The sequence below is a fragment of the Streptomyces globisporus genome (assembly GCF_003501885.1).
Taxonomy (GTDB): domain Bacteria; phylum Actinomycetota; class Actinomycetes; order Streptomycetales; family Streptomycetaceae; genus Streptomyces; species Streptomyces globisporus_D.
The window spans coordinates 1-47,939 of record NZ_QWFA01000017.1 but is presented as its reverse complement, the minus strand read 5'-3'; the positions used below and the strand labels follow the sequence as shown (position 1 = coordinate 47,939).

Below are 47,939 nucleotides of genomic sequence, written 5' to 3'. Positions count from 1 at the left end.
CACCCGGCCCCACACCCATCCCTTCCCCTCGTCACCGCGTCTTTCAGGAGGTTCCATGCGCACCCCGTTCCGCTCCCGACGTACCGTTCTGACCGGCGGCGCAGCCGCCCTCGTACTCACCCTGGCCATCAGCCCGACCGCCACCGCGGACACCAGCCGATCCTCGCGGCAGGGTGGTTCCCTGGTGCTCGTCGGCGGCGGCCTCAAGGAGGACAACACCCAGGTCTACGGTGAGATCATCGAGCGGGCCGGCGGCGCCCGCGCCCGCATCGGCGTGATCACCGCCTCCTCGGTTCCCGCCAGCCAGGACCCGTACGCCGACGACCCCGACAAGTGCAGCAACTCCGCGTGCAACGGGGCGTACTACTCCGAGGTGTTCGAACGGCACGGCGCGGCTGATGCCCAGTGGATCCCCGTTGATCTCGACCACATCGCGAACGCCGACTCGGAGGCCGTCGTCCGGCAGGTCAACTCCATGAGCGGATTCTTCTTCGGCGGCGGGGACCAGTCCCACTACCTCACCACTCTCCTGAACGGGGCCGCACACAGGGACTCCAAGGTGCTGGCGGCCATCCGCGCCAAACTGGCGGCTGGAGCCGTCGTGTCAGGTTCCAGCGCCGGGGCGCAGATCACCGCGGGCGCCCACATGGTGACGGGCGGCGAGTCGTACGAAGGGCTGCGGGACGGCAGCAGCCCCGGCTACTTCGAGGACGCGACACGCCTCGGGTACGAACCGGAGGGCGGTTTCGGATTCCTGCGCTCCGGACTGATAGACACCCACACCGGGGCGTACGGCCGCGAGGGCCGGGTGATGCGGCTGGCCGTCGACACCGGGCACGACCGGGTGTACGCGCTGGAGGAGAACACCGCCCTCCTGGTGGAGCACCCCGGCGGACCGCGCGAGCGCGTGCGGGTGCTCGGACCGCGCGGCGTAGCCGTGTTCGACCTGCGGCGGGCTCGCGTCCACGAAGGGGCGAAGACCGCCGGACGAGGCGTCGACGGGAATCGTGCCACCTGGTCGCTGAGCGGTGTGCGCTACGACTATCTGACGGACGGCGACCGCTACGACCCCCGGCTCCGGCTCACGCTCCCGGCCTACGGGAAGCGCCCCCTCGCACCCCGCTCGACCACGCCCGTTCCTGCCAACACCGACGTCTTCCACTCCGCGGCCAACCCCGCAGGCGCCCCGTACTCCTTCCTGACCACCGCCCGCGCCCTGGCGGCCACCGCCGCCCAGCGCACGGCCGAGGCCACGAGCTACGAGGACGGGCCGCGCTTCACGGTCACCTTCGCGAAGTCTCCGGGGTTCACCGCGTGGACCGGTGACGGCGCAACCCCGCAGACCCTGACCGGGCTGAGCGTCCACGTATCCGACCGGTAGTCATGAGGGCGCCCTTCCCGGCGGGACCGGTCGACAGAGGCGGCAGGTCCCGCCAGTAGGCTCCCGGAGAACCCGCACATCTCAGAAGGGAGCCGGACAGATGGCCTCAGCGACGCTCGCCGACGACATCCGGCAGAAGCTGGGCACGCTGAGCCCGGCCGAGCGCAAGGTCGCCCGCGTGATCCTGGCGGGCTACCCGGCGGCCGGGTTCGAGACGGTCGCGGTGCTCGCCGAGCGGGCCGCCGTCAGCGCGCCCACGGTGATCCGCTTCGTCAACCGACTCGGCTACCAGGGCTTCCCCGACTTCCAGGCCGTCCTGCGCGAAGAACTCGACGCGCGCAACGCCTCCCCGCTCTCCCTCTACGAGTCGGCCGGCTTCGGCCGGAGCGAAGCGGACGAGGGCAGGGACGAGGGCACGCCGGACGACGGCACGCGCCGAAGGACGCAGGAGGACGCCGGCCCGGACTCGGCGCTCCTGCGGCGCGGCAGCCAGGTCTTCACCGGGGCCGTCACCGCCACCCTCGCCGAACTCCCCCCGCACGACTTCGAACACGCGGTACGGCTCCTCTCGGACCGGAAGCGCCGCATCACCCTGGCCGGTGGCCGTTTCACCCACCTTCTCGCCCAGTACCTCGGCCTGCACCTGATGCAGCTGCGGGACGACGTGCGGTTCCTGCCCGACCGTGATGTCGAACGCACCGCGGTCCTCGCCGCGCTCACCCGGCGCGACGTGCTGGTCGTCTTCGACTACCGCCGCTACGAGAGCGACAAGACCACCATGGCGGCACTCGTCCAGGAGCAGGGCGGCAAAGTGGTCCTGTTCACCGACACCTGGCTCTCCCCCGCCGCACCGCACGCCGAGGTCGTACTGCCCAGTCGGGTCACGGCGCCCTCCCCCTACGACAGCCTCGTGCCGACCCTCGCCGTGCTGGAGACCGTCGTGGCGGGCGTCATCAAGGCACTGGGCGACGAGGCCAGAAAGCGCATGCAGCACGGCGAGGACGTCGCACGGCGGGCAGGGCTCTACTGAAGCGGCGCCGGTGACAGGAATCCTCGCCATGCCGGGGTGTCCCGATCTCATCTGGACCGACGTCGCGATGGCGTCGCGCCCTTCCTGACGTACGCGGGCCACGACCTGAACGACCCCCCTACATCGACGAGGCCGTCAGCCGGAACGTCCTCGTGTACGACGAGTTTCCAAGACCCCGACAACGGTCTGCTGCACCACCGTTGGCTCAGCCGACCGCTCCAGAAGTACCTGGCGACCGGTCCGCTTGACCTGGTCGACCTCATCCTCGACCGAAGTCTCCAATCCGACTACCCGGGAGACGAACCATTTGAGCCCAGCGGCGGCAACCCTGATCTGCACACTTACCCGAGGAACGACAGACGAACCTGCCGGTTTGCATTGTCGCGATTTGTATCCACCAAACTCCGTTAAGACAACCATCAATGTACTGGATGGCGCCCTCCACGTGATGTGTCATCGGAAAGACGTCGGCTTGCACCCATCGCAAGAAAGACCAGGTCAGAAGGAATTCTTCGTCTGCTCGTGCAGCGCGTGGGCGCCCGGAGCGTCACACGAGCGTCACGGTCGACAGACCGGAGACGCCAGAAGAGCCGCCGACACTACTGCGGCCCACCTGAGGAAGTCGTGCTTGCACGAGTGGGCAACCGCACGTACCGCCTGGCCGATCCCGGTGGGATCGAGGAGGGAAAGGGCTCCAGAACCACGGCGTCCATAACCCGGATGTCCCGTCTGCGCAGGTCGGGGTAGGCGAGCGCCCGGTGCCCGGCTCACTGCCGGGCGCCGTTACGGGTTGGCACAGAAACGGGACCGCCGTGCACGTGCCGATTCTCCCTGTCATTTCTTCAGTCTCCAGAGTCGGCGGTTCGATGGGGCCTCGTACTCCGCGCCTCCGAACGACCCGACCGTTCTTGCACCGCTCGCCAGGCATGCTCGGCCAGCAGCACGGTGGAGGCGGTTGCGAAGCACGTTGCCCACTGAACCGGGCTGAGGGAGACGGTGTCGAAGATTCCTTGGGCGGCTGGCAACTCTACGGCGATGAACTGGAGGGTGAGTACGGCGGCCAAGCATGCCCACAGGGCGCGGTTGTGCAGCTGGTGGCGTCCAAGGACGGGACGGCCTTCATTGCGCGAGGCCAGGGCGTTGCAGAGTTGGAAGAGGACGAACGTGGTGAAGGCCATGGTGGCGGCGGTCGCGGCGTCACTGAGGTGGCGGGCTCCTGCGAAGACTGCCAGGGTGCCCGTGGCCATGACGGCGCCGGAGCGCGTGACGGCAGCCAAACGGCGGGCGTTCAGAATCCGTTCGCCGGGTGGCCGTGGCGGACGCTGCATCACGTTGTCCTGCGGAGGGTCGATGGCGAGAGCCATGGCCGGCGGCCCGTCCATGATGATGTTGACCCACAGCAGCTGGATCGCGGACAGAGGCGCGGGGAGTCCGGCCAGCACGGTGGCGAGCAGGGTGAAGATCGCGCCCATGTTGGTGGACAGCTGGAAGCGGACGAAGGTGACGATGTTGTCGTAGATCGTCCGACCCTCACGTACCGCGCGGACGATCGTGGAGAAGTCGTCGTCGGTGAGCACCATGTCCGCGGCCTCTTTGGCCACGTCCGTACCGGTGACGCCCATCGCGATGCCGATGTGGGCGGCCCGAAGGGCTGCTGCGTCGTTGACCCCGTCTCCGGTCATGGCCACAACGTGCCCGCTCCGGGCCAGGGCTTCGACAATGGTCACCTTGTGTTCAGGGGCGACGCGGGCAAACACACCAACGTGCTCGATGCGGTCCGTGAGCTCCTGGTCGCTCATCCGGATCAGCTCGGCCCCCGAGACGACGTCTCCCGTGATACCGAGTTCACGGGCGATGGCGGCTGCAGTGTCAGCATGGTCCCCGGTGACCATCTTGACGGTCACACCGGCCGCCTGAGCCAGGGCAACCGCATCACGGGCCTGCGGGCGGGGCGGATCGGCGATCCCCGCGATGGCAGTGAAGGTCAGCCCTGTCACCTCTCTCCGACGGGCCTGTTCGGTAGTGGATGCGGCAGTGGCGGCACCGAGAACACGCAGGCCCTGACTGCCCAGCCGTCGGGCGACGTCGATGACCTCCCGGCGGCGCTTCGCGTCAAAGGGCACCGGCCCGTGGGTGGTCAGCACATGGGTGCAGCGGTCCACAAGGACGTCGACGGCTCCCTTGGCATGGACGCTGACGCGGTCATCCGCGTCGCCATGGAACGTGGCCATGTACTTGGCTGCCGGATCGAACGGCACCTCACCCGTACGCGTCATGTGCGCGCGCACGTCGCTGTCAATGCCCGCCTTGACGGCGAGAACCATCAGGGCGGCTTCGGTCGGGTCTCCGATGATGCCCTCCGGAGTGAAGCGGGCGTCGTTGCACAGTGCGAACGGCAACAGGGCCTCCCGCAGAGGCGTCCCGTCCTCCCCGTCGGCCGGAAGTACCGCGCCGATGGTGCCGTAGCCGTCGCCTGTCACGTCGTAGCTGCTCCCGGCGGACCACAGGGCCCGGGCGGTCATCTCGTTCAGAGTCAGGGTGCCGGTCTTGTCGCTGCACACCACGGTCGCGGAACCGAGTGCCTCGACGGAAGCAAGGCGCTTGACGATGGCACCGCGGTGGGCCATGCGGGCAACGCCCAATGCCAGCGTGAGGGCGAGAACCGCCGGCAGCCCCTCCGGAATCGCGGCGACAGCCAGGGCCACCGCCCGAAGGGCGAGGTCGGCGAGCTCGTCGCCCCGCAGGAGGGACACGAGGGCGTAGGCAGCCACGGCTATGCCGCTGACCACGGCCAGACGTCGGCCGAGGCTGTCCATCTGCAGTTGGAGCGGACTGGAGGGTTCCGCGCCGGTGCGCAGCGCCTCGGCGATCGCGCCGACCTCGGTACGCATACCGGTGGCCGTGACGATCATCTCGGCGCGACCGCGAGTCAGCGCGGTGTTCATGAAGAGCATGCCGGTGCGCTCGGCAACGGGTACGTGCTCCTCGCCGTCGGCCGTGGGCGCGGTCGTCTTGGCGACGGGATGGGACTCGCCGGTCAGCGCGGCCTCGGCGGCCTCGACCGACTCGGCGATGACCAGGCGTCCGTCGGCCGGAACACGGTCTCCGGCTTCCAGAAGAACGATGTCGCCGAGCACCAGAGAACCTGCCGGGACCACCTGGACCTCGCCGTCGCGGCGCACCCGGGCCGTGGGGACGAGCATCCGGCGCAACGCTTCGAGGCTGCGCTCGGCACGGCGTTCCTGCAGGTAACCGATGATGGTGTTGATAACCAGGACGACGGTGATGACGAGAGCGTCCTTGACCTCGCCGACGGCTCCGGCGATGACTGCGGCGGCAAGCAGGATACCGATCAGCCAGCTGCGGAACTGGTCCAGCAGGCGCAACCACTGCGGTCGGCGGACCGGTTCGGCCAGTTCGTTGGCGCCCCAGGCGTCGGCCCGTCGTTCGGCGTCCGCAGTGGTCAGGCCACGTGCCGGAACCACTGCGAGCGAGCCGGCCACGTCGGCGGCGTCGCGTCGGTGGGCATCCGGCTGCGGGCCTCCCGGCACCGGCAGAGCGCTGCTCTCGGTGATGGTCTGCTGAGGCACGGTCATCCCTGGCCACGGACCACGGTGACGGGGCAGTGGGCATGATGCAGCAGGGCCTGGCTGACGGAGCCGAGCAGCAGGCCGGTGAAACCACCGCGTCCCCGGGCTCCGACGACGACCAGCTGGGCGTCGCGGCTGGCGTCGAGCAGGGCCGGGCGGATCCGGGCACGCTCCAGCCGCCGCTCCACCGTGACGTGAGGAAAGACCTTCTGCCAGGGCGCGACCGTCTCGTCCAACAGGCGCTGCTCGGCCTCTCGGAGCCGTTCGATGTCCACCACCATGGCGTTGATGGGGTCGCCGGGGCCTTCGTAGGCACCCTCGCTCCAGGTGTTCCAGACGTGCAGGGCCACCAGCGGTACCCCGCGCAGAGCGGCCTCGGCAAACGCGAACTCCACCGCCGCCCCACCGGCATCGGACCCGTCGACGGCCAGCAGCACCGCTCCGGACGGCTCGGTGCGGCCTCGCACCACCATCAGCGGGCAACGGCCGTACGCGGCCAGACGCACCGCCGTCGAGCCCAGCAGCAACCCTGAGAACCCGCTCAGCCCCCGGCTGCCGACGACGGCCAAGGAGGCCGACCTCGATTCGATCTCCATCACCTCCAACGCCTCCCCCGCCACCACCGACCGGGTCACGGCCACGCCCGGTGCCGCCGCGTGGGCCCGTTCCTCGGCATCGGCCAGCACCCCCCGGGCCATCGGCTCCAGACCGTGGTCGGCCGGGCTCCACGGCGGCCCGCCGGCCGGTCGGTGCCCGGGCGCATGGCCGAACGCGTGCACGATCCGCAGCGGGGCACCGCGCAGGCGCGCCTCACGAGCGGCCACGTCGACCGCCTCAAGGCTGGAAGCGGAACCATCCACCCCTACGATCACCGGATCAGTCATTGCAGTCTCCCGTCCTGGGCGCCGCCGATGAGCGGCTCCTTGATCCTCATCCTTGTCGCAGCCCATCCGTTGCGCCCAGGGACTAATGGGCCGCCGTCAGGACCACTCGGTCCTGAAGGCGGCCCTGATGCCGTCGCGACCGAGTAGGGCACCCGCTTTGCGCGCGCACATGCCCTGCGGTGCCATCACCGTCTGTTCGGCAGTCCGCGTCAGCACCTCAGAACGCGCCGGCCGGCCCCGCGCCGGGGCGTGTCAGTGCCGCGCGCCCGCCGCCCGCACCACGACGACCGGGCAGTGGGCGTGGTGCAGCACGGCCTGGCTGACCGAGCCGAGCAGCAGTCCGGCGAACCCGCCGCGTCCTCGAGCGCCGACCACCATCAGCTGTGCGGAGCGGCTCGCGTCGATCAGCGCCTCACGCGTTCGGCCGTGCACCACCCGGCGCTCCACCACCACGTCCGGATACCGTGCCCGGTAGCCCGCGAGCGCCTCGGACAGCAGTGTGTCCTCCTCCTCGGCGAGAGCGCCCGGTGGGTTGGCGTACGGAGCGGAAGCGTCCTGCGGAGCGGGCAGTGGCGCGTTCCACGTCGTCCAGGCGTGCAGCGCCACCAGGGGGGCCTTCCGCCTCTCCGCCGTGGCGAAGGCCAAATCGACCGCCGGTGCGCCCGCCTCTGACCCGTCGACGCCCAGCACGACCGGACCGTCCGCGAGGGGTTGCTCGCGAACCACCAGCACCGGGCACCGCCCGTGTGCCACCAGGTGCACCGCCGTCGACCCGGCCAGCAGCCCCACGAACCCGCCCAACCCCCGGGACCCCACCACGACCAGCTCGGCCGCACGGGATTCCGCCTCCAGGACGGTCAGGGGCTCGCCGGTCACCACGGCGTGACTGACCTCGACATGCGGCGCCACCGCCTGCGCCCGCCCGACCGCCTCGGTCACCAGACCCCCGGCCATCTTCCGAAGCCCGTCCTCCGACGGATCCATCGGCGGCGGCCCCAGCGGCGACGCGCCTCCTGGAGAAGGGCGAGAAAGCACGTACGTCACCGGCCAGACCAGCGCGTGCACCACCCGCAGCCCTGTTCCGCGCGCCCGCGCCTCCCGAGCCGCCGCCTCCACCGCGGCGAAACTCGGCTCCGACCCGTCCACACCCACAACCACCAGACCACTCATCATGCCTCCTGCGTCGGGGCCGCCTGACTCTCGTCTCCCAGCTCACCCCACACGTGCTCCCCTGTCATGGGGCCTGTGGGCCACTTTCAGGGCCGACCGGCCCCCCACGCTCGTCCGACACGACAGCTCCGGCAACCCGACCGGTGCCAGTTGTCGTACGGGGCCCGTCCGGCCCTCCGTCCGGGGCCGTTTGGGCCCTGCCGGTCCCAGCACAACGCGGGGAAGAGTGCCCCGCGGGGCTCCGCGGCCGAGGCCGGAACTTGAGCTGGTGCCCTCGGATGCCGAATACCCAGGGCGCGGCAGTCGGGTGCCGAGCCGCACGACAACCAATTCACGGCGGATGGGATGAGTGCACGTGGACGTCAACGAAGTGCTACTGCCGGGTGTGGGACTCCTCTACGAGTTCGTCAATCTGGAGGGCGACAAGGTCGGTGTGGTCGCACGGCGCTCGGGCGACTTCGAACTGGCGGTTTACGGAGAGGGGGACCCGGATCAGGCACAGGCCGTGTTCCGGCTCACCAGCGAGGAGGCCGATGTCCTCGCCGACATCCTGGGCGCGCCGCGCATCGCCGAGCGGTTCGCGGATCTGACCAAAGAGGTGCCCGGGCTCAGCGCCGGGCAGGTCGAGGTGCTCGCCGGCACCCCGTACGTCGGCCGCCCACTGGGAGAATCCAGGGCACGGACCCGGACGGGAGCCTCGATCGTGGCGATCGTCCGCGGTGAGGAGGTCATTCCGTCCCCTGGGCCGGAGAAGGTCCTCAGTGCGGGGGACGTACTGGTGGTGATCGGGACCCACGAGGGAATCGCCGCAGTGGAACAGATCGTCCAGGGTTGAGCGAATGCATATCTCGGTCGCCCTGCTGCTGGAGCTGGGCATCATCCTCACCTTCCTGAGCCTGCTCGGCACGCTGGCGCGACGTTTCGCGTTGTCCCCGGTCCCGCTGTATCTCCTGGCCGGCCTGGCGCTGGGCGAGGGAGGAATCGCCCCCGTCCCAGCAGCCGGCTCCTTCGTGGAAACCGGCGCGGGCATCGGCGTCGTCCTTCTGCTGCTGGTGCTCGGTCTCGATTTCACCGTGCCGGAGTTCACGGTCAGCCTGCGTCGCCACCTCCCCTCGGCATGGGTCGACCTCGTACTGAACGCGACCCCCGGTGCGGTGGCGGGATGGTTGCTCGGACTGGACGCAGGAGGCGTCCTCGCGCTCGCCGGGGTGACCTACATCTCCTCCTCGGGCATCATCGCCCGGCTCCTGGGCGACCTGCGGAGGATGAGCAACCGCGAGACCCCGGCAGTACTGTCCGTGCTGGTACTGGAGGACTTCGCGATGGCCGCGTACCTCCCGCTGCTCGCCGTCGTGGCCGCCGGAGGCACATGGCAGCAGGCCCTGCTCGGAGTACTGCTGGCCCTGGGCGCTGTCGTGGCCGCGCTCGCCATGTCCTACTGGTGGGGGCACCACCTGGGACGACTGCTGTCGCACCCCGACGCGGAGCAGCTGCTGCTGCGCGTCCTGGGCGTGACACTGGTGGTCGCGGCCCTCGCGGAGGCCGTCCACGTCTCGGCGGCGGTCGGCGCCTTCCTGGTCGGGCTCTCCCTCACGGGCGAAGCGGCCGACCGGGCACGGAAGGTACTGAGCCCGCTGCGAGACCTGTTCGCCGCGGTGTTCTTCCTCGCCATCGGCCTGTCCATCCCACCGGACTCGCTGCTGCCGGTACTTCCGGCCGCCCTGCTCCTGGCCGTGGTCACCGCCGCGACGAAGGTGGCGTCCGGTTGGTACGCGGCACGCCGCGAAGGAGCGGGAGGCCGAGGACGGCTGAGGGCAGGAACCGCGCTCATCGCCCGGGGCGAGTTCTCCATCGTCATCATCGGCCTCATGGGCACCGGCCATGACCGGCTCGGCGCCCTGGTGGCCGCCTATGTCCTCCTGCTCGCCGTGGCCGGCCCGGTCATCACCCGCTTCACGGGTCCGCGCCCCTCGGATGCGAGGCGCTCACCGCGCCGCAGCACGCCGGTGCCCTGATCCGCCAGACGGCACCACGCCCCCATGGGGTTGGCGTCCAGCCTCGAAGGACCACCGTATGAGCCTGCGACAGCACGGGGCCCAGGGCCGGGCGCCCGGCCCTGCGGAGCAGGCCGCCGCAAGCTGAATCCCGCGCTCCTTCGTCCGGCGCTCCTCCTGGGGGCGCAGCGGCACAACCGGGCAGGCCGGTAAGCCGGACGGCTCCCCAGCGGGGCCGAACGGCACATGGCTCATACCCCCTGCTGGGGAACAGTCTGAGCCAAGAGTCCTCGCCATAGGCGCATGCGATTCCGGCCGGCAGCATGCCACGGCCGGACAGCAGTCGGAGGAAGAAGGGAACCGGCACGATGATCACCACCATGATGACAGCGGCCCTGCCGACCGCACACCGGAACCGGCTGATGCGCACGGCCCGGGAAGCCGTGTTCGAGCCGGGTGCCCGTCTGCTTGAGGAGGGCGAGCCCGCAGACCGGTTCTGGGTGATCCGGAGCGGCACTGTGGCCCTCGACTCGCAAGCCCTCGGGCAGTCGGCCCCGACCATCGATTCTCTGGGTCATGAGGAGCTTCTCGGATGGTCCTGGCACTTTCCGCCCTACCGGTGGCAGTTGGGCGCCCAGGCTTTGAGTCAGGTGCGCGCCTGGGAGTTCGACGCGGCGACAGTACGGGCCATGTGTGCCGCGGACGCGGAGTTCGGGCGCTCGATCGCTGTCTGGGTCGGCTCGGTGGTCGCATGCCGGCTCCGAGCGACACGTGAGCGGCTGCTCAACCCGAACGCTCATCACGGCGACGAAGTCGGAGCGTGAGCACGCCCTTCGCACGCCGCCGATCATCTCGTGCCGCGCACGACGCGAGCAGTGAGTGGTCCGCCGGTCGACCGGCGGACCACCTCAGTCCTGGTCGATGGACCATCTCATGCTGAACAACCACGCCACCTACAAGGCGTCGTTGCTCGCACCGGCCCCCCGAATGCGCGTCTGGGATGGCCGCCGCACCACGCGCACCTCCGCAGGTCGCCATAAAGCACCGGTATGCGCCTGCTCTGCGAGCGCCCCGCGTAACGGGGAACTGCACACGGCACTCTCGCCGATCCCCACGAGCAAGGTGACCGGCTCGGGTACGGCCACGGTGCACCTCAAGGGGAACCAGACCCCCGTGACGATCAAGACGCAGGGTCTGCTCGCAGACGCCCCGCACGCCCAGCACTTCCACATCGGGGCCGAGGGCCGATGCCCGCCGGCCTCCGCGGCCAAGCAGCACAACGGACAGCTCAGCCTCAACACGACCGAGGGCCTGCCCTTCTACGGCAAGATCGGCGCCTCGCTCACCACCACCGGCGACACCGGGGCCGACCACTCGGCCCTCGCGGGCGACCGCTTCCCCAAGGGCGCCTCGCACGCCTACCACCGCACCATCACGGTCAATGACGAAACCGCCAAGAGCCTGCGGAACGAGAACGCCGTCGTCGTCCACGGCATCGACTTCAACGGCAACGACACCTACGACAACATGTTCGGTCCCAGCGACCTCGACCCCGCCTACGGCTCGACCATGACCCCCACACTGACGTTGATCACCTGCGCCGACTGGGACAGCGACCGCCGCACCTACCGTTCCAACCTCGTGCTGACCGCAGAGCCCGCGACGTCGGCCACTGACCGGACCGACCGCGGTCCGTGAGCGCCCCGGGGCACCGTCCAGCGACTCCCTCGCAGCTCGGCAGTCCAGCTGTCCCGTCACCGCGGACTCTCCGATAGGTGCTTCACCCATGTGTCGCGGGTGAACGGGGGCACGCCACCGCCCGGCAGAAGCGATTCCCCCCGTCGTCCCGCGTCGGAGCTTTCCCCTCACTCCGGTTCCGGCACGACCACGACAGGGCAGCCGGAGTGGTGCAGGACCGTGTGGGCGACCCGTCCAAGACGGGGCCCCAGGCGGCCGGGGCGTCGTCGGCCGACGACGAGGAGGCCGGCGTCTCGCGAGGCGGCCAGGAGGACCCTGTGGGCGGGGCCCTCCGCTGTGCGCCGCCGCAGCCGAACCTCCATGGGCGCGTCGGCGAGAGCTTCCTCCAGCTCCTTGGCCGCCCCTTCCTCGTGCAGCCGCTCGGGACCACCCGTGAGCAGAGGGTGGTCGACCGTCTCGTGCATGGGGCACCGCCACGCCCGTACCGCTTCCATCGCGACACCGCGCCGCTTCGCCTCGGCGTAGGCGAAGCGCACGGCCGCTGTCGGCGCATCGGCCACTCCGACGACTATGTGGTCCTGACCTCTGCCGACAGCGCGGTTGCTGTGGTTGCCGCGGATCACGATGACCGGGCAGTCCGCTTGTGCGGCCACGGTCAGGCTGACGGAGCCCAGAAGCAGATCTGCGAGACCGCTGCGTCCACGGGTGCCTACGACCACGGCGGACGCGTCGCGGCTTTCGCGCACGAGGGCGTACTCAGGCTCCTCCAGCACGTCGGCGGTCGTCACGGACAGCTCGGCATGATGGCGCAGCGCCCGCAGGGACGCGGCCGCGAGGATGTCCTCCGCGGTGACACGCCCGGACGTGCTGCCCACCTCCGGCGCGAGTGCGGGCCCTTCGTAGCGCTCCCACAGGGAGGCGTACACGATCCGCAGGGGCACCCGGCGCAGGGCCGCCTCGTCGGCCGCCCAGTCGACGGCCCGCAGGCTGGGTTCGGAGCCGTCGACGCCGACGATCAGGGGCAGGTTCATCGCTCTCAGCCTCCCGCGCCGAGGTCGAAAACGATGCGGGCCTTGACCTTGCCGTGCAGCACCTCGTCGATCGATTCGTTGACGGAGGTGAGCGGTCGGGTCTCCTGGATGACCTTCGTCCGGCCGGCCGCGTGGAGCTGGAAGACCTCCGCGAGGTCCTGGCGGGTACCGACGATGGATCCGATCACCGAGGTGCCGTTGAGCACGGTGTCGAAGATGGGCACCTGGATGGTGCCGTGCGCGGGCAGAGCCACCATGACGAGCTTCCCACCGCGCCGCAGACCCGAGTTGACGGCTTCGAAGGCCGCCGGGCTGACCGCGAGGGCGAGGGCTGCGTGGGCGCCGCCGTGCCGCTTCAGCTCCGCCCCGACGTCCTGGGTACGGGCATCGATGAGGATGTCGGCGCCCAGTTCCCGGGCGAGTTCGAGCTTCTCGTCGGTGACGTCGATGGCGGCGACGGTGGCGCCGGCGATCTTCGCGTACTGAACCGCCAGATGGCCGAGACCGCCCACGCCGGAGATGGCGACGAGCTGTGAGGGCCGGACGCCTGCGACCTTCAGGGCCTTGTAGGTGGTGACGCCCGCGCAGGTCAGCGGGGCGGCGTCGATGGCGCTGACGCCCTCGGGGACCAGCTGGGCGAAGTCGGCCCAGGCCAGCATCTTCTCGGCGTATCCGCCGTCGCAGCCGTAACCGGTGTTGACCTGGCTCTCGCACAGCGTCTCCCAGCCCGACAGGCAGTGCTCGCAGCGCCCGCACGCGCGGCCGAGCCACGGCACGGCGACCCGTTGGCCGACGGCGAGATGAGTGACTCCCTCGCCGAGCTTCTCGACGAGGCCGACACCTTCGTGACCGGGCACGAACGGCGGGGTGGGTTTGACGGGCCAGTCACCGTGCGCGGCGTGGATGTCGGTGTGGCACAGCCCGGACGCTTCGACGCGGACACGGACCTGTCCGGGGCCGGGCTCGGGGTCGGGGCGCTCCTCGATGACGAGGGGCTGACCGAATTTCCGTACGACCGCTGCCTTCATGATGTCCTCGTTCCTTTGTACGGATGTGCGTCAGTCGTGTGAGACGACGGCGACGGGCGCGGTGGAGTGGTGGAGCACGGCGTGGGTGACGGCACCGATGTGGGTGCCGAAGGGGTTACGGCGTATGCGGCGGCCTACGACGACGAGGGAGGCGTCACGGGAGGCGTCGATCAGGAGAGCGGCGGCGCTGCCCGGGCGGGACACCTCGACGACCTCGACGTCCGGGTACTTCTGCCGCCACGGACGCAGGGTATCGGCTAGTGCGTCGGCCCTCTGGCGGGAGAACTCCTCGTGGTGTTCGAAACCCGGCCCGACGGTGTAAACGGCGTAGGGCCACGAGTCCCAGGCCCGGACCGCGTACAAGGCGGCCTTCCGACGCTTGGCCTCCTCGAAGGCGAAGGCGATGACGGCGTCGTCGGGGCTGCCGAGGCCGAGGACGACGGGGCGGAAAGCGGTGGCGGCGGACGGAATGCCGGCGGGGTCCATGACGTGCTCGTCGGCGGCCTGTTCCCCGGCGCGCACCAGGACCACGGGCACCTGGGTCCGGGCGATCACGGCCTGCCCGACGGAGCCCACAAGGAAGCCGCCGAGCCCGCTCAGCGCCCGGGACCCCAGGACCAGCAACTCAGCGTCGCGGGCGGCTTCCACAAGGGCCTCGGTCGGCGTCCCGCTACGCTGCTCGGTGCTCACCTCTACCCCCGGGTGGCGCAGCCTGAGCCCTTCGGCGGCCTCGCGCGGGACCCGCTCGGTCCAGTGCTGGTGGGTCTCTGCACCCAGGAGCGGGGCCTGGGCCATCGGCTCCGGCACCGGCATCCACACGTGCATCAGCCGTACCGGCAGGTCACGCAGCTTCGCCTCGCGCGCCGCCCATTCCGCAGCGGCTCCGCTCTCGGCCGATCCGTCGAGTCCTACGGTGATCGTGCGGGCCATGATGCTCTCCTCCGGTCTCGAATGCTCTGGTTCCAGCGTCACTGTTCGTCCGGTTCTCGGGGCAGGGGCCGCTGGTCCCCCGAAGGGGCCGACCGGCCCCATCGGCGCGGGTGCACGGCGGTCCAAAGCACCGGGGGTGCTCAGCCGCAGTCATCCGTTGCCTCGGACGACCGGAAGCGGACGGCCCCAAGCCAGGCCGAGCGGCACCGGACGGGTACCGCTCGGGCCCGGTGCCAGCCGGCGGTCCGCCCAGGCCGCTCCGGCCGGTGCGGGAGAGAAGGCATCGCACGCGCCTTCGTCCGCGCGGTGAGGAGATACGGGCGCGGTCCTACCCGGGGGGACAGTCGTGAGGCACGACCGCGACGGGGGCTGTGGCGTGGTGCAGAACGGCGTGGGTGACCGGGCCGAGACGTCGCAGGCCCGCCTCGTGGCTGCGACGCCCGACGACCACGAGGCCGGCATCGGCGCTGTTGGACAGCAGGACTTCGGAGGCGGAGCCGATCTCGAACTGCTCGACGACCTCGACCTGTGGATACTTGTCGCGCCACGGCTTGAGGGTTTCGGCCAGCACCTCTCTGTTGATCTGCTCCAGACCGTTCGCCGCCTCGACCAGATACAGCGAACCCGGGCTCCAGGCGAGGGCCGTCGGGATGCTCCAGGCATGTACGGCACGCAGGGTCCCTCCGCGTTCGGCCGCGGCCGAGAAGGCGAACTCCAGGACCGCGTCACCGATCTGTCCGGGTTCCACGCCGACCACCACCCCCGGAGCCTGCTGGGGCGTGCCGGAATGCGGCTTCCCGACCATGACGACCGGCCCGGCGGCGTGGCGCAGCACCTTCATCGAGATGGAACCGATCAGGTAGCCGGTCAGGGTGCCGTAGCCGCGCGATCCCAGCACCAGCATGTCGGCGCGTGCGGCTTCGGCCAGGAGGGTGGGCACCGGGTCGTCGACGATCAGCTCGGTCGTGATGTCCAGGGCCGGGTGCTCCCTGGCGACGCGGGACCGGGCCTCGTCGAGCATGTTGCGTATCCAGCGCTCCTCGGCCGCCCGGTCTCCGACGTACGCCACGTCGGTGGGGCGCCAGACCCAGGCGTGCACCAGTCGCAGGGCCGATCGCCGGCGCTCCGCCTCCTGGGCCGCCCAGTCCGCCGCCGCCGCAGCGTGGTCGGTCCCGTCCAGTCCTACGGTGATGATGCCGGACATGTTGCCTCCTGATGTTTCCGCTGAAGGGGGAAGACTCCAGCGGATGTGATGACGTGATGGTGTGAGCCTCACACGGGGCCGGCATCCGACACTGGGGCCGATCGTCCCTGGTGTGGGCCTGAGCGGCCCTGATCGTGCTGTGCGACAGGCCTCCAACCGGTCCCGAGTCGGCTGGACGGCGATGTCACCGGAAGGGCCGCTCCGGGGAGCTGGTGCGTCGTGGAAGCGGAGACGACCGGCCCCGGCGGTCTCTCAGTGCGCGTGGAGCCGACCGTACGCGCTCACAGGTGGGGAACCACTGCCACCGGGGCCGCGGCGTGGTGCAGCACCGCGTGCGTGACCGGCCCGACGTGCGTGACGAACGGTGCGCGGCGCATACGCCGCCCCACCACCAGCAGTGAGGCGTTGGAGGAGGCGTCCACGAGGTGGTGGGCGGCCCTGCCGACGACACACTGCTCCGTGACTTCGACCTGTGGGAACGCGCCGCGCCACGGTCGCAGTACGTCCGTGAGCACGCTCGCTTCGCGCAGTCCCCGGGCGACACGATGGCCGGGGTCGGCGGCTGCGGGGTCGTGGTCGAAGACGGCCGGGGCGGTCCAGCCGTGGATGACCCGCAGCCCGGCCGCGCGAGCGGTGGCGGCTTCGAAGGCATAGGAGATCAACTCGTCACACGGCCGGGAGAGGTCTAGGCCGAGCACCACGTCGAGGTACCGGCTGGAGGCCGGGCTGCCACCGGCCCCGTCCTCGACCCGTCCGCCGGGCCGCACGACGACGACCGGGCGCTCGGCACGGGCGATGACGGGCGTGGACACCGATCCGGCCAGGAAGCCACCGAGGACACCGAGCCCTCGCGATCCCATCACCAGGACCTCCGCCTGCTCCGTCGCGGAGAGCAGCACCTCCGCGGGGCGCCCGATGACCTGATCGACGCTGACGTCGAGGTCGGGATGCCTCCCCCCCAACCGATCGGCCGTCTCGGCAAGGACGTGCTCCGCCCCGTGCCGGGTCATGGTGGTTCCGCCGGATGTGGTGCCGATGCCCCCCGACAGGGCGGGGCTGAAGAGCGGCGAACGCTCCTGCCGGGCATGGAGGAGGTGCAGGGGCAGACTGCGCAGGCGGGCCTCCCGGGCGGCCCATGCCACTGCGGCGAGCGACTCGGCCGAGCCGTCCACAGCGGCGATGACGGTACGTCGGGACATGGTTCCTCCGAATACAGGGTGTGTCTGGTCGAGGAGCGGTGGCAGAGCGAAGACGAGGGCGGGGCGACGGCCCGGGCGCGGCGGCAGGCGGCGGCGCGCCGGCCGTCGACCGCGAGCTGTCCGGTCCCGCAAGGCTGCGGCACGGTGGTGAGTTGACGCCTCTACAGGGCCGGGGTGATCAGTCCGTAGTGGCCGTCGTAGCGGTGATAGAGGACGCTGCCCCGGCCGATGCCGGTGTCGTGGAAGAAGACGAAGGGCAGACCGGTCAGGCACAGTCGCTGGACTGCCCCGTCCACATCGCTCGCGGGGACGGGAACCGTGCTCACGCTCAGCAGTCCCTCGAAGTCCCGTTGGCCGGGGATCCCGAGCGACGCCATACGATGCCGGCCGCCGACAGCGTCCCGGTAAACCACCCTGTCGTGCCCTGATGCCAGGTCGGTGAAGAGCCAGAAGTCGTGGTCCATGGCCTCCAGATCGATCACGGCGTCCTGCGGTGTCTGCAGGGCCAGGCTGAACGACTTGTGCCGGATGATGCGGCGTTCTTCGGCCGGAAGGTGCTGGCGGTGCGGGCGGTGCTCATGACCCGAGCCGTCCCGCCACGTCCGGCCGTCCGGGCCGCCACCGCGCGATCCGCGCACCGTGTATCGCCGTGCCCGGGCGATGCGCGCGGTCAGGCGTTCCTGCAGGAGATCGACGGCCTCGAACATGGTGGTCGCGGCGACATGGGCCCGCACGGGTCTGCCGTTGACGTCCACCACCGCCTGAGCCGTAGCCGGACGGGCCGCCGAAGCATGGGCGGCTTGCGTGAGCTTCACGTGGGCCGACAGAACCGGCTCGCTCACATGGCTGATCACCACGAGCACCTTTCTCCGGGCGTAGGCGTCCGCCTCGTCCGGCACCTGTCCTCGGTTACGCACCTGGACGTCGACTTCTTCGCTGGTCCTGAGACCACTCATGGCAACTCCTCCTCGGTCTCCCTCATCCTGGCTCCCGCCGCTCCTTCCCGGCAGAGCCGACGGGTCCGCGCCGAGGTGCCACCCGTACCTGTGGGAGGCCCGTGCCCGAGGACCTCCGGACTGCCGGTGAGGGCCCTTCGGCCCACAGCCACCCGCGGAGCTCGGAGGGGTGGGACGGGCGATCGGCGGCAGGGGGCCTGGGTCATGGACGGCTCGTACGGACCAGGCTCGTGAACAACCGGTGCCCTGGGCAAAGATCAGAAGAGGCCGGTCGGGCCGGCCGGAGGGACTCCGCCGACAAGCTCCCGCAAGGTATGACGATCGCGTGTCGGCGGAAGGCGGGGGCCGGTGTCCGGGCGCACTCGGCGGCTCACGAAGGCAGGTTCACTCCGTAGAGGGTGCGCCCGCCGACCAGTTCCCGGCCGGTGACCAGTTCAGGCTGAATACGGACGAAGACCTCCACGGGCCAGGGCACCCAGGATCGGGGCCCGGTGCGGACCAGTCGCTCGTGCTCGTCGGGGTCGGTCACCACAGAGGCGAGACCAGTGACGACAACGCTCCAACCGGAGTGCGCCGCGGTGTCGACCTCGTCGGCCTCGAAAGCGACGACAGCGCCGTCGACGGCGCGGACCAGCTCGGAAGAGGCGGACGTACGCAGCAACACGGCACCGTTGTCTTCGAGAAGATAGTTGACCGGCAGGACGGCCGGCAGGGCGTCGCGCGTGTGGACGATGCGCCCCACCGTCACCCCGGCCAGTCGGCGTAGGCTCTCCCGCCGGTGCAGTTCCCGAAATCCATCATTGCGGTACATCAGCCGGTCGCCTTTCCGTGCGAGGTCCTGCGCAGATCTTCAACCTTCACGGCAGGGACGGTCGGCGTCGAGGGCCGACCGTCCCTGCTCTGCCGGAGAACGCCCTCACGTGCCGTACTCGGGCTACGTAGACGTGCGGGCGGCGTTGCCGGACCGGTGCGGACAAGAGCCCGGTGGTCGTCGCGGCAGCAGGCGTGTCCGCGCGTCAGTCGTGAGCGACGACGGCGACCGGCGCGATGGCATGGTGCATGACCGCGTGGGCGACGGCACCGATGTGCGCGCCGAAAGGGCTGCGGCGCACGCGCCGGCCCACGACGACGAGGGAGGCGTCGCGAGAGGCGTCGATCAGAAGGCCGGCGGGACTGCCGAGCCGAGAGACCTCGGCCACCTCCACATCCGGATACTTCTCCCGCCACGGCAGAAGCACTTCGGTGAGTGCCAGGGCCTGCTCCCGGACGATGTCCTCGCGGAGGTCCACTCCGGCGGCCAGGCTGTAGGCGTAGAAGGAGGGGAGGTTCCAGCCCGTGGCGACGGTCAGCGTGGCATCGCGACATCTCGCCTCCTCGAACGCGAAAGTGAGCATCGTGTCGTCGGGTCTGTCGGTGTCCAGGCCCAGGACCACAGGCCGCAAACCGGTAGCGGTGGACGGAAGACCGGCGGAGTCCTCGACGTGCTCGTCGGCGGCCCGTTCCCCGGCGCGCACCAGCACCACGGGCACCTCGGCCCGGGCGATCACCGACTGGCCGACGGACCCGACCAGGAAGCCCGCGAGGCCACTCAGGGCGCGGGAACCCAGTACCAGCAGTTCCGCGTCGTGCGTGGCGTCGAGCAGAACCTCGGCCGGAACTCCTGTCCGCTGCTCGGTGGTCACCTCTACGCCAGGGTGACGCAGCTTTAGTTTCTGCGCGGCTTCCCGGGGAATCCGCTCGGTCCAGTGCTGATGTGTCTCGGTGCCGAGAGGCGGAGCCTCGGCCATGGCCTCCGGCACCGGCTGCCACACGTGCAGCAGTCGTACCCGCTGCTTCCGCAGCGCCGCTTCGCGGGCAGCCCATTCAGCTGCTGCCCGGCTCTCGGGCGAGCCGTCGAGTCCTACGGTGATCGAGCGGGCCATGCCGCCCACCTCCTGTGTCATTCGGTCTGTTCTCAGCGTGTCTCGCGGGGTCCGCACGGTGGCCGGGGCCGCTGGTTCCGGAAGAGAGCCGACGGCCCCTGTCGACGGGCTGGTGGGGCGGCCCTTCGGCGGGCCCGCCCCACCAGCCGTGCTCAGCGCAACCACCCGTGGTCACGGACGACCGGGAGCCTGGCCCACAGCCGGCCCAGACCGAACACGTCGCCGGCCGAGAGAGCGGCCAGAGCGATCAGCATCACCGCGTAGACCAGGTGATAGTCGGCGAACGGGTTCGTCGACATGCTCGCCGACCCGTCCGACAGATGCTGCGCGGGCGGCCACTCAGCCACCCACATCAACGCCATCATCAGCGTTCCCGCGAGCGCCGTCAGACGCAGCGCCACCCCCGCCGTCAGAGCCAGCCCGACCCCGAGCAGACCCAGCATGAAGAGCCAGTCCGCCCAGGCCGCACCGGCCCATGCGTGGAACGTCGACTCCATCGGGCCGACGGCGACGTGCCCGAGGAAGCCCGCGGTGGGCGAAACCCCGTCGATCCAGCCCTTGCCGGAGGCGGTCGCGTAACCGAGGCCGAACGTCTTGTCGAGGAAGGCCCAGAGGAAGACGAAGCCCATCAGCACACGCGCCGGGGCGAGCACGTAAGCCTGCGCGGTACGCGTGCCGGCACCCGCCGACACGTCCGCCTCCGGTCCGGTAGCGGCCTGATTTCCGCGCAACGACGGCAGGTGGAAAGGTGAGCGGCGGTGAGTGGGCTGGTGCACGGCCATGACGATGGTCCCTTCAGCACTGTCCGAGTGGTTCCCGACATCGCTCACTCTTCCGGCCCGCGCCACCGCGCACCCGACGCCGAAGGTCCGCAGCCCAAGGCTGAACGGCCCCTAAATGAAGGGTCGTTCAGGACGGTCGAGCGAATAGGACGGACCAGTCCCGCAAGGCCCGCGCGCACGCGCGGCCACGGGCCGGGGCCGGGCAGGCTTCATCCCGGGCTCTGCCGACTCGGACCTGTACGCATCTGCCGACTCGGACCTGTAAACAAAGGAGTATCGAGGAGCCCCGCCACGCTCAACGTCTCGCCACGGGAATGACCGGTCGGAGCTGCCGGGTCCTGCCGCCCCTGCACCACGTCTGCCCTGGCGCTCAGGCCACCCTCGTGAAAGGGCGCACGATGCCCCTACCAGGACCGCCGGGAACCGACCGGCGCCGCGTGCCACACAGAAAGGGGAGAGCCGCAACGGGACGGACGCCGACCGGGCCGCCGAGGAAAGAGGCCGAAGGACCGCTCAGCAGCCGAGCCGCGCTTCACGAGGCGGGACGGGCGCCCTCCGCCGTGCCCGAGGACTGACCCAGGGGAGCGTGCCACACGAGCCGTGCCCCCTTTCCTCCCGGGCTCTGCAGCTCCATGTCGCCGCCGAGGCTCCGCGCGCGATCCGCCATGTTGGCCAGGCCGCTGCGGCGGCCTCCGGCCGGGATGCCGACGCCGTTGTCCGTGACCGTCAGGCGGACCTGCTTGCCGTCGGTGTCCAGCACCACGTCGGCGCGGTCGGCGCGGGCGTGCCGGGCGATGTTGGTCAGGGACTCGGTGAGGACGGCCATGACGTGGTCGGCGGTCTTACCGGGCACGTGTGTGTCGAGCAGGCCCTCCATACGGACGCTGGGGGCGAAGCCCAGGAGAGGGGCTGCCTCACCGATCGCGCGCACCGCGCGGGAGCGCAGGCCGGGCGCCGTGTCGTCGTCGCGGGAGCGCAGGCCGAAGATCGTCGATCTGATGATCTTGATGGTTTCGTCGAGGTCGTCCACCGCCCGCAGGATGCGCTCGGAAGCCACGTCGTCCTGGACGCGTCGCCCGGCGCTCTGCAGCGTCATGCCGGTGGCGAAGAGCCGTTGGATGGCCAGGTCGTGCAGGTCGCGTGCGATCCGGTCGCGGTCCTCCAGCAGCGTGATCTGCTCGGCGTCGTGACGGCGTTCCGCCAGCTCCATCGCGACGGCGGCCTGCGCGGCGAAGACCTGGAGAGATTCGGTCTCCTTGCCGGTGAACTCCCGGCCGCCCGACTGCCGGACCAGCAGAACCACTCCCTGGGCCTCGTCGCGCGAGCCGATGGGCACGGCGACGGCCGGTCCCAGCCTGTCGGAGCGCGGCGGGCCGACCGAGAGCGGGGAGTCATGTGAAAGGTCCGCGGTGCTGACAGGAGTCCGGTGAACGAACGCCTGCCCGATGAGAGTGCCTTCCACCGGCAGGACGACCCCCCGCCAGACGTCGGCCTCCTGGCCTATCGCGAGTTCCACGGCGAGTGTGTCCGTCCCGCTCACCGGCGTGGCCACCACGCTCAGGGCCGAAGCGGTGATCTCCCTGGCCCGCTCCGCGATCAGCGTCAGCACCCCGCCCTGGTCGGCACCGGACATCAACGTGTGGGTGATCTCCGCGTTCGCCTCCAGCCAGCGCTCCCGCAGCCGGGACTCCTCGTAGAGGCGGGCGTTGTCGATCGCCACGCCGGCCGCCACGGCCAGCGTGGCGAGCACCGCCTCGTCGTCCTCGTCGAACTGCTGCCCGCCGCGTTTCTCCGTCAGGTACAGGTTCCCGAAGACGTGATCGCGCACCCGGATGGGCACGCCGAGGAAGGTGTTCATCGGCGGGTGGTGGGCCGGGAAGCCGTAGGAGACCGGGTGATCGGAGAGCTTGGGCAGACGCAACGGCTCCGGGTGGCGGATGAGCTCGCCCAGCAGGCCGTGGCCTTCCGGGTAGGGCCCGATCTTCGCGATCTGTTCCTCGTCCACCCCCACGGTGTGGAAAGCCGACAGCCGTGTGCCGTCCGGGCCGATCACTCCGAGCGCGGCGTACTCGGCGTCGACCAGGGCCGCCGCGGCCTCCACGATGCTGCGCAGCGCCTGCTCCAGGTCCAGCTCACGGCCGACCGACAGCACAGCCTCCAGCAGGCTGTGGACCCGGTCCCGGGTCCCGCGCGCCGCGTCCAGCCGGGCCTGCAGCTCCTCCAGCAACTCGTCCAGTCGCAGTTGCGGCAGTCGCACCCGTGCCTCACGGGCTCCCTCGGCGTTCTCCACCCGCTGCTCCTCCAACGCCCCACCGCCTGTCGGCAACCGTCCCGTGCACCACCACAGTAACGGCTCGAACAGGAGCAGGACGAGGGACCGTCGCAGCCGTGCGGGCCCGCCGGCCGGGCCTTCGCCTTCAGCGCCCGTCGGGTCGCATACGGTCGCGGGCCTGGGTGGCGATGACCGCGGCCTGGACGCGGCGCTCAACGCCGAGCTTGGCGAGCAGGCGGGAGATGTGGTTCTTCACCGTCTTCTCCGCGAGGTACAGCCGCTGCCCGATCTGCCGGTTGGTCAGCCCTTCACCGATCAGGTCGAGGATCTCGCGCTCGCGGTCGGTCAGGCCCGGCAGCATCTCCGGCTCCTCGGCCGGACCTCCGCCGCGCAGCCGTGCCATGAGCTTGGTCGTGGCACTCGCGTCCAGCAACGACTGCCCACGGGCCACCGTCCGCACGGCCGTGACCAGGTCCGATCCCTGGATCTGCTTTAGGACGTACCCGGCGGCTCCCGCCATGATCGAGTCCAGCAGTGCTTCCTCGTCGTCGAAGGAGGTCAGCATCAGACAGGCCAGGTCCGGCATCGTCGAGCGCAGTTCACGGCAGACGGTCACCCCGTCGCCGTCGGGCAGACGCACGTCGAGGACGGCCACGTCGGGCCGCAGGGCGGGGACCCGCACCAGTGCCTGCTCCGCTGTCGCCGCTTCCCCGATGACCGTGATGCCCGGTTCGTCCTCCAGCAGGTCGTGTACCCCTCGCCGTACCACCTCGTGGTCGTCCAGAAGGAACACCTTGATCGGCTTCCCCGTGCTGCCGTCCTGCTCGCCGTGCGCCATCGACCGCTCCTCGTATGCCTCGTCCTGTGCCGACATCCTCATCTTCTCGGACAGCCCGGGACCAGGGCCGATCGGCCCCACTTTCGCCCGCGTCAGTGGGCCACGAGCCCATGCTCGCGGAACTGACCCCGTACTCGGTCCACCAGCGCCGGGCCGGGAATCGGCGTGTCACGCAGAGGGAAGGGGACGCCCAGTGCGTCGTACTTGGCGGCGCCGAGCTTGTGGAACGGCAGGACGTCGACCCGCTCCACGCAGCCCAGGCCGGAGAGGAACGCGGCAAGCCCGTCGACGGCGGATGCGTCGTCGGTCCAGCCGGGTACCAGGACGTACCTGATCCACACACGCTTGCCCAGCCGCTCCAGGCGGTGCACGAAACTCAGGGTGGGGGCGAGTGCGCCGCCGGTCAGCTTCCTGTAGGTGGTGGTGTCGAACGACTTGATGTCGAGGAGCACCAGGTCGGTGTCGGCGAGGAGCTCGTCCGAGGCCCGGGCCCCCAGGAGTCCGGACGTGTCGAGGGCCGTGTGCAGACCGGCCTCCTTGCAGCGGCGCAGGAGCGTCCCGGTAAAGGCCGGCTGGAGCAGGGGTTCACCGCCGGTGAGGGTGACCCCGCCACCGGCCGTGGTGATGAAGCTCCTGTACGTGCCGATCTCCGCCATCACCTCGTCGACGGTGGCCTCCCGCCCGTCGCGCATGTGCCAGGTGTCGGGATTGGCGCAGTACAGGCAGCGCAGTGGGCAGCCGCTCACGAAGAGCACGAACCGGGTCCCGGGACCGTCCACGCCGGTGGACAGGTCCCAGGAGTGGATCCGGCCTGTCGTCACGGTGCTCACCGTGCTCCGTGGAAGGTGCGGCTGATCACGTCGAGCTGCTGCTCGCGGGTCAGGCGGACGAAGTTCACCGCGTAGCCGGAGACCCTGATGGTCAGCTCGGGGTACTTCTCCGGGTGCTCCATGGCGTCCTCCAGCACGGCCCGGTTCAGCACGTTGACGTTCATGTGGAAGCCGCCCGCGGATACGTAGGCGTCGAGGATGCCGACCAGGTGACTGGCGCGTTCCCCGGGGACGTGCCCCAGTCCCTCCGGGGTGATCGTGGTGGTCAGGGAGATGCCGTCCCGTGCGGCGTCGTAGGGCAGCTTGGCCACCGAGAGGGCGGAGGCGGCCACGCCGTGCTTGTCGCGGCCGTTCATCGGGTTGGCCCCGGGAGCGAAGGGCTGTCCGGCGCGCCGGCCGTCAGGGGTGTTGCCGGTGTGCTTGCCGTACACGACGTTGGAGGTGATGGTCAGCACGGACTGGGTGTGCTCCGCGTCGCGGTAGGCGGGGTGCTCGCGCACCTTCGCCATGAACGACTCCACCAGGTCGACGGCGATGCTGTCGGCACGGTCGTCGTTGTTGCCGTACACCGGGAACTCCCCCTCGGTCCGGAAGTCCACGGCCAGCCCCGTCCGGTCGCGGAAGACCTTGACACGGGCGTGCTTGACAGCGGACAGGCTGTCCACGGCGACGGACAGGCCGGCGATGCCGCAGGCCATGAAGCGGTGAACGGGGTAGTCGTGCAGCGCCATCTCGATGCGCTCGTAGGCGTACTTGTCGTGCATGTAGTGGATGACGTTGAGCGCGTCGACGTACGTCTGCGCGAGCCAGTCCAGAACGCGGTCGTACGCGGCCGACAGCTCGTCGTAGTCGAGGTACTCGCCGGTCAGGGGCGGCATCTCGGGGGTGATCTGGTCGCCGGTCATCTCGTCCTGGCCACCGTTGACGGCGTACAGCAGTGCCTTGGCGAGGTTGACGCGGGCTCCGAAGAACTGCATCTGCCTGCCCACCGCCATGGCGGAGACACAGCAGGCGATCGCGGTGTCGTCGCCGGTGCGTGTCCGCATCAGGTCGTCCGACTCGTACTGGACGGCGCTGGTGTCGATGGACACCTGGGCGCAGAACTTCTTGAAGCCGTCCGGGAGCCGCGAGGACCACAGCACGGTCAGGTTCGGTTCCGGGGCGGGGCCGAGGTTGTACAGGGTCTGCAGGAAGCGGAAGGAGGTGCGGGTGACCAGCGGGCGGCCGTCGGCACCGATGCCGCCGATGGACTCCGTCACCCAGGTCGGGTCGCCGGAGAACAGCGTGTCGTACTCGGGGGTGCGCAGGAAGCGGACGATGCGGAGCTTGATGACGAAGTCGTCGATCAGTTCCTGGGCTCGCGTCTCGTCGAGGATTCCCCCGTCCACATCGCGCTGCAGGTAGACGTCCAGGAAGGTGGAGGTCCGGCCGAGCGACATCGCCGCGCCGTTCTGCTCCTTCACAGCGGCCAGGTAGCCGAGGTAGAGCCACTGCACGGCCTCGTGCGCGGTAGCCGCGGGACGGCTGACGTCACAGCCGTACGTCGCCGCCATCGCCGTCAGCTCGCCCAGAGCCCGAATCTGTTCGGCGAGTTCCTCCCGGTCGCGGATGACGTCCGCGGTGGACGGCCTGCCGTCGAGGCCGTCGCGTTCGGCGCGCTTGGCCTCGATGAGCCGGTCGGTGCCGTAGAGGGCGACGCGCCGGTAGTCCCCGATGATCCGGCCACGACCGTAGGCATCCGGCAGTCCGGTGATGATCCCGACCCTGCGGGCGGCGCGCATCGCCGGGGTGTAGGCGTCGAACACGCCGGCGTTGTGGGTCTTGCGGTACGTGTCGAACACCCGCGTCACGAACGGGTCGGGCTCGTAGCCGTACGCCTTCAGCCCGTTCTCCACCATGCGCAGGCCGCCGTTGGGCATGATCGCCCGCTTCAGCGGCGCATCGGTCTGCAGCCCGACGATCAGCTCACGGTCACGGTCGATCCAGCCGGGGGCGTGCGAGGTGATGGTGGAGGGCGTGGCGGTGTCCACGTCCAGGACGCCCTTGCGCCGCTCCTCGGGGAACAGCGCGCTGACCTTCCCCCATACCGCCCGCGTGCGGTCCGTGGCACCCGTCAGGAAGGCGGCGTCGCCCTCGTAGGGCGTGTAGTTGGCCTGGATGAAGTCACGCACGTCGATACGCGCACGCCACCCGCTCCCCGTGAACTGTCGCCAGGCGTCGGCGGTCCGGGGGGCGGCTGTCACCGTCGCGGTCATCGCAGGTCCTCTCGTCGGACGGTCTCGTCACTGCCGATACTCGTCGTACGGACCGGTGGCGATCAGTGCCGGACAGGGCACCGGGCGGGCCCCGTGCGGCCCCGATCGGCGGGACCTTCGGCCTCCCACGGACAGATACCGGCGCGGTGGGGCGAGCCGGTCTGCGGCGGTCTTCGCTCCGGAGCCGAGTGGGCTTCAGCGCCTGTGCCCCGCATCGCCCGCCACCGGCGTGCTCTGCCGGGGGCCGTGGACGTCGCGCGTCGGCGGCAGCCGCTGTTCCGATGGCCCAGAGCCACGGGCTCTCCTGAGATGGACACCGGAGTGGGCCCGCAGGGTGCGGAGCGCCCATGGCGGTGATGTGCTGTGTCCACTGGTCCGCTCACTGGGTACCCGGTAAGTGGAGACCGCGTTCCGGTACGAGTGAGGAGGAGACGTGGCATTGCGGCATGTCGATGAGGAGACGGTGGTTACCTTGGTGGCCGCGGCCACGGCGGCACCCTCCATGCACAACGCGCAGCCGTGGCGCTTCCGCTTCCTGAGAGGCGAGAGTCTCCTGCTGCTGTACGCCGATGACGAGCGGGCCATGCCGCGCTCCGATCCCGGTAACCGGGCGCTGCACATCGGCTGTGGGGCCGCGCTGTTCAATCTGCGTGTCGCCGCCGCGCACGCGGGCCTCGCCCCGGACGTCCGGCTGCTGCCCGAGCCGCAGGACCCGCTGTTGCTCGCCGCCGTCCATCTGGCCGAGCAGGCCGGGCACGAGCGGGACGATGCCCTGGCGCGGCTGCACGCGGGGATCCGGCAGCGGCACACCAGCCGTCACCCCTTCGCGGAGACGGACATTCCCGCAGATGTACGGAGCATGCTGCAGGACGCCGCCGCGCGCGAGTCCGCAGCTCTGCACTTCCCCGGCCCCTGGCACGCCGAGACGGTGCTCGACCTGGTTCGCGACGCGGAGAGCCGGGACGCCATGGACCCCGGCGCCCGCGAGGACCTCATCCGCTGGACGCGGCTCGGTCCGGAAGCGGACACGGCCGTCGACGGCGTCCCCGAGTACGCCTTCGGGCCCCGCAAACGGGACGGCAGAGCCCCCGTACGGGACTTCGCCGGACGTCGGCCGGTGGCCGACCGTGGCACCACCACCTTCGAGTTCACCCCGCACCTGGCCTTGCTGAGCACCTCCGGTGACGGCCCTGAGGACTGGTTGCACGCCGGGCAGGCACTGGAACGAGTACTGCTGGAGGCCACCCTGGCCGAGCTGGCGACCTCTCTGACCTCCCACGCGCTGGAGACCGCAGAGCTGCGGCTGCTGGTACGCGACCCGGGATCGGGCTTGGGGCAAGTGCAGATGGTGCTGCGTATCGGCTACGGCCCGAGGGGCCCGGCCACCCCCCGCCGCCCGGTGAAGGACGTTCTGCGCCTCACGTGACCGGGCCTCGCCGACGTGTGAGGACTTGCGCGCGTCAGGCGCCGCCGGCCGCCCCGGAAACCCGGGCGAGCACGCACGGCCCGTTCCGTACGAGGGGTGGTAGGGCCTTCCGCGCTTCCACGACCCGGCCGACGGGTTAGTTGCCTGACTCCGGGGCCCCCGGAGCCGGTCGGCCCCACAGGGAAGGCCGATCGGCCCATCTGGCCCGGCACCAGGACCCCCAGGATGGTGAGCACAGTTCCCCTGCACACCACCTTGTCGAGGAGACCCATGCTTTCGCCCGATTCGGCCGCCGTCGTCCGCGCAACCCTGCCCGCCGTCGGCGGGGCTCTGGACGAGATCACGGCTCGGTTCTACGGCACCATGTTCGCCGAGCAGCCCGAACTGCTGGACGGGCTGTTCAACCGCGGCAACCAGGCAAACGGTGGTCAGCGCCGTGCTCTTGCCGGTTCCATCGCCGCCTTCGCGCAGGCGCTGCTCGCCGATCCCGAGACCAGGCCGGACGCCCTGCTTTCCCGGATCGCCCATAAGCATGCCGCGCTCGGGGTGACCGAGGACCAGTACACGATCGTCCACAAGTACCTCTTCGGTGCCATCGCGGAGGTGCTCGGCGAAGCGGTCACGCCCCAGGTGGCCGCCGCCTGGGACGAGGTGTACTGGCTCATGGCCGGCGCCCTGATCGCCCAGGAGACCCGTCTCTATCAGGAGGCGCAGGTCGACCCCCGTCACCCCTGGCGGCAGTGGACGGTGGTGGAACGGCGCGAGGAGACCCCCGACGTGGTCTCCTTCCTGCTGCGCCCGGCCGACGAGGACCCCGTGCCGCCCGTCCGCGCCGGCCAGTACGTCAGCGTCAGGGTGCGGATGCCCGACGGCATACACCAGGTGCGCCAGTACAGCCTGTCGGGCGCCCCTGGCGACCAGCTGCGCCGGGTCACCGTGAAGCGGGTGGCGAGCCTGTCCGACGCGCCCGAGGGCGAGGTGTCCACCCAGTTGCACCGCGCCGTCGGGGCCGGTGACCAACTCACCCTGTCCGCTCCGTTCGGCGATGTGGTCCTCGACGAGGCAGACAGCCCTCTGCTGCTGATCTCGGCGGGCATCGGCTGCACCCCGATGGTCGGCATGCTCGAACACCTCGCGGCGACCGGAGCCACCCGCCCGGTCATGGTGCTGCACGCCGATCGCTCTCCGGCAGACCATGCCTTGCTCCCGGACACCCACCGCCTGGTCGGCAGCCTGCCCGCCGCCCGGGCAGAGTTCTGGTACGAGCAGAACGCCGCTGCCGAGCCCGGCGCCCACTCCGGTCTGATGGACCTCAAACGGCTGAACCTGTCCGCCGACACCGATGTCTACCTGTGCGGCTCACTGCCCTTCATGCGGGCCGTCAGGGCACAGCTGATCCAGTCGGGCGTCCCGGCGCGCCACATCCGCTACGAGGTCTTCGGCCCCGACCTGTGGCTGGCCCACTCGGAAGCCTGAGCACAGGCGGCACGGGGGACGTAGGGGCCGGCGACCTGATCAGCGACGGAGGCTGTACGAGCTACTGCTGCCCGGCGGCGGCGAGGAGCGGCCGCCGTCGCCAACCACCGGTAGCTGCTCGACGAGCCGCCTGCGGAGGTCCTTGCCCTGAGTACGCCTGCCGTCCTCACTCGGCCTCGCTCCGGGTTGTGCTGGGCGGCCCCGCCCTGCCCCTGGACCCGGCGGACCACGGTTCGGGGCCGTGTGGCGGGCAGGGAGGGGCCGCCCAACCCTCCCGTGAGCAGGCAGGGCGCCGCAGAGTGGGTGACACGCGGAGAGCTTGCGAAGGAGAGTCGCCATGAGGACCCGGGAAATCGATGCCACAGCCGTCCAGACCCTGCTGGCCGCAGCGGTGGCCGCGCCGTCGATCCACAACACGCAGCCCTGGCGGTTCGGCCTGGACGCGGACACCAGGACGGTCGAGTTCCGTGCCGTTGCCGGACGGCGGCTACCGATGACCGATCCCGACCTCCGTGCCCGCCACATCTCTGTGGGCGCGGCCGTCTTCAATCTCCGGGTGGCCGCGGCGCACCTGGGCTGGCGGCCCGTCGTCCGGCTGCTGCCAGCCGCTGACGATCCCGACCTGCTCGCCACCGTGCACCTGGCCGGGGGCGGCGAGGATGGACCCCCGTCCTTGCGGCCGCTGTACGAGGCCGTCGAACGGCGTCACAGCAGCCGGATGCCCTTCACCGGCCGCCCCGTGCCTGAAGCGATCGTGACGGAGATGATCACTGCGGCGCACACGCAGGGCGCGCGTCTTGAGGTCCCCGACATCGTAAGGACCAGCCGTCTGCTGCGGTTGACCCAGGCGGGCGAGGTCCGAACGCCTCCCACCCCGGCCGCACGGCAGAGGCGCACCGCTGGCTCACCGCCCCAGGACTCGACTCCGGGTACGGCATCCCCGTCACCGCGGTGGGAGCCCTGGACGCGTCCGGCCGGATACCGATGCGGGACTTCACCGGTCAGCTACCTGTGCCGCACCTTCCTGCCCTGCACTTCGAACGCCACACGCAGGTAGCACTGTTGTGGACGGCGCGGGACCGGCACCAGGACTGGCTGAGGGCGGGCCAAGCGCTGCAACACGTGCTGCTCACGGCGACCTCGTACGGGCTACGCACCTCCGTGCTGCACCAGGCGATGGAATGGATGGATCTGCGGGCGGCGGTGAGCGGTTCGCAGCAGCGGTGCCCACAGTTGCTGATCCGGTTCGGGTACGGCCCCGAGGGCAGCCGCACCCCACGCGCGGCCGCGTACGCCGCATCGCCCAGGCCGGCAGTCTCCGGTGGGAGGGCCGCCCCGCCCGGTTGACCGTGTCCGGTTGGCTGCGCAGACCGGACAGGCATGCGGAAACGCCCGCGGCTTCCGCCTCATCCGGCGGTACGCGTGCCAGTGATCTCGCGTCCCGTGACCAACTCGGACTCGATGCGCACGAAGACACCGTCCCGTACGGGCATCCAGGAATGCGGCCCGGACTGCGAGAGCCGTTCGTGCTCGGCGGGCTCGGCCACCACGCCGGCCCGGCCGGTGACGACCACGCTCCAGCCCGACCGGGTCGCCGCGCTGAACTCGTCAGCCTCGAAAGCGACCACGGCGCCTTCAATGGCCTGCACGAGGTCGGAGACAGCCGAGGTGTACAGCAGAACGGAGTCGTCCTCGTCCAGGAAGAAGTTGACCGGGAGGACCGCGGGCAGCGCCTGCCGGGTGTACACGACCCGGCCGAGCGGCACTTTGGCCAGCAGACGAAGGGATTCCAGCCGGTCGAGAATGCGAATGGCGTCGTTCTCGAGCATCCCACCATTCTCCGCGTCGCGGTGTGCCGCCGAGTAGGGCCGGTCGGCCCCTTCTGCGCATCCCGGCAGTCAACGCCTGGTTCCCGCCCGAGCGGCGCGGTCTCGCCATCAGGGTTTTCGGCGCGAGTATGGGCGGCACCGCCATCAGCGCCCTGACCACGGTGAAACTGGTCGACGCCCACAGCTTGTCCACGCCGTTCCTGATCACCGCGGCGGTTCTCGCGGTGTACGCCGCGGCCGCCGCTCCCTGCGCCGTGACGCGCCCGACCGGTCCGTGCCGGCCGAGCGCGCCGCACGCCGTCTGGCCGCCACCCTCCGGCTGCCCGTCACCTGGCAGGCGTCCGCACTGTACGCGGTTGCGTTCGGCGGCTACGTAGCCTTCTCCGTCTACCTGCCGACCTACCTCAAGACCGGTTACGGCCTCACAGGCCGACGTGGCGAACCGTATGGCCGGGTTCGTTCTCCTCGCGGTGGCGAAACGCCCGTTCGGTGGCTGGCTGTCCGACCGGATCGGCCCGGTCCGCGTGCCGACCGGCTCCCCGGTCACGGTCGTGGCCGGTGCTGTCGCGCCGGCGTTCACCCTCGCCTCAGCCCCCGTGGGCACTATCGCCTTCCTGGCCATGGCCGCCGCACTCGGCGCCGGCAGCGGGGCGACCTTCGCCCCGGTGGCTCTGCGCACCCCGTCGCTGACCGGAGTGGTCGGCGCCGCGGGCGGACTGGGCGGGTTCCTGCCACCGCTGGTCATGGGGTCGCTGTTCGGGCTGTTCGAGTCGTACGCGATGGGCCTTGTCCTCCTCGCGATCGTGTCCGCCGGGGCTCTGGCCTTCACCCTGACGGCCGTCCGTGCCTCGTCCGCAGACGGTGAGGGAAAGTCCCGCGCCAGCAGGCAGCGCGAGCCCCGCACGGCCGGCAGAACCGCATGAGAACCGGCGGCCCAGACCGGCGGAAGCGAACAACAGCGACCGTCTGAACAGTTGCCTTCACCCCCGGCCCTGCTCCAACTGTGCGCGAGGAACGCACTGCTGCTCTTCACGGCGTGGCCGTTCATTCGGCTCGTACGCATGGTCATCCGCGCCGCTGCGCTACCTCACCCGGCCTCACATCGCCCACCGTGGCCTCCACGTCCAGCTTGGTGCCCGAGCCCTTCATGGCGTCGGGGAACGTACGGACGAACGAGAGTCCGACAGCCTCCACCGCTGTGAACAGGTCGCCCCCGGCCGGCAGGGACCCACTCATGCACCGTCCGCGAGACCGGCGCTCCGAACAGGCAGCCATCCGGGCGAAGGTGAGCTGCGACGCAGGACTCGCCGAACTCCGCGACCGCCGCCGACTGCCTGATGCGCGTAGCAGCTATACGTACTTTGGTTGACGCCGAAGTTGTCGCGCTCTGTCACCGTGCTTCGAGATGCGCCCCCGGTGCCGACGCACCCGGGCCGCCACTACCAAGGGAGCGGGAATGAAGGTGGACGGACTGAGGCGGGTTCCGGTCGTCGTGGTGACGCTGGCGACGGTCGCCCTGCTGGCCGGCTGCGGGGGCGGGAGCGACGGGGCCGGAGACAGCGGAAGCGGTGCCGTGACCGAGGACTCGGCGAAGGGCACGTCGGCAGGAAGGGCGAACGACGGCCCGCTGGATGCAGCCGGCCTTGAGAACGTGGCGGTCGCCGAAGCGGACCTGCCCGAATACACCTTCACCGTCTTCAAGCAGGGCACCGTCCTCGGGACCAAGGGGAAGCCGGCCGACCCGGCCGCCTGCCAGGCCATGGAGGACATCCGGCTGCGCGCGCCCGAACCCGCGCCAACCGCGGCGGCGGCCCGATCCGTCCGCCCGAAGACGGACACGAAGGCCACCGACATCACGCTGTACGCCTACGGCAAGGCGTCGGACGCCGAAGAACTTCTCACCCGCGTTCGCGACGCGGCGAAGAGCTGTACCGGCTACGAGGACGACATGGGTCTCAACCCGACCGTGACCGCTCTCCCCGATCCCGACCCGGGCCCGGCCGACGACGCCTTCGCCTACAAAAGGGAGTTGGCGGGAACGGTGCACTGGTACCGGGTGGTGCGCAGTGGTCCCCATGTGGCCGTCTTCGGCTGGCAGAGCCTGGTAGCGCACAAGAACGCGGGCGAGGCTCCGGACGAGGTGATCGCCGCGCAACTCGAAAAGCTGACGGCGTCGGCAGGCACGGACTGAGCCTCATCCTCCAGCCGGAGAGCTCCTAACACCATCGTGCTGGAGTGTGCTGGTTGGCCTGCCGCGGGGTCGGCCCTCCGCTTGCGTCCTCATACGAGTCCCAAGGGAACGGGGCCGAACCGGCGATCTCGGCCAAGCGGTCGAGGTCGGCTAAAGCGGTGAGGTCACCGCGGGTCCGCGCCGACGAGCTCCGCTTCGGGAGCCAGTCCGATGCCGGGCATCCCGACCGGACTGAACCACGTCTCCTGCTCGCCGTCCCGGGCGCCGGAGGCACGCCCGGAGGCCGGTCTGGCCGCCATGGCGGGACCGAGCAGAGCGGACACCAGCAGGGGCACGGGGCCCATCGGCCCTGTGGCCAGGGCCCGGTCGCCCCTCCACACCAGGACCGGCGGCCTCTCCTACGTGACTGCGGAGCGCGCCAGTCTTGAGGCGTGGCGACATGGTCCCGGGCAGGGGAGCACCAGATCGCCCCGGGACCTCGGTGCCCGTGAGACGTCCGCCACCATGCGAGCGCTGCACGACCGGTCCAAACGGACTCACCACGTCGGCGCCTGCCGGACGACCGCGCAGTCCCATGGCGGGACGGCTCGCAGAAGTGGGCGTCACGCGGCGCCTGCCAGGTGTGGCGGGGCGCCGGGCCAGCCATCGGCTCCGGCTCTCTTCGCCCATGCTCGTGAAGGAGGATCCATCGTGACCCCTCGCACTGTCGGTGAGGTAATGACACGGGACGTCGTGCAGGCCGGCCCGACGACACCGTTCAAGGAGGTCGTGCGACTGCTCGACCACCACCGGATCAGCGGACTGCCGGTGGTCGACACCGACGACAAGGTCCTCGGTGTCCTGTCCGGAAGCGACCTGGTACGCACCCAGGCGTACCGGAAAGGCTCCGCCCCGCCCCTGGCCGTGAACGCACAGGACATGATGTCCAGCCCGGCCATCACCGTGCACCCGGAACAGTCCGTACCGGACGCCGCCCGGCTCATGGAGCGCCGCGGTGTCGAGCGGCTGCCCGTGGTGGACGAGGCCGACCGCCTGATCGGCATCGCCACTCGCCGCGACCTTCTCCAAGTCTTCCTGCGTGCCGACGAGGACATCCGCCGAGAGGTGACCGAGGAGATCATCGGAGCTCCGGAGGAGCTTCCGTCCGACGCGGTCCTCGTCTCCGTTAGCGACGGTGTCATCACTCTCGAGGGCCGGGTGGAACTGCGTTCCCGGGTACCGGAGATCGTATACGCCGCCTGGCGCCTCGAAGGTGTGGTCGGCGTGGTGAACGGTCTGGGCTTCCGCGTCGACGACTGTGCGGAGCCGGCCGGCCCCGCTCGCAGCGGGAGCGGCTGAGCCCACGGCGAGCGGCCTCGAGCGGCGGCTCGGGCGGCCTGGGCCGACGGTCCCTACCGAGGCGGGCCGGACGGCGTCGACGAAGGCCCTCCGGGCCCTCCTGCACCAGTCGGCACCAAAGGACAGTGAGGGCAGAGAGCGGGGCGGTTCGCCGTCGCACTGCTCTTGGCCGGCACCGCCGTACACCACGGCGGCCCCTGACAACGGAGGCATACCACCATGACCCGACAGGACGTACGGACCGAGGACCGCGCCAGGACCGACGCCCCGTCCGACGCCGAGGTCGCCGTGGGCCGTCTGGTCGCGGCCGGTCTCAAGGCACTCGCCGACTACGAGAGCCTCACCCAGGAACAGGTCGACCACATCGTCAAGAAGGCGTCGGTCGCAGCCCTGGACCAGCACACCGCGCTGGCCCGTCTGGCGGTCGAGGAGACGGGACGCGGGGTCTTCGAGGACAAGGCCGCCAAGAACATGTTCGCCTGCGAGCACGTCACGCACAGCATGGGGCCCATGAAGACCGTCGGAGTCATCGGCCGGGACGACATCGAGAACATGGTCGAGATCGCCGAACCGGTGGGCGTGGTGGCCGCGGTCACCCCCGTCACCAACCCGACCTCGACCACCATCTTCAAGGCACTGATGGCGCTGAAGACCCGCAACCCGGTGATCTTCGCGTTCCACCCCTCCGCCCAGCGGTGCAGCGCCGAAGCGGCCCGCGTCGTACGGGACGCGGCCATCGCCGCCGGTGCACCGGAGCACTGCGTGCAGTGGATCGAGGCCCCCTCCGTCGAGGCGACCAACACACTGATGCGGCACCCCGGGGTCTCCCTGATCCTCGCCACCGGCGGCAACGCCATGGTCAAGGCCGCCTACTCGGCCGGCAAACCCGCACTCGGCGTCGGCGCCGGCAACGTCCCCGCATACGTCCACCGCAGCGCCAAGCTGCGCAGGGCTGTCAACGACCTGGTGCTGTCCAAGTCGTTCGACAACGGCATGATCTGCGCCTCCGAACAGGCCGTCATCCTGGACACGGCAATCTACGACTCGGCGCTCGCCGAGTTCCGCACCCTGCACGCCCATCTGGCCACCCCGCAGGAGAAGGCGAAGCTGGAGACCTTCCTGTTCCCGGCCACCGGTGGTTCGGGGGGCGGCTGCGAGCCCAAGGTCAACGCCGCCGCTGTCGGGCAGAGCCCCGCGTGGATCGCCGAGCGGGCCGGGTTCTCGGTGCCGGATAACACCTCGGTCATCCTCGTCCAAGCCGAACGTGTCGGACCCGACGAGCCGTTGACCCGCGAGAAGCTCTGCCCGGTGCTCGCCGTGCTGCGGGCCGAGGACGAACGTCACGGCTTCGGCCTGGCCGCCGACATGGTCGCCTTCCACGGTCAGGGCCACAGCGCCGTCATCCACACGGAAGACGCGGCCGTGGCGGAGGCGTACGGCATGCGGATGAAGACCGCACGGATCATCGTCAACTCCCCATCCTCCCAAGGCGCGATCGGCGGCATCTACAACGGCTTGCTGCCCTCACTCACCTTGGGCTGCGGCTCTTGGGGCAGCACCTCGGTCTCCAACAACGTCTCCGCCGCCCAGCTGCTGAACGTCAAGCGGGTCTCCACCCGCCGCAACAACCTCCAGTGGTTCAAGGTCCCGCCGAAGATCTACTTCGAACCGCAGGCCATCCGCTACCTGACCTCCATGCCTGACATCCACCGGGTCACCATCGTCACCGACGCCACCATGACCCGCCTCGGGTTCGTCGACCGGATCAGCCGCGTACTGCAGCAGCGTCGGGAGCCGGTCACCCTCCAGATCATCGACAACGTCCAGCCCGAACCCAGCATCGACTCCGTCCAGCACGGCGCCGGCCTCATGCGGGACTTCCGCCCCGACACGATCATCGCGCTCGGCGGCGGCTCCCCTATGGACGCCGCCAAGGTCATGTGGCTGCTGTACGAGCAGCCCGGCATCGACTTCGCCGACATGCGGCAGAAGTTCTCCGACATCCGCAAGCGCGCCTTCCGCTTCCCCACCCTGGGCAAGCTCGCCAGCCTGGTCTGCGTGCCCACCACTTCCGGCACCGGAGCCGAGGTCACTCCCTTCGCCGTCATCTCCGACCCCGCCACCGGCAAGAAGTACCCCCTGGCCGACTACGCGCTCACGCCCAGCGTGGCCATCATCGACCCCCTCCTCACCACGGTCCTGCCCCCGGCCCTCGCTGCCGACAGCGGCTTCGACGCCCTCACGCACGCCATCGAGTCGTACGTGTCGGTCTACGCCAACGACTTCACCGACGGCCTCGCGCTGCACGCCATCCGCCTGGTCTTCGACCACCTGGAGGCAGCGGTCACCGACCGCGGGGGTGCCCCGGAAGCACGGGAGAAGATGCACAACGCCGGCACCATCGCCGGCATGGCCTTCGGCAACGCCTTCCTCGGCATCGTCCACGCCATGTCCCACACCCTCGGCGCGACCTTCCACATCGCGCACGGGCGCACCAACGCTGTGCTGCTCCCCCACGTCATCCGCTACAACGGCGCCATCCCGACGAAGCTGACCGGCTGGCCCAAGTACGAGCACTACCGCGCTCCCGAACGGTTCCAGGACATCGCCCGCGCTCTGGGGCTGCCCGCCACCACCCCGCCCGAGGGCGTGGAGTCCCTCGCTGCGGCCGTCGAGCGCCTGCGGGACGCCGTCGGCATCGAGCCGACGTTCAAGACGCTGGGAGTCGACGAACGAGCTTTCCTGGACGCGCTGCCGCAGCAGGCCCTCAACGCCTACGAGGACCAGTGCGCACCGGCCAACCCCCGCATGCCGATGCTGGACGACATGCGGGAGCTGATGCGCACGGCCTACTACGGCTGAACACGGGGCGGTCCTCTCCGCGCGGAAGCGGCTGCCAAGGTTCCTCCGTGGGACAACGGCGACCGCCGGAGGCGGGCCGCGTGCGCTCCTCTGGTCCGGGCGCGCTCCGAGCCGGCCCAGGGCCTGCAGCGGGAGATCCGCGCACGACTTCTCGTCGCTCCGATCGAGCAGTTCAAGGAACTCGGGTACGACGTCGTGGAAATGATGCTGGCCGACCAGAACAGCTGGGACCGCTACGCCGCGGCCCAGTGACTCAGCATGCACCGCTGGCTCGATGAGAACCCGGAGGACGAACTCGCCACCGTAGTAAGGGAGGAACTCACCACCGAGCCCGCCCACTACGCCCGTCCCGGGCGTGAGTACCTCAGCTGGGCATCTTCGCCCTCATGGCTTCCCCTCTACAGTCCCACCGAAGCGACGCGCTATCCGAAGAAGCTCAACCGCACCTGACGGTTGTGATTCGAGACGTTCGTGTCCACCAAACTCCGTTGAGGCAACCCAAGAATAGCTGGCCCGCCCGCCTTCTACAGCCGACGGCGATACTGCCAGCAGCCTCTAACACTGGGCGCACAGGCCGGTCCATGCGACTGCCGGCGCAAACGGCGTGGGCTCGTTCACCGCTCATGGTCCGGCAGTTTCGCCACATCGACCTGCAGCAGCGGCTCTCCGCCCGGCGCACGTTCGGCCGGGTCACGCAACGTGCGCTCGGCTCGGCATCCGACAACTGCCGTCCATTCACCTACGGTTGCCAGGGGCAGGTGCGTGGGTGAATGATCTCGGAGACAGGGTCGGGGCCCTCCACGGGGGCATTCGGGGCAAGGGGGCAGCCATCTCTTCGGTGATCGTCAATGTGTTGGTCGGTCTCGCGACCAGCCTCATCGGTGGTGCGTGTGTATGGCTCTGGGAACGGAGCAAGCGATCCCGGTTCGTACGGCGCAAGGCAGCCTTCTTCGGCGTGGTGCCGGGCGAGACGTGTGTGGTCATTATCGGCAACAAGCACAACCTGCCGGAAGCGACGAACCGCAAGGACGTCCGCGCGATCATCGAAGTGGCGACGCTGGCCAGTCAGCTCGGCAGCGATGTGGTGACGGAATCCAGCAATGAATACCGCGGCAGCAACGATGCTCGTACGGAGTTCTGCATCGGCGGCCCGCTCGGCGACGCCAACATCCGCACCGGTGGCCATCTGGCGGCGCACCTGCCTGGCGTATCCATTCTCCCGTACAGTCAAGAGGCCGATTCGGCGGCCTTTGTGGTCGACGGTCACCGGTACCTGTTCGAGAAGGGCAGGCTGGAGTACTCGCTGGTGGCCAAGTTCACACCCCCGGAATCCACCCGCCCGATCTTCCTTGTCTGCGGACACAGTTCCTTGGCCAACCAGGCCGCCATCCATTACCTCAAGCGGCATTACCGTGACGTGGCACGCTCCCTGGATTCGTTGGACCGTTTCTGCATCCTGATCAAGGTGCCGAACATCGGAACGTACGGCTTCCATGCCGCCGTCCTGGAGCGTGACATCACGAGAGCGGCATTCGCCCGGAGCTGACGTCAGTAGCCTCGGACATCCGTCGTCGAGTCATGACGGAGAGAGGCTTCTCCCAGGACGCGGGAGGCAGCCTCGGCCCAGGTGACACGGGCCGCGAGAGCGTCTCGTACGACGGCCATCCTGCCGAAGGCGGCCTCGCGGTCGGAGAGACATCCCTCGATCCGCATGGCCCAGGTATCCGCGTCGAGTGGGTCGTCCCTGATGACCGGCACGATCAGCGGGTCGGCATCGCCGCCCAGGAACTCGCGTAGAAGCAAGGCCAGACCACTGTTGGCGCTCACCAGGAGCGGAACTCCCCGAATGATGGCCTCCAGCCCCGCCAGCCCGAAACCTTCCCGGCGTGACGGCATGATGACCAGGCTGGCCCGTGCCATGTCCGCGTCCAGGCGACGAGGATCCGTCGAATAGGGGCGCACGACCACATCCATTCCGGGGACTCCCGACCATGCGCCGATGCGTTCCTGCTGCATGTCGGCCATGCCCGGCGGCGCACCGCGCACCACGAGTTCGATCGGCTCGGTGGACGCTTTGGTACGCAGTTCGTGCACGAGACCACAGGCTCGGGCGCCCAGATCGACGCCCTTGAGCATGGCGTCCTCGGTGCGGCCCATCATCAGCACCTTGAAGGGCTTGCCCGGCGGAGGAGTGCGCGCGGCAAGCCCTCTCGGTGCCGGAAGATCGAACCCCGGGTCGATCCGGAGTGGCTCGAGCCCGTCCTCGTCGCAGAGTTCGTTGCGGAACCGCTCGTACAGACGAGGTCCAACGGCCAGAACTCGGTGGGCGGAGGCCCCGAGTCGCCGCTCGATGTCGGTGCGTTCCTCCGCTCTGTGCGCTCGGTCGGTCGAGCCGTCGGGTTTGTGCCATTCAATCTCGTCCGGCGCCATGTGGACAATGTGCAACCGTCGGGCCCTTGGGAAGAAGTCCTCCTGCAAGTGGGCCGCAGCCGGACCGGTGGTGCGGGCATGGCCGATGATGAGGTCGGGGTCGACGCCTGGAGGCAGACGGGGTCGGCGGGTGAGCTTGCCGTAATCGGGGGCACCGGGCGCTCCCGGGTGGCACAGCAGGGTGACGCCCTTGGCCGCCGCGTCGGCGACTTCGGAGTCGTCAGCCGCGACCACCGCGCAAAAGACGGCTGCCCCCGCCGAGACTAGTGCAAGGCAGAGGTGGCGGTTGAATGTGCTCAGGCCGCCGTGCGCGGACGACCACTCGGTGGCGACGACCAGAACGGTGACACGGTCGGAAAGAATGCGGGAGGCGATCTGCTCGATCCGCTCCTGTGGGGAGGCGACACCGGACAGCACCGACGACCCCGCAGAGCGGGTTCCCATCACAGCGCTGGTCTCCAGGAGCGCGCGCAGCAACGGCCCGGACACGGCGTGCCGCACATACGCGTCATCCTGCAGCAGCCCGTCCAGGACATGTCCGGCAGCGGCGTGTGTGGCCAGATGTTCGCGGATGTATAGGGGTGCTGCCTCCCAGTCCCGTTCTCTGGTGGTGGAGACAGGGACCTGCCGCAATAACGCCTCAACGAGCCGGCGGTGTACGGTGCTGTCCTCTCCCGGGGCCTGCAGATGCTCCATCAGATCGGATTGAGCCAGCCGGTACACCTGACCGTCGGTCGTCACGCCTTCAGCGACGAGAGCGTCCGTGTTCTCCTGCGCGAGGAACCACCGCACAGCGGCTTCCTTGCAGGACGTGCCGGCGAGGGCTTCGGCCAGCGGGGCCCACAACCGACCGGGCAGGCCAGCTCCCTGAGCGTAGGCCAGCGGCAGCAGAAGGCGTACTGCCAGCTCTCTCTTCGGCCCGTAGCCATCGAGGTAGCGCCTGAACAGATCGTCGACGTCTCCTGACGAGAGGTTCGACAGATCGCCGCCGGGCACCTCGCCGTGCAACACAGCACGAGTCAGCGCCTGCGCCATGGCGAAGGAGCCCCGGGCTTCGTGGGCAATGCTCTCCGCCTCAGCGGCAGCGCGCGCCGGATGAGCACGGTACCTGTCGGAACTCCCACGGCCCGATTCGCTGGCTCGACCTTCCAGGAGCAGGCGGGCATAGGCTCTGAGGTCGGTATCGTCGCTATATTTCGGTGTATCCAGGTCGATGACGTGGACGTCCTCACCGAGCGACGCTATGAGGGATCGCCGGATGCCCACCATCAGACGGACCGCCGGCAGCCCGACCAGCGGCGCGATCACCTCCGCGATGATCCGGTCGCTCTCCAACGCTTCGTCGAGCCCGTCGAGAACGATCACTACAGGGTCGGTGCGCCTAGCGAGTGCGGCGTGCACGCCTGCGAAGGACGAAGGATGCAAATCGAGTGAGGCTGACAGGCTCTCAACGACGTGCTCGACCGTGCGGCAGTTCATCGCAATGGCCGCGAGTCCGGGCGGCGGCAGCACGTCGGGGGGCACACTCAGTCGGGCTGTACTGTCTGGGTCCGTGAGAGCAAGAACCCTGCCCAGCAGCGCCGACTTCCCGCTTCCCGGTTCACCAGTGACAACAAGTGGACGCACTTCGGCCCCGGACGTACCGAGCCAGTCCGTAATCGCTCTCAAGGCCTCAAGACGTCCGACGAACAAATCACCCGGTTCTGAGGCGTACGGCACACCTCGACTGCGTGACATGAAATGGTCATGCGGTTCACGGCGGAGCCGGACGACACTGGGAATGTCCAGCGAGTCGCGCGGAAGGCCTGAAATATAGGCAGGGTTCGGAAAGAAGGGGCTTTCCCCGCTCATCGTGCGGCCTGCCGCGACGGCCCGCTGAGGGACACCGTGAGTGCCGAAGTGGCGATTGATGCCTTCCGCCACCCGTTCCACGCTCAGATAGCGTTGCCGCTTGCCTGCGGACATTCCGGTGAGCACGTCGCCGAGCGCCTTGGCCATGGCTCCTTCCATGGCCATCTCGGTACTAGTGGCCGAGGCCAGTACCCAGGTATTACCACTCCCGGCCGAAGGTACGCATCCCAGCTCGATGAGCGAGCGCACCGCGTCGCTCGCGGTAGCTCCTGCGTAGCACGTGTCGATGATGACCAGCACGCTCCCGGCCAGGCTGTTCGCCACCATGCCGACGAAGTCGGTTCCAGCGATAGCCGTGTGAGGAAAATCCTCGCCGTCGTCCGCGCCGATCAGGTAATGGCGATCCTGATAGAGAGCGCCGTGCCCCCCGAAGTACGCGACAACCACATCGTCCGGACCCAGCCTGGCCTGCCTGCCCCAGGCGCTCAGCTCCTGCCGGAGCTCACTCGAAGTGGGATTGACGGAGACGGATGGCAGCACCCGTTCGTAACCCATCGAGGCGAGAAGGTCAGCCACGTGCTCGGCGCCCTCGACAGTCCCCGAAAGATCAGAGAACGGCTCCTCATGGCGCGAGACACCTACCACGACCGCATAGCGACGCCCGGAGCTATGGACATGCCCCTCTTCAGCACCGCTCACAGCCGCCCTCTCCGCCCGCCCAGCCACCGCAACTGGCACAAGACGATACTGGAAGAGCGCTCGGCCAGAGAGGGCTGTCGCGTCGAAGTGGAGCACAGCAACGAGCCTGGACACCATGAATGACGCCACCAAGCCAGGGTCCTCGCAACGGCCCAACGGGCATCGGAGCTCTGACTAGTTCACCTGCTTCACATGGCACACTGGCGGGAGGGCAACGTGGGCACACGGGTCGTGCCCGCTCCCGGCTCCTCACCGATCACTGCGGCGTGGGTCGCGTCGAGCGCGACGGCGCACTTGGTCCTCGTCGAGGTCCACGAGTTCGTTCCTCGGGTTGGACACCCGTCGGATCACGAACGTCTCCCCGGTGAAGGGCGCAACGAGTCTGCGGACGACCAGCCCGATGCGATGGCCGGCCACCTCGGTCGCACTCACTGCCCTCGACGAGCTCACCAACTAAACGGTTCGCTGCCTCAACTCGCCCCAGGCCGGGCATCTGCGGATGTAAGCGCGGAGCCAGTCCATACGCTCGGCCAATCGGGGAGAGGCCGGCCGGTAGACATCGAGGAACCGCTCCAGAACCGTCTCGGGCCGCACGCCATTCCATACGAGGTTCCCGTCGGCGTGGGTCATCTGGGCCGCACCGGGTCCCCCGAGGCACTAGACCAAGCGCTCCAGCTCCCGCAGGTTGCCGTCAAGTGCTTCCCGCCCGAGTGTGAAGCGCGGTGTCTCCCATGACATGCCGGACAGGTTCTGCGGCTCCATCCCGACCGGCGGCAAGTCGTCGTCCGCAGAAGCGCTCCACAAGGCGCGGGGAGGATGCAGCCGCAGTGCCACCTACCGAGGAGAAATGCCGAGCTCGGTGATTCCTCCCATCTCCTGGCGTTGGTCCTCGATCATCGCCGTCAGACGCTCCTGGGCGTCCAGGACCCCCGGCTGACGTAGAGGCGGCAAAGACCGCATAGCCGGTGCGACGTGCGAGCGACATGGTGAACTGGCTCAGCGTGGCGTAGGTCTGACGGCTGTGCCCCGGGAAGACCCACCACCCGCGGCATACTGGTGCGCGAGACCGGTTGGTCGGGTCGCCGCAGTGCCAGGCATAGACGCGCGCTCCCCGGACGAGATTCGTCAGCGGCCAGCCGCCGGGCAGGCGATACTGAGGCGTGGCACGTATCGTCTTTCCTTCCGCGCCGGTCGACAGCGAGCAGACCCGCAGCTTCCGCACCCACGCCTCATACATCCGCGCGTTCCGTGAACTTGCGCTCGGCGACAGCAGAGCGGAAGACGCTGTCGTCGGCCTTCATGACTCTGCGGCCTCAGCCCTGTTCAGGGCTGATGTGCCATCGCGTTACTGCAACCGAGAACAGGTGATGGCATGCCTGCGTCGCGCATGGGCGACCGCTCGCCTGCTGGAGCACACGCACACACTGGCCGGAGACTCCGAGATTATCCGGCTCGCCAACAGCTGGGGAGCTGTTCAGTCCTACTACGTTCTCTACGGGGCCGCCCAGGCCTTGATCGTGGCCGAAGGTGGCGAGCGTCCGCAGATGCACGAGCCCACGAAGCGGCGCTACGTGGATCTGTGGACCTCTCGCAGTCTGCAGATTGCGCCTTGGACTCTCGCGGCGACGGCTCCAGGGACCCGGCTTGCTGACGGGGACGGGATCCTCGGCGGCCCCAAGCGTTCCCTAGATTTCGATTTGCACCCGTGGGTGGCGTGGCAGGGCGAACAAGCCTGGGACATCGCGGCCAAGGCCTTGCGCTCCACCCGCCAGTTGCTTGTCGAGGACCGCCTCGCCAAGAGGCGGCGTGAAAAGCTCAATGCCAAGAAGAAGCAATGGCGCCTCAACGAGGAGGCCCGGGCGGCGACGGGCCGAAAGCCCGAGCCTGAGCCGAAGAGTGTCAGGCTGACCTCGGCGGAGCGGGACACCGTAACCAGTGGCATCCGCCCTGCGACCATGGCTGACTACCTCTACCGCCTGCGGATCAAGGCCAACTACGAAGATGTCACCGTCTTCTCCAACGGCCCCGCTTCGGACGGTGAGGCAACGGAGGTGAGCGCGGACCTAGTCGCCGTGACCTCTGCGACATTGCTTGTCCACGAGCTGCGCATTGCCGCGATCATCGGCGTCGACGAACTCGTTAAGGCTATGGACTTGGTGCTCCAGCACTCCTCGGGAGAATCCTCAGGCTGCATGGCACATCGTCGTGATCTGCATGACCGGCTCTCCTGATCCAGTGGAGGGCGTCGCCAAGGTTACCTAAGTTGCTGACCCTCGACTCCACCAGGCAGACCGACTGCCACGTCCCCAGCTCCAGCCGGCCGCCGATCACCGGCAGCGTGGCGTGGGGTGGGACCAGGGCCGGGAGTACGTGGTCGCGGCCGTGGCCGGGGCTGCCGTGGCGGTGTTGCCAGCGGTCGTCGGCGGGGAGCAGGTGGTGGAGGGCGGCCAGGAGGTCGTCGTCGCTGCCCGCGCCCGTCTCCAGTACGGCGATGCCGGCCGTGGCGTGGGGGACGAAGACGTTGAGCAGGCCGTCGCGGCCGGGGGCGGTGCGGGTGAGGAACTCCTCGCAGGCGCGCGTCAGGTCCGTGACCGTCTCGGCCGTACCCGTGGTGATGTTCAGGACCGTGGTGGTGAAGGAATCGGACATGCCTCCATCATCACCTCACCGGGGTGAAATGAGGCGTCCACGCTCCGAGACGCCATTGACCGTGTCCCCACCGGATCACTACGTTCAGCGCCATGTTCCGATCAGCTCTGCTCACTTCGCGCGGTCACATCGACCTGCTGCGAGTGGCTTCCGCCGCGTGTTGTCGCGGCTGCTGACGTTCCCTCGGTGACTTCCTGGCCGCGTCCGGCCGCGTGGCGTCCGTCCGCGCGTCGGCCTCGCTGCCAGCCGTATTCCGTCGCTCGTTCTGGTGTAGTCGCGTCCGGCTCCGTGCCGCTGCGCGCCCGCATGCGCTGAGTCTCCCCGCCCCGCATCCCTTTCGCGTCCTGCCGGCCGTCGGCCGGTCCTCGTGCGTGCATGGCTACGCGGTTGCTCCGGCATGTCTGCGACCCCCTCCCTCTGCGCGCGTCCCTGCGCCCCTTCCTGGAGCCGTCATGACCGTCAGCCACGCACCGCCGTCCGCGATACCCGTACCCCTCGAGAATCCTTCCGCACCGACGCGTACGCCGCCCGAGCTGGAAGCCGTCGTCCCGGCCTCCGTCCGGCGGTCGCGGTTGCGGGCCGCTCCGCGGTGGGTGCGGCGTGCGGTGGGGCCGCTGCTGTTGCTCGTGCTGTGGCAGGTGTTCAGCGCCACGGGGGTGCTCGATCCCGATGTGCTCGCCTCGCCCGGGACCATCGCCCGGGCCGGTGCCGATCTGATGGCCGACGGGACGCTGCCCGCCGCGATGGGGGTCTCGCTCCAGCGTGTGGTCGTGGGGCTCCTGCTCGGCGGGGTGATCGGGACGTCGCTCGCGCTCGTGTCGGGGCTTTCGCGGCTCGGGGAGGATCTGGTCGACGCGACCGTGCAGATGCTGCGGACCGTGCCCTGGGTGGGGCTCATCCCGCTGTTCATCATCTGGCTCGGGATCGGCGAGGCGCCCAAGGTGGCCCTCATCGCCCTCGGCGTGGCCTTCCACCTGTACCTGAACGTGTACGCCGGAATCCGCGGCGTCGACGCCCAACTCATCGAAGCGGGGACGTCGTTGGGGCTCGGGCGATGGGGACTGGTACGGCATGTCGTGCTGCCGGGTGCGCTGCCGGGAGCCATGACCGGTCTGCGCTACTCGCTGGCGACGGCCTGGCTCGCGCTCGTCTTCGGTGAGTCGATCAACGCCGACGCCGGAATCGGGTTCCTGATGAACCAGGCCCGGGAGTTCTTCCGGACCGATGTGATCGTCGTCTGTCTCGTCGTGTACGCCTTCCTCGGCCTCACCGCCGACGTCATCGTCCGGATCCTCGAAAGGCTGCTGCTGCAATGGCGACCGACCTTCACCGGCCAGTGAAGTCCACCCTTGAACCCGGCTCCGCCGCCGGTGCTCCGACGTCCCACCAGGACGCCGAAGCCGCCGTACGCGTCGATGGGCTCACCCGCTCCTTCGACGGGCGTGCCGTCATCGACGACCTCGATCTCACCCTGAACACAGGCGAGTTCACCGTCCTCCTCGGACGCAGCGGGTGCGGCAAGTCGACCCTGCTTCGAGTGCTGGCCGGGCTCGACCGGGAGATCTCGGGCACCGTCCTGGTGCCCCGCCGCCGCGCGGTCGCGTTCCAGGCCCCGCGCCTGATGCCCTGGAAGCGGGTCTGGCGCAATGTACTGCTCGGGCTGCCGGGCAAGCCCGAACGCGCCATCGCCGAGCAGGCGTTGACGGAGGTCGGTCTTGCGGAGCGAGCCGGGGCGTGGCCCAAGACGCTGTCCGGCGGCGAGGCCCAACGCGCTTCGCTGGCCCGGGCCCTGGTGCGCGAGCCCGATCTGCTGCTGCTCGACGAGCCCTTCGGCGCACTGGACGCGCTGACCCGGATCAAGGCCCAGCAGCTCGTGGCCGAGCTCTGGCAGCGGCGCGGCTGTGCGGTGCTCCTGGTCACCCACGACGTGGACGAGGCCCTGCTGCTGGCCGACCGGGTGCTGGTGATGCGGAACGGGCGGATCGCGTACGACACGTCCGTCGCGCTGGACCGGCCGCGCGAGGTCGGCTCCCCCGGCTTCACCGACCTGCGCTCCCGGCTGCTGACCGAACTGGGCGTCGAGGGTGCGGGCCGCACCCAGGCCCGTACGGAGAGCACGGAGAGCCCCGACGTATCGCCCGCACATCCTCACCCCCACCCCCGCCACGGAGACCCGTCATGAAACGCCGTACTC

36 protein-coding genes and 4 pseudogenes are annotated in these 47,939 nt (G+C 69.7%); 19 read left to right on the top strand and 21 right to left on the bottom strand.

Translation table 11 applies throughout. The features are described 5' to 3' along the window. The first annotated feature begins 55 nt into the window (after positions 1-55). Entirely contained in the window at positions 56-1,381 is a 1,326-nt protein-coding gene (locus tag D3105_RS05125) for a cyanophycinase (RefSeq protein ID WP_118900371.1), read from the top strand. A gap of 100 nt (positions 1,382-1,481) precedes the next feature. Beyond that, positions 1,482-2,411, top strand: a complete 930-nt coding sequence (locus D3105_RS05120; RefSeq protein WP_118900369.1) for a MurR/RpiR family transcriptional regulator — start codon at positions 1,482-1,484, stop codon at positions 2,409-2,411. An 842-nt stretch (positions 2,412-3,253) separates the two neighbouring features. Here D3105_RS05120 and D3105_RS05115 read toward each other — a convergent pair. The 3 genes from D3105_RS05115 to D3105_RS05105 all read right to left on the bottom strand — a co-directional run bounded on the left by D3105_RS05115 (position 3,254) and on the right by D3105_RS05105 (position 8,055). Continuing rightward, the gene (locus tag D3105_RS05115) at positions 3,254-6,007 is read right to left on the bottom strand and encodes a cation-translocating P-type ATPase (RefSeq protein ID WP_118900367.1); all 2,754 of its coding nucleotides are present in this window, start codon (positions 6,005-6,007) and stop codon (positions 3,254-3,256) included. Next, the gene (locus D3105_RS05110; protein ID WP_030580698.1) at positions 6,004-6,885 is read right to left on the bottom strand and encodes a universal stress protein; all 882 of its coding nucleotides are present in this window, start codon (positions 6,883-6,885) and stop codon (positions 6,004-6,006) included. The genes D3105_RS05115 and D3105_RS05110 overlap by 4 nt, the downstream gene beginning before the upstream one ends. A gap of 252 nt (positions 6,886-7,137) precedes the next feature. Continuing rightward, positions 7,138-8,055 (bottom strand): universal stress protein, encoded by a 918-nt coding sequence (locus D3105_RS05105; protein ID WP_030580694.1) that lies wholly within the window; start codon positions 8,053-8,055, stop codon positions 7,138-7,140. 355 nt (positions 8,056-8,410) lie between these two features. Between D3105_RS05105 and D3105_RS05100 the strand changes: the two genes are divergently transcribed. From D3105_RS05100 to D3105_RS05085, 4 genes are all read left to right on the top strand, one after another. Next, complete coding sequence (locus tag D3105_RS05100) at positions 8,411-8,890, top strand: cation:proton antiporter regulatory subunit (protein WP_030580691.1); 480 nt, start codon at positions 8,411-8,413, stop codon at positions 8,888-8,890. 4 nt (positions 8,891-8,894) lie between these two features. Next, on the top strand, positions 8,895-10,070 hold the full coding sequence (locus D3105_RS05095; RefSeq protein WP_118900365.1) for a cation:proton antiporter: 1,176 nt from the start codon (positions 8,895-8,897) through the stop codon (positions 10,068-10,070). 347 nt (positions 10,071-10,417) lie between these two features. After that, positions 10,418-10,873 (top strand): cyclic nucleotide-binding domain-containing protein, encoded by a 456-nt coding sequence (locus tag D3105_RS05090; RefSeq protein WP_030580684.1) that lies wholly within the window; start codon positions 10,418-10,420, stop codon positions 10,871-10,873. A 349-nt stretch (positions 10,874-11,222) separates the two neighbouring features. Next, the gene (locus tag D3105_RS05085) at positions 11,223-11,747 is read left to right on the top strand and encodes a hypothetical protein (protein WP_123947568.1); all 525 of its coding nucleotides are present in this window, start codon (positions 11,223-11,225) and stop codon (positions 11,745-11,747) included. 167 nt (positions 11,748-11,914) lie between these two features. Here the strand turns inward: D3105_RS05085 and D3105_RS05080 are convergent, their stop codons facing one another. From D3105_RS05080 to pflB, 13 genes are all read right to left on the bottom strand, one after another. Further along, positions 11,915-12,778: a universal stress protein gene (locus D3105_RS05080; protein ID WP_030580678.1), complete on the bottom strand. Its 864-nt coding sequence runs from the start codon at positions 12,776-12,778 to the stop codon at positions 11,915-11,917. Positions 12,779-12,783: 5 nt separating this feature from the next. Further along, positions 12,784-13,806 (bottom strand): alcohol dehydrogenase AdhP, encoded by a 1,023-nt coding sequence (adhP, locus tag D3105_RS05075; RefSeq protein ID WP_030580675.1) that lies wholly within the window; start codon positions 13,804-13,806, stop codon positions 12,784-12,786. A gap of 30 nt (positions 13,807-13,836) precedes the next feature. After that, complete coding sequence (locus D3105_RS05070; protein WP_030580673.1) at positions 13,837-14,736, bottom strand: universal stress protein; 900 nt, start codon at positions 14,734-14,736, stop codon at positions 13,837-13,839. 328 nt (positions 14,737-15,064) lie between these two features. Next, complete coding sequence (locus tag D3105_RS05065; protein WP_030580671.1) at positions 15,065-15,940, bottom strand: universal stress protein; 876 nt, start codon at positions 15,938-15,940, stop codon at positions 15,065-15,067. Between the two features lie 281 nt (positions 15,941-16,221). Then, the gene (locus tag D3105_RS05060) at positions 16,222-17,139 is read right to left on the bottom strand and encodes a universal stress protein (protein WP_030580669.1); all 918 of its coding nucleotides are present in this window, start codon (positions 17,137-17,139) and stop codon (positions 16,222-16,224) included. A 161-nt stretch (positions 17,140-17,300) separates the two neighbouring features. Continuing rightward, positions 17,301-18,095, bottom strand: a complete 795-nt coding sequence (locus D3105_RS05055; RefSeq protein WP_030580667.1) for a sigma 54 modulation/S30EA ribosomal C-terminal domain-containing protein — start codon at positions 18,093-18,095, stop codon at positions 17,301-17,303. A 370-nt stretch (positions 18,096-18,465) separates the two neighbouring features. Beyond that, positions 18,466-18,906: a pyridoxamine 5'-phosphate oxidase family protein gene (locus D3105_RS05050; protein WP_030580665.1), complete on the bottom strand. Its 441-nt coding sequence runs from the start codon at positions 18,904-18,906 to the stop codon at positions 18,466-18,468. Positions 18,907-19,111: 205 nt separating this feature from the next. Further along, positions 19,112-20,017: a universal stress protein gene (locus tag D3105_RS05045; protein ID WP_030580663.1), complete on the bottom strand. Its 906-nt coding sequence runs from the start codon at positions 20,015-20,017 to the stop codon at positions 19,112-19,114. Between the two features lie 152 nt (positions 20,018-20,169). Continuing rightward, positions 20,170-20,799 (bottom strand): DoxX family membrane protein, encoded by a 630-nt coding sequence (locus D3105_RS05040; protein WP_030580660.1) that lies wholly within the window; start codon positions 20,797-20,799, stop codon positions 20,170-20,172. Positions 20,800-21,331: 532 nt separating this feature from the next. Next, the gene (locus D3105_RS05035; RefSeq protein ID WP_118900360.1) at positions 21,332-23,089 is read right to left on the bottom strand and encodes a GAF domain-containing sensor histidine kinase; all 1,758 of its coding nucleotides are present in this window, start codon (positions 23,087-23,089) and stop codon (positions 21,332-21,334) included. Positions 23,090-23,216: 127 nt separating this feature from the next. Beyond that, on the bottom strand, positions 23,217-23,909 hold the full coding sequence (locus D3105_RS05030; RefSeq protein WP_030580654.1) for a response regulator: 693 nt from the start codon (positions 23,907-23,909) through the stop codon (positions 23,217-23,219). 92 nt (positions 23,910-24,001) lie between these two features. Then, a complete protein-coding gene (gene pflA, locus D3105_RS05025) occupies positions 24,002-24,739 on the bottom strand; it encodes a pyruvate formate-lyase-activating protein (protein ID WP_032765298.1) in 738 nt (245 codons plus the stop codon). Beyond that, complete coding sequence (gene pflB, locus D3105_RS05020; protein ID WP_030580648.1) at positions 24,736-26,994, bottom strand: formate C-acetyltransferase; 2,259 nt, start codon at positions 26,992-26,994, stop codon at positions 24,736-24,738. Before pflB ends, pflA begins: the two co-directional genes overlap by 4 nt. Positions 26,995-27,427: 433 nt before the next feature. Here pflB and D3105_RS05015 point away from each other — a divergent pair, with 433 nt between their 5' ends. The 3 genes and pseudogenes from D3105_RS05015 (at position 27,428) to D3105_RS05005 (ending at position 31,243) form a co-directional block, all read left to right on the top strand. Next, positions 27,428-28,420 carry an Acg family FMN-binding oxidoreductase gene (locus D3105_RS05015; protein ID WP_030580644.1) on the top strand — a complete coding sequence of 331 codons (993 nt, stop codon included), beginning with the start codon at positions 27,428-27,430 and terminating at the stop codon, positions 28,418-28,420. A gap of 270 nt (positions 28,421-28,690) precedes the next feature. Then, on the top strand, positions 28,691-29,896 hold the full coding sequence (locus D3105_RS05010) for a globin domain-containing protein (protein ID WP_030580641.1): 1,206 nt from the start codon (positions 28,691-28,693) through the stop codon (positions 29,894-29,896). Between the two features lie 337 nt (positions 29,897-30,233). Next, a pseudogene (locus D3105_RS05005) lies at positions 30,234-31,243 on the top strand (Acg family FMN-binding oxidoreductase). Positions 31,244-31,302: 59 nt separating this feature from the next. On the opposite strand, the gene D3105_RS05000 reads toward D3105_RS05005, so the two are convergent. Beyond that, entirely contained in the window at positions 31,303-31,725 is a 423-nt protein-coding gene (locus tag D3105_RS05000; protein ID WP_030580635.1) for a pyridoxamine 5'-phosphate oxidase family protein, read from the bottom strand. 59 nt (positions 31,726-31,784) lie between these two features. Here D3105_RS05000 and D3105_RS04995 point away from each other — a divergent pair. Next, a pseudogene (locus D3105_RS04995) lies at positions 31,785-32,648 on the top strand (MFS transporter); the annotation flags it as partial. Positions 32,649-32,790: 142 nt separating this feature from the next. Here D3105_RS04995 and D3105_RS34460 read toward each other — a convergent pair. Beyond that, complete coding sequence (locus tag D3105_RS34460) at positions 32,791-32,961, bottom strand: hypothetical protein (protein ID WP_158709118.1); 171 nt, start codon at positions 32,959-32,961, stop codon at positions 32,791-32,793. 220 nt (positions 32,962-33,181) lie between these two features. On the opposite strand from D3105_RS34460, the gene D3105_RS04990 reads away from it, so the two are divergent. Further along, complete coding sequence (locus D3105_RS04990; RefSeq protein ID WP_030580633.1) at positions 33,182-33,916, top strand: hypothetical protein; 735 nt, start codon at positions 33,182-33,184, stop codon at positions 33,914-33,916. 164 nt (positions 33,917-34,080) lie between these two features. Here the strand turns inward: D3105_RS04990 and D3105_RS34455 are convergent, their stop codons facing one another. Then, a complete protein-coding gene (locus D3105_RS34455) occupies positions 34,081-34,251 on the bottom strand; it encodes a hypothetical protein (protein ID WP_158709117.1) in 171 nt (56 codons plus the stop codon). A gap of 355 nt (positions 34,252-34,606) precedes the next feature. On the opposite strand from D3105_RS34455, the gene D3105_RS04980 reads away from it, so the two are divergent. The 4 genes and pseudogenes from D3105_RS04980 (at position 34,607) to D3105_RS04965 (ending at position 39,662) form a co-directional block, all read left to right on the top strand. Continuing rightward, complete coding sequence (locus D3105_RS04980) at positions 34,607-35,254, top strand: CBS domain-containing protein (RefSeq protein ID WP_206272653.1); 648 nt, start codon at positions 34,607-34,609, stop codon at positions 35,252-35,254. A gap of 219 nt (positions 35,255-35,473) precedes the next feature. After that, positions 35,474-38,116 carry a bifunctional acetaldehyde-CoA/alcohol dehydrogenase gene (gene adhE, locus D3105_RS04975; RefSeq protein ID WP_107410382.1) on the top strand — a complete coding sequence of 881 codons (2,643 nt, stop codon included), beginning with the start codon at positions 35,474-35,476 and terminating at the stop codon, positions 38,114-38,116. 147 nt (positions 38,117-38,263) lie between these two features. Then, positions 38,264-38,511, top strand: a pseudogene (locus D3105_RS35190) (SAM-dependent methyltransferase); the annotation flags it as partial. 371 nt (positions 38,512-38,882) lie between these two features. After that, the gene (locus D3105_RS04965) at positions 38,883-39,662 is read left to right on the top strand and encodes a hypothetical protein (protein ID WP_234313374.1); all 780 of its coding nucleotides are present in this window, start codon (positions 38,883-38,885) and stop codon (positions 39,660-39,662) included. Positions 39,663-39,664: 2 nt separating this feature from the next. Here the strand turns inward: D3105_RS04965 and D3105_RS04960 are convergent, their stop codons facing one another. Beyond that, entirely contained in the window at positions 39,665-43,096 is a 3,432-nt protein-coding gene (locus D3105_RS04960) for a caspase family protein (RefSeq protein WP_158709116.1), read from the bottom strand. Positions 43,097-44,256: 1,160 nt separating this feature from the next. Here D3105_RS04960 and D3105_RS34330 point away from each other — a divergent pair. Continuing rightward, entirely contained in the window at positions 44,257-45,327 is a 1,071-nt protein-coding gene (locus D3105_RS34330) for a hypothetical protein (protein WP_123947565.1), read from the top strand. Positions 45,328-45,358: 31 nt separating this feature from the next. Here the strand turns inward: D3105_RS34330 and D3105_RS04955 are convergent. Then, a pseudogene (locus D3105_RS04955) lies at positions 45,359-45,745 on the bottom strand (YjbQ family protein); the annotation flags it as partial. A gap of 92 nt (positions 45,746-45,837) precedes the next feature. On the opposite strand from D3105_RS04955, the gene D3105_RS35990 reads away from it, so the two are divergent. From D3105_RS35990 to D3105_RS04945, 3 genes are all read left to right on the top strand, one after another. Continuing rightward, positions 45,838-45,921 (top strand): putative leader peptide, encoded by an 84-nt coding sequence (locus D3105_RS35990; RefSeq protein WP_311307964.1) that lies wholly within the window; start codon positions 45,838-45,840, stop codon positions 45,919-45,921. A gap of 276 nt (positions 45,922-46,197) precedes the next feature. Further along, entirely contained in the window at positions 46,198-47,085 is an 888-nt protein-coding gene (locus D3105_RS04950; protein WP_118900356.1) for an ABC transporter permease, read from the top strand. After that, entirely contained in the window at positions 47,058-47,927 is an 870-nt protein-coding gene (locus D3105_RS04945; RefSeq protein ID WP_118900354.1) for an ABC transporter ATP-binding protein, read from the top strand. Before D3105_RS04950 ends, D3105_RS04945 begins: the two co-directional genes overlap by 28 nt. Positions 47,928-47,939 lie beyond the last annotated feature (12 nt).

Bases quoted from the DNA above. Each gene is read 5' to 3' on its own strand.
- D3105_RS05125 (WP_118900371.1), top strand. From the start codon at position 56: ATGCGCACCCCGTTCCGCTCCCGACGTACCGTTCTGACCGGCGGCGCA.
- D3105_RS05120 (WP_118900369.1), top strand. From the start codon at position 1,482: ATGGCCTCAGCGACGCTCGCCGACGACATCCGGCAGAAGCTGGGCACG.
- D3105_RS05115 (WP_118900367.1), bottom strand. From the start codon at position 6,007: ATGACCGTGCCTCAGCAGACCATCACCGAGAGCAGCGCTCTGCCGGTG.
- D3105_RS05110 (WP_030580698.1), bottom strand. From the start codon at position 6,885: ATGACTGATCCGGTGATCGTAGGGGTGGATGGTTCCGCTTCCAGCCTT.
- D3105_RS05105 (WP_030580694.1), bottom strand. From the start codon at position 8,055: ATGAGTGGTCTGGTGGTTGTGGGTGTGGACGGGTCGGAGCCGAGTTTC.
- D3105_RS05095 (WP_118900365.1), top strand. From the start codon at position 8,895: ATGCATATCTCGGTCGCCCTGCTGCTGGAGCTGGGCATCATCCTCACC.
- D3105_RS05090 (WP_030580684.1), top strand. From the start codon at position 10,418: ATGATCACCACCATGATGACAGCGGCCCTGCCGACCGCACACCGGAAC.
- D3105_RS05080 (WP_030580678.1), bottom strand. From the start codon at position 12,778: ATGAACCTGCCCCTGATCGTCGGCGTCGACGGCTCCGAACCCAGCCTG.
- adhP (WP_030580675.1), bottom strand. From the start codon at position 13,806: ATGAAGGCAGCGGTCGTACGGAAATTCGGTCAGCCCCTCGTCATCGAG.
- D3105_RS05070 (WP_030580673.1), bottom strand. From the start codon at position 14,736: ATGGCCCGCACGATCACCGTAGGACTCGACGGATCGGCCGAGAGCGGA.
- D3105_RS05065 (WP_030580671.1), bottom strand. From the start codon at position 15,940: ATGTCCGGCATCATCACCGTAGGACTGGACGGGACCGACCACGCTGCG.
- D3105_RS05060 (WP_030580669.1), bottom strand. From the start codon at position 17,139: ATGTCCCGACGTACCGTCATCGCCGCTGTGGACGGCTCGGCCGAGTCG.
- D3105_RS05055 (WP_030580667.1), bottom strand. From the start codon at position 18,095: ATGAGTGGTCTCAGGACCAGCGAAGAAGTCGACGTCCAGGTGCGTAAC.
- D3105_RS05050 (WP_030580665.1), bottom strand. From the start codon at position 18,906: ATGTACCGCAATGATGGATTTCGGGAACTGCACCGGCGGGAGAGCCTA.
- D3105_RS05045 (WP_030580663.1), bottom strand. From the start codon at position 20,017: ATGGCCCGCTCGATCACCGTAGGACTCGACGGCTCGCCCGAGAGCCGG.
- D3105_RS05040 (WP_030580660.1), bottom strand. From the start codon at position 20,799: ATGGCCGTGCACCAGCCCACTCACCGCCGCTCACCTTTCCACCTGCCG.
- D3105_RS05030 (WP_030580654.1), bottom strand. From the start codon at position 23,909: ATGGCGCACGGCGAGCAGGACGGCAGCACGGGGAAGCCGATCAAGGTG.
- pflB (WP_030580648.1), bottom strand. From the start codon at position 26,994: ATGACCGCGACGGTGACAGCCGCCCCCCGGACCGCCGACGCCTGGCGA.
- D3105_RS05010 (WP_030580641.1), top strand. From the start codon at position 28,691: ATGCTTTCGCCCGATTCGGCCGCCGTCGTCCGCGCAACCCTGCCCGCC.
- D3105_RS05000 (WP_030580635.1), bottom strand. From the start codon at position 31,725: ATGCTCGAGAACGACGCCATTCGCATTCTCGACCGGCTGGAATCCCTT.
- D3105_RS34460 (WP_158709118.1), bottom strand. From the start codon at position 32,961: ATGAGTGGGTCCCTGCCGGCCGGGGGCGACCTGTTCACAGCGGTGGAG.
- D3105_RS04990 (WP_030580633.1), top strand. From the start codon at position 33,182: ATGAAGGTGGACGGACTGAGGCGGGTTCCGGTCGTCGTGGTGACGCTG.
- adhE (WP_107410382.1), top strand. From the start codon at position 35,474: ATGACCCGACAGGACGTACGGACCGAGGACCGCGCCAGGACCGACGCC.
- D3105_RS35990 (WP_311307964.1), top strand. From the start codon at position 45,838: ATGTTCCGATCAGCTCTGCTCACTTCGCGCGGTCACATCGACCTGCTG.
- D3105_RS04950 (WP_118900356.1), top strand. From the start codon at position 46,198: ATGACCGTCAGCCACGCACCGCCGTCCGCGATACCCGTACCCCTCGAG.
- D3105_RS04945 (WP_118900354.1), top strand. From the start codon at position 47,058: ATGGCGACCGACCTTCACCGGCCAGTGAAGTCCACCCTTGAACCCGGC.